Origin of the sequence: Stutzerimonas stutzeri, assembly GCF_002909485.1 — a bacterium.
Lineage (GTDB): Bacteria > Pseudomonadota > Gammaproteobacteria > Pseudomonadales > Pseudomonadaceae > Stutzerimonas > Stutzerimonas stutzeri_AH.
This window is the reverse complement of record NZ_PPXG01000002.1, coordinates 1-55244: the sequence shown is the minus strand read 5'-3', so window position 1 is coordinate 55244 and position 55244 is coordinate 1. Positions and strand designations below refer to the sequence as shown.

The 55244-nt window shown below is 58.6% G+C and carries 65 protein-coding genes, 4 tRNA genes, 1 rRNA gene and 1 pseudogene (1 of these 71 running past the window's edge); 9 read left to right on the top strand and 62 right to left on the bottom strand.

What is annotated here, in order from left to right; genetic code table 11:
• A protein-coding gene (thpR, locus tag CXK91_RS03830) for an RNA 2',3'-cyclic phosphodiesterase (RefSeq protein WP_103455045.1) crosses the window boundary here: on the top strand, positions 1 to 306 show its 3' portion. It extends 216 nt beyond the left edge of the window; only the last 306 of its 522 coding nucleotides appear in the window; its start codon lies off the left edge, out of view; its stop codon occupies positions 304 to 306.
• Between the two features lie 22 nt (positions 307 to 328).
• On the opposite strand, the pseudogene CXK91_RS03825 reads toward thpR, so the two are convergent.
• Positions 329 to 784: pseudogene (locus CXK91_RS03825) on the bottom strand (YeeE/YedE thiosulfate transporter family protein); the annotation flags it as partial.
• Between the two features lie 256 nt (positions 785 to 1040).
• On the opposite strand from CXK91_RS03825, the gene trxA reads away from it, so the two are divergent.
• A complete protein-coding gene (gene trxA / locus CXK91_RS03820; RefSeq protein ID WP_103455044.1) occupies positions 1041 to 1910 on the top strand; it encodes a thioredoxin in 870 nt (289 codons plus the stop codon).
• A 26-nt stretch (positions 1911 to 1936) separates the two neighbouring features.
• On the opposite strand, the gene CXK91_RS03815 is transcribed toward trxA, so the two are convergent.
• Positions 1937 to 2287 (bottom strand): hypothetical protein, encoded by a 351-nt coding sequence (locus CXK91_RS03815; RefSeq protein ID WP_103455043.1) that lies wholly within the window; start codon positions 2285 to 2287, stop codon positions 1937 to 1939.
• 95 nt (positions 2288 to 2382) lie between these two features.
• Between CXK91_RS03815 and CXK91_RS03810 the strand changes: the two genes are divergently transcribed.
• The 4 genes from CXK91_RS03810 to CXK91_RS03795 are packed head-to-tail and all read left to right on the top strand — an operon-like array spanning position 2383 to position 5547.
• Positions 2383 to 3033, top strand: a complete 651-nt coding sequence (locus CXK91_RS03810; RefSeq protein WP_103455042.1) for a DUF2796 domain-containing protein — start codon at positions 2383 to 2385, stop codon at positions 3031 to 3033.
• Positions 3034 to 3049: 16 nt separating this feature from the next.
• Positions 3050 to 3757 (top strand): ABC transporter ATP-binding protein, encoded by a 708-nt coding sequence (locus CXK91_RS03805; RefSeq protein ID WP_103455041.1) that lies wholly within the window; start codon positions 3050 to 3052, stop codon positions 3755 to 3757.
• A gap of 3 nt (positions 3758 to 3760) precedes the next feature.
• Entirely contained in the window at positions 3761 to 5026 is a 1266-nt protein-coding gene (locus tag CXK91_RS03800) for an ABC transporter permease (protein WP_103455040.1), read from the top strand.
• 8 nt (positions 5027 to 5034) lie between these two features.
• Entirely contained in the window at positions 5035 to 5547 is a 513-nt protein-coding gene (locus CXK91_RS03795) for a DUF3299 domain-containing protein (RefSeq protein ID WP_103455039.1), read from the top strand.
• A 127-nt stretch (positions 5548 to 5674) separates the two neighbouring features.
• On the opposite strand, the gene CXK91_RS03790 is transcribed toward CXK91_RS03795, so the two are convergent.
• Genes CXK91_RS03790 through CXK91_RS03765 form a run of 6 tightly spaced genes read right to left on the bottom strand, consistent with a single transcriptional unit; the run spans position 5675 to position 10572 of the window.
• Positions 5675 to 6766, bottom strand: coding sequence for a tetratricopeptide repeat protein (locus CXK91_RS03790; RefSeq protein WP_103455038.1), 1092 nt, complete (start codon positions 6764 to 6766; stop codon positions 5675 to 5677).
• A 1-nt stretch (position 6767) separates the two neighbouring features.
• Positions 6768 to 7481 carry an energy transducer TonB gene (locus tag CXK91_RS03785; RefSeq protein ID WP_103455037.1) on the bottom strand — a complete coding sequence of 238 codons (714 nt, stop codon included), beginning with the start codon at positions 7479 to 7481 and terminating at the stop codon, positions 6768 to 6770.
• Entirely contained in the window at positions 7481 to 7894 is a 414-nt protein-coding gene (locus CXK91_RS03780; protein WP_036991176.1) for an ExbD/TolR family protein, read from the bottom strand. The genes CXK91_RS03785 and CXK91_RS03780 overlap by 1 nt, the downstream gene beginning before the upstream one ends.
• 11 nt (positions 7895 to 7905) lie before the next feature.
• Positions 7906 to 8451: a MotA/TolQ/ExbB proton channel family protein gene (locus CXK91_RS03775; protein WP_003281788.1), complete on the bottom strand. Its 546-nt coding sequence runs from the start codon at positions 8449 to 8451 to the stop codon at positions 7906 to 7908.
• The gene (locus CXK91_RS03770) at positions 8444 to 9790 is read right to left on the bottom strand and encodes a MotA/TolQ/ExbB proton channel family protein (protein ID WP_103455036.1); all 1347 of its coding nucleotides are present in this window, start codon (positions 9788 to 9790) and stop codon (positions 8444 to 8446) included. Before CXK91_RS03770 ends, CXK91_RS03775 begins: the two co-directional genes overlap by 8 nt.
• Positions 9787 to 10572, bottom strand: a complete 786-nt coding sequence (locus tag CXK91_RS03765; RefSeq protein ID WP_103455035.1) for a DUF3450 domain-containing protein — start codon at positions 10570 to 10572, stop codon at positions 9787 to 9789. The genes CXK91_RS03770 and CXK91_RS03765 overlap by 4 nt, the downstream gene beginning before the upstream one ends.
• A 184-nt stretch (positions 10573 to 10756) precedes the next feature.
• Here CXK91_RS03765 and CXK91_RS03760 point away from each other — a divergent pair, with 184 nt between their 5' ends.
• On the top strand, positions 10757 to 11419 hold the full coding sequence (locus tag CXK91_RS03760) for an OmpW family outer membrane protein (protein ID WP_103455034.1): 663 nt from the start codon (positions 10757 to 10759) through the stop codon (positions 11417 to 11419).
• A gap of 75 nt (positions 11420 to 11494) precedes the next feature.
• Here CXK91_RS03760 and CXK91_RS03755 read toward each other — a convergent pair whose 3' ends face one another.
• The 4 genes from CXK91_RS03755 to CXK91_RS03740 form a co-directional block, all read right to left on the bottom strand.
• Complete coding sequence (locus CXK91_RS03755) at positions 11495 to 12424, bottom strand: NAD-dependent epimerase/dehydratase family protein (RefSeq protein ID WP_103455033.1); 930 nt, start codon at positions 12422 to 12424, stop codon at positions 11495 to 11497.
• Entirely contained in the window at positions 12417 to 13301 is an 885-nt protein-coding gene (locus CXK91_RS03750) for a sugar nucleotide-binding protein (protein ID WP_103455032.1), read from the bottom strand. The genes CXK91_RS03755 and CXK91_RS03750 overlap by 8 nt, the downstream gene beginning before the upstream one ends.
• 10 nt (positions 13302 to 13311) lie before the next feature.
• A complete protein-coding gene (locus tag CXK91_RS03745) occupies positions 13312 to 13812 on the bottom strand; it encodes a single-stranded DNA-binding protein (protein ID WP_103455031.1) in 501 nt (166 codons plus the stop codon).
• A 169-nt stretch (positions 13813 to 13981) separates the two neighbouring features.
• Positions 13982 to 15349, bottom strand: coding sequence for an MFS transporter (locus CXK91_RS03740; protein ID WP_103455030.1), 1368 nt, complete (start codon positions 15347 to 15349; stop codon positions 13982 to 13984).
• Between the two features lie 131 nt (positions 15350 to 15480).
• Between CXK91_RS03740 and uvrA the strand changes: the two genes are divergently transcribed.
• Both uvrA and CXK91_RS22865 read left to right on the top strand, forming a co-directional pair.
• Positions 15481 to 18324, top strand: coding sequence for an excinuclease ABC subunit UvrA (gene uvrA, locus CXK91_RS03735; RefSeq protein ID WP_103455029.1), 2844 nt, complete (start codon positions 15481 to 15483; stop codon positions 18322 to 18324).
• A 215-nt stretch (positions 18325 to 18539) separates the two neighbouring features.
• A complete protein-coding gene (locus CXK91_RS22865; protein WP_256055803.1) occupies positions 18540 to 18701 on the top strand; it encodes a M14 family zinc carboxypeptidase in 162 nt (53 codons plus the stop codon).
• 211 nt (positions 18702 to 18912) lie between these two features.
• Here the strand turns inward: CXK91_RS22865 and CXK91_RS03725 are convergent, their stop codons facing one another.
• From CXK91_RS03725 to rrf, 50 genes are all read right to left on the bottom strand, one after another.
• Positions 18913 to 20373, bottom strand: a complete 1461-nt coding sequence (locus CXK91_RS03725) for a catalase (protein WP_103455028.1) — start codon at positions 20371 to 20373, stop codon at positions 18913 to 18915.
• A gap of 184 nt (positions 20374 to 20557) precedes the next feature.
• On the bottom strand, positions 20558 to 20944 hold the full coding sequence (gene rplQ, locus CXK91_RS03720) for a 50S ribosomal protein L17 (protein WP_019339959.1): 387 nt from the start codon (positions 20942 to 20944) through the stop codon (positions 20558 to 20560).
• Between the two features lie 45 nt (positions 20945 to 20989).
• On the bottom strand, positions 20990 to 21991 hold the full coding sequence (locus CXK91_RS03715) for a DNA-directed RNA polymerase subunit alpha (protein ID WP_003281807.1): 1002 nt from the start codon (positions 21989 to 21991) through the stop codon (positions 20990 to 20992).
• 22 nt (positions 21992 to 22013) lie between these two features.
• Complete coding sequence (rpsD, locus tag CXK91_RS03710; protein WP_003281809.1) at positions 22014 to 22634, bottom strand: 30S ribosomal protein S4; 621 nt, start codon at positions 22632 to 22634, stop codon at positions 22014 to 22016.
• Positions 22635 to 22651: 17 nt separating this feature from the next.
• Positions 22652 to 23041, bottom strand: coding sequence for a 30S ribosomal protein S11 (rpsK, locus tag CXK91_RS03705; protein WP_003281811.1), 390 nt, complete (start codon positions 23039 to 23041; stop codon positions 22652 to 22654).
• 30 nt (positions 23042 to 23071) lie between these two features.
• Positions 23072 to 23428, bottom strand: coding sequence for a 30S ribosomal protein S13 (rpsM, locus tag CXK91_RS03700; RefSeq protein WP_058063743.1), 357 nt, complete (start codon positions 23426 to 23428; stop codon positions 23072 to 23074).
• A 129-nt stretch (positions 23429 to 23557) separates the two neighbouring features.
• Positions 23558 to 23674, bottom strand: a complete 117-nt coding sequence (gene rpmJ / locus CXK91_RS03695) for a 50S ribosomal protein L36 (RefSeq protein WP_003281814.1) — start codon at positions 23672 to 23674, stop codon at positions 23558 to 23560.
• Between the two features lie 29 nt (positions 23675 to 23703).
• Positions 23704 to 25032, bottom strand: a complete 1329-nt coding sequence (gene secY / locus CXK91_RS03690) for a preprotein translocase subunit SecY (RefSeq protein WP_003304058.1) — start codon at positions 25030 to 25032, stop codon at positions 23704 to 23706.
• Positions 25033 to 25467, bottom strand: coding sequence for a 50S ribosomal protein L15 (gene rplO, locus CXK91_RS03685; RefSeq protein ID WP_003281817.1), 435 nt, complete (start codon positions 25465 to 25467; stop codon positions 25033 to 25035).
• A 3-nt stretch (positions 25468 to 25470) separates the two neighbouring features.
• Positions 25471 to 25650 carry a 50S ribosomal protein L30 gene (gene rpmD, locus CXK91_RS03680; RefSeq protein WP_003281818.1) on the bottom strand — a complete coding sequence of 60 codons (180 nt, stop codon included), beginning with the start codon at positions 25648 to 25650 and terminating at the stop codon, positions 25471 to 25473.
• A 2-nt stretch (positions 25651 to 25652) separates the two neighbouring features.
• A complete protein-coding gene (gene rpsE / locus CXK91_RS03675; RefSeq protein WP_003281819.1) occupies positions 25653 to 26153 on the bottom strand; it encodes a 30S ribosomal protein S5 in 501 nt (166 codons plus the stop codon).
• Between the two features lie 3 nt (positions 26154 to 26156).
• Positions 26157 to 26507, bottom strand: coding sequence for a 50S ribosomal protein L18 (gene rplR / locus CXK91_RS03670; RefSeq protein WP_003281822.1), 351 nt, complete (start codon positions 26505 to 26507; stop codon positions 26157 to 26159).
• 10 nt (positions 26508 to 26517) lie between these two features.
• Positions 26518 to 27051: a 50S ribosomal protein L6 gene (gene rplF / locus CXK91_RS03665; protein WP_058063741.1), complete on the bottom strand. Its 534-nt coding sequence runs from the start codon at positions 27049 to 27051 to the stop codon at positions 26518 to 26520.
• A gap of 12 nt (positions 27052 to 27063) precedes the next feature.
• Positions 27064 to 27456, bottom strand: coding sequence for a 30S ribosomal protein S8 (rpsH, locus tag CXK91_RS03660; protein WP_003281824.1), 393 nt, complete (start codon positions 27454 to 27456; stop codon positions 27064 to 27066).
• Positions 27457 to 27638: 182 nt separating this feature from the next.
• Positions 27639 to 27944, bottom strand: a complete 306-nt coding sequence (rpsN, locus tag CXK91_RS03655; RefSeq protein ID WP_103455027.1) for a 30S ribosomal protein S14 — start codon at positions 27942 to 27944, stop codon at positions 27639 to 27641.
• A 13-nt stretch (positions 27945 to 27957) separates the two neighbouring features.
• Positions 27958 to 28497, bottom strand: coding sequence for a 50S ribosomal protein L5 (rplE, locus tag CXK91_RS03650; protein ID WP_003281827.1), 540 nt, complete (start codon positions 28495 to 28497; stop codon positions 27958 to 27960).
• Positions 28498 to 28516: 19 nt separating this feature from the next.
• On the bottom strand, positions 28517 to 28831 hold the full coding sequence (rplX, locus tag CXK91_RS03645) for a 50S ribosomal protein L24 (protein WP_003281829.1): 315 nt from the start codon (positions 28829 to 28831) through the stop codon (positions 28517 to 28519).
• An 11-nt stretch (positions 28832 to 28842) separates the two neighbouring features.
• On the bottom strand, positions 28843 to 29211 hold the full coding sequence (gene rplN / locus CXK91_RS03640; protein WP_003281831.1) for a 50S ribosomal protein L14: 369 nt from the start codon (positions 29209 to 29211) through the stop codon (positions 28843 to 28845).
• Between the two features lie 23 nt (positions 29212 to 29234).
• Entirely contained in the window at positions 29235 to 29501 is a 267-nt protein-coding gene (gene rpsQ, locus CXK91_RS03635) for a 30S ribosomal protein S17 (RefSeq protein ID WP_003281832.1), read from the bottom strand.
• Positions 29502 to 29503: 2 nt separating this feature from the next.
• Positions 29504 to 29695, bottom strand: coding sequence for a 50S ribosomal protein L29 (gene rpmC / locus CXK91_RS03630; protein WP_003281834.1), 192 nt, complete (start codon positions 29693 to 29695; stop codon positions 29504 to 29506).
• Positions 29695 to 30108, bottom strand: coding sequence for a 50S ribosomal protein L16 (gene rplP, locus CXK91_RS03625; RefSeq protein WP_003281836.1), 414 nt, complete (start codon positions 30106 to 30108; stop codon positions 29695 to 29697). Before rplP ends, rpmC begins: the two co-directional genes overlap by 1 nt.
• Before the next feature lie 12 nt (positions 30109 to 30120).
• Positions 30121 to 30807 (bottom strand): 30S ribosomal protein S3, encoded by a 687-nt coding sequence (gene rpsC / locus CXK91_RS03620; protein WP_103455026.1) that lies wholly within the window; start codon positions 30805 to 30807, stop codon positions 30121 to 30123.
• A 13-nt stretch (positions 30808 to 30820) separates the two neighbouring features.
• Positions 30821 to 31153 carry a 50S ribosomal protein L22 gene (rplV, locus tag CXK91_RS03615; RefSeq protein ID WP_003103908.1) on the bottom strand — a complete coding sequence of 111 codons (333 nt, stop codon included), beginning with the start codon at positions 31151 to 31153 and terminating at the stop codon, positions 30821 to 30823.
• A 13-nt stretch (positions 31154 to 31166) separates the two neighbouring features.
• Positions 31167 to 31442: a 30S ribosomal protein S19 gene (gene rpsS, locus CXK91_RS03610; RefSeq protein WP_003281840.1), complete on the bottom strand. Its 276-nt coding sequence runs from the start codon at positions 31440 to 31442 to the stop codon at positions 31167 to 31169.
• A gap of 16 nt (positions 31443 to 31458) precedes the next feature.
• Positions 31459 to 32280: a 50S ribosomal protein L2 gene (gene rplB, locus CXK91_RS03605; RefSeq protein WP_103455025.1), complete on the bottom strand. Its 822-nt coding sequence runs from the start codon at positions 32278 to 32280 to the stop codon at positions 31459 to 31461.
• 14 nt (positions 32281 to 32294) lie between these two features.
• The gene (gene rplW, locus CXK91_RS03600) at positions 32295 to 32594 is read right to left on the bottom strand and encodes a 50S ribosomal protein L23 (RefSeq protein ID WP_003281842.1); all 300 of its coding nucleotides are present in this window, start codon (positions 32592 to 32594) and stop codon (positions 32295 to 32297) included.
• Positions 32591 to 33193, bottom strand: a complete 603-nt coding sequence (rplD, locus tag CXK91_RS03595) for a 50S ribosomal protein L4 (protein WP_003281844.1) — start codon at positions 33191 to 33193, stop codon at positions 32591 to 32593. The genes rplW and rplD overlap by 4 nt, the downstream gene beginning before the upstream one ends.
• 12 nt (positions 33194 to 33205) lie before the next feature.
• Positions 33206 to 33841, bottom strand: coding sequence for a 50S ribosomal protein L3 (gene rplC / locus CXK91_RS03590; RefSeq protein ID WP_003304073.1), 636 nt, complete (start codon positions 33839 to 33841; stop codon positions 33206 to 33208).
• An 82-nt stretch (positions 33842 to 33923) separates the two neighbouring features.
• Positions 33924 to 34235 (bottom strand): 30S ribosomal protein S10, encoded by a 312-nt coding sequence (gene rpsJ, locus CXK91_RS03585; RefSeq protein ID WP_003186070.1) that lies wholly within the window; start codon positions 34233 to 34235, stop codon positions 33924 to 33926.
• A gap of 149 nt (positions 34236 to 34384) precedes the next feature.
• Positions 34385 to 35578 (bottom strand): elongation factor Tu, encoded by a 1194-nt coding sequence (gene tuf, locus CXK91_RS03580; RefSeq protein WP_015278291.1) that lies wholly within the window; start codon positions 35576 to 35578, stop codon positions 34385 to 34387.
• A 30-nt stretch (positions 35579 to 35608) separates the two neighbouring features.
• Positions 35609 to 37720: an elongation factor G gene (gene fusA, locus CXK91_RS03575; protein WP_103455024.1), complete on the bottom strand. Its 2112-nt coding sequence runs from the start codon at positions 37718 to 37720 to the stop codon at positions 35609 to 35611.
• Between the two features lie 30 nt (positions 37721 to 37750).
• Positions 37751 to 38221, bottom strand: coding sequence for a 30S ribosomal protein S7 (rpsG, locus tag CXK91_RS03570; RefSeq protein WP_003280834.1), 471 nt, complete (start codon positions 38219 to 38221; stop codon positions 37751 to 37753).
• Between the two features lie 98 nt (positions 38222 to 38319).
• On the bottom strand, positions 38320 to 38691 hold the full coding sequence (gene rpsL / locus CXK91_RS03565; RefSeq protein WP_003280832.1) for a 30S ribosomal protein S12: 372 nt from the start codon (positions 38689 to 38691) through the stop codon (positions 38320 to 38322).
• A gap of 139 nt (positions 38692 to 38830) precedes the next feature.
• Positions 38831 to 43030, bottom strand: a complete 4200-nt coding sequence (gene rpoC, locus CXK91_RS03560; protein WP_103455023.1) for a DNA-directed RNA polymerase subunit beta' — start codon at positions 43028 to 43030, stop codon at positions 38831 to 38833.
• Between the two features lie 65 nt (positions 43031 to 43095).
• Positions 43096 to 47166, bottom strand: coding sequence for a DNA-directed RNA polymerase subunit beta (gene rpoB, locus CXK91_RS03555; RefSeq protein ID WP_103455022.1), 4071 nt, complete (start codon positions 47164 to 47166; stop codon positions 43096 to 43098).
• Between the two features lie 220 nt (positions 47167 to 47386).
• Complete coding sequence (gene rplL / locus CXK91_RS03550; protein WP_003280825.1) at positions 47387 to 47755, bottom strand: 50S ribosomal protein L7/L12; 369 nt, start codon at positions 47753 to 47755, stop codon at positions 47387 to 47389.
• Between the two features lie 75 nt (positions 47756 to 47830).
• Entirely contained in the window at positions 47831 to 48331 is a 501-nt protein-coding gene (gene rplJ, locus CXK91_RS03545; protein ID WP_102824652.1) for a 50S ribosomal protein L10, read from the bottom strand.
• Between the two features lie 192 nt (positions 48332 to 48523).
• Complete coding sequence (gene rplA, locus CXK91_RS03540; protein WP_103455021.1) at positions 48524 to 49219, bottom strand: 50S ribosomal protein L1; 696 nt, start codon at positions 49217 to 49219, stop codon at positions 48524 to 48526.
• Entirely contained in the window at positions 49219 to 49650 is a 432-nt protein-coding gene (gene rplK / locus CXK91_RS03535) for a 50S ribosomal protein L11 (protein WP_003280820.1), read from the bottom strand. Before rplK ends, rplA begins: the two co-directional genes overlap by 1 nt.
• 110 nt (positions 49651 to 49760) lie before the next feature.
• Complete coding sequence (gene nusG / locus CXK91_RS03530) at positions 49761 to 50294, bottom strand: transcription termination/antitermination protein NusG (protein ID WP_103455020.1); 534 nt, start codon at positions 50292 to 50294, stop codon at positions 49761 to 49763.
• Positions 50295 to 50303: 9 nt separating this feature from the next.
• On the bottom strand, positions 50304 to 50672 hold the full coding sequence (gene secE, locus CXK91_RS03525; protein ID WP_103455019.1) for a preprotein translocase subunit SecE: 369 nt from the start codon (positions 50670 to 50672) through the stop codon (positions 50304 to 50306).
• Positions 50673 to 50714: 42 nt separating this feature from the next.
• Positions 50715 to 50790: transfer RNA gene (locus CXK91_RS03520), tRNA-Trp, on the bottom strand.
• A 51-nt stretch (positions 50791 to 50841) separates the two neighbouring features.
• Positions 50842 to 52035, bottom strand: a complete 1194-nt coding sequence (gene tuf / locus CXK91_RS03515) for an elongation factor Tu (RefSeq protein ID WP_015278291.1) — start codon at positions 52033 to 52035, stop codon at positions 50842 to 50844.
• A gap of 84 nt (positions 52036 to 52119) precedes the next feature.
• Positions 52120 to 52195: transfer RNA gene (locus CXK91_RS03510), tRNA-Thr, on the bottom strand.
• Between the two features lie 26 nt (positions 52196 to 52221).
• Positions 52222 to 52295 (bottom strand) — tRNA-Gly (locus CXK91_RS03505).
• 25 nt (positions 52296 to 52320) lie between these two features.
• Positions 52321 to 52405 (bottom strand) — tRNA-Tyr (locus CXK91_RS03500).
• Between the two features lie 141 nt (positions 52406 to 52546).
• The gene (locus tag CXK91_RS03495) at positions 52547 to 53218 is read right to left on the bottom strand and encodes an SPOR domain-containing protein (RefSeq protein ID WP_103455018.1); all 672 of its coding nucleotides are present in this window, start codon (positions 53216 to 53218) and stop codon (positions 52547 to 52549) included.
• A gap of 25 nt (positions 53219 to 53243) precedes the next feature.
• Positions 53244 to 53981, bottom strand: coding sequence for a type III pantothenate kinase (locus CXK91_RS03490; protein ID WP_103455017.1), 738 nt, complete (start codon positions 53979 to 53981; stop codon positions 53244 to 53246).
• Positions 53978 to 54928, bottom strand: a complete 951-nt coding sequence (gene birA / locus CXK91_RS03485) for a bifunctional biotin--[acetyl-CoA-carboxylase] ligase/biotin operon repressor BirA (protein ID WP_103455016.1) — start codon at positions 54926 to 54928, stop codon at positions 53978 to 53980. The genes CXK91_RS03490 and birA overlap by 4 nt, the downstream gene beginning before the upstream one ends.
• A gap of 122 nt (positions 54929 to 55050) precedes the next feature.
• Positions 55051 to 55166, bottom strand: a 5S ribosomal RNA gene (rrf, locus tag CXK91_RS03480).
• Positions 55167 to 55244 lie beyond the last annotated feature (78 nt).

The window sequence follows — 55244 nt, the reverse complement described above, 5'->3', positions numbered from 1 at the left end:
CTCACCCTCGACCGCTTAACCACGATCGGAAAAGGCTTCATCTGCCTGCAGCCCGGCACCACGCCTCCCGAACTACTGCAGCTTGTCGCAGCGCTGAGCGAGCGGTTGGCGGCGCTTGGCGTAATTCTCGACTGCCGCCCCTTCCTGCCGCACCTGACGTTGAGCCGCCAGGCCCGGAGCCGGCCGCAGAAGCCCGCTCCGGATTTCAGCTGGCACGTCGATCGCTTCGTGCTCTACCGCTCACGCAATACCGAGGATGGTGTGCACTACGACGAACTGGGAAGCTGGCCGCTGGCTGCGCCATAGCAACCCAAAGGCTGCAATGGCCAGGCAACAGGCAGATCTTCACGCCGATCCAGGCACCACCCACGGTAGCCAGCATGACCGCCCTGGACTGCAGCGAGAACATCGGAATGCCGGTGAAGAAACCCGCCAGGTTGCAACCCATTGCCAGCCACGCACCGAAGCTAGCGACGATGCCTCCGATCAGCCCCTGCAGCAGACACCGCTTGCTGGTCGGCCAGCGCAGGCTGACGTTGTTTGCCCATAACGCCGCGCACAGTGCGCCAAGCAACATACTGATGATCATCACGCCATCGATGCGATCCAGCGGAGTACCGGACAGGCCGATCAGTTTGAAGTAGCCCCATTCCTCGGGCGTGTAGCCGAACCAGAAGATGACGTGACCACCCCAGCGAGCGAACTCGCCGGTAACGGCCCAGAAGGTGCCGGTGATCGCGAAGTAGTAAGCGGACGCGACACCCAGCGCGACGAGCGCGGGCAAGGGCGATCAGAAGCGCACGAGATAGCGCTCCCGAAAGCCGGAGAGGAAGGTCATGTACAGCTCCTTTGACGCGCGACTGCAAACGCCGCACCGGTCCAGGAAAAGGGTATTGCTTCGACGAGACAGGCAAGCACCCCGCGTCGGGCGGCGAAACCATAGTCCAATACCCGCCGCATGCGCGCCCTTGCTTCCGAAGTCGAGCGTCCCCACATACCATGCACGCCTTTCCTGACATTCGTTGCCCACGAGAATCCCGATGAGCCAGACGCCCTACATCTTCGATGTCACCACCACCAGCTTCGAGCAGCTGGTGCTCGAGAACTCGTTTCACAAGCCGGTACTGGTCGACTTCTGGGCCGAATGGTGCGCGCCGTGCAAGGCACTGATGCCACTGCTGGCGAAGATTGCCGAGGAGTATCAAGGCGAGCTGCTGCTGGCCAAGGTCAACTGCGATGTCGAACAGGACGTAGTCGCCCGCTTTGGCATCCGCAGCCTGCCGACGGTAGTGCTATTCAAGGACGGCCAGCCGGTCGACGGCTTTGCCGGTGCACAGCCGGAGTCAGCCATTCGCGCCATGCTCGAGCCGCATGTCCAGGCTCCGGAGGCGCCACAAGGCAGCCTTCTGGAAAGCGCCCAGGCGCTCTTCGCCGAGGGCCGTTTCGCCGATGCCGAAGCGCAGTTGCAGCAACTGCTCAGCGAAGACAATGAAAACGGCGCCGGCCTGATTCTGTACGGTCGCTGCCTGGCCGAACGCGGTGAACTGGGCGAGGCGGAAACGGTACTCAATGCAGTGAAAGGCGACGAGCACAAGCAGGCGCTGGCCGGTGCACGCGCTCAACTGACCTTTCTGCGCCAGGCCAACGACTTGCCGGAAGTCGCCACGCTGAAGAGTCGCTTGGCACAGAACGGCGAGGACGACGAAGCGGCGTATCAGCTGGCTGTCCAGCAGCTTGCTCGCCAGCAATACGAGGCGGCACTCGACGGGCTGCTCAAGCTGTTCGTGCGCAACCGCGGCTACGCTGACGGGCAGCCGCACAAGACGCTGCTACAGGTCTTCGACCTGCTGGGCAACGACCACCCGCTGGTGACGTTGTACCGTCGCAAGCTGTATCAGGCGATCTACTGATCGTTCGCAGCGGCCAGGCGAGCCTCTCAGGACGGCTCGCCGATCCAGTGATAGCAGGCCGAGTCGGCACCGTGCTCGACCCTTACTTCTTCACAGTGACGCAGGCGTACCAACAACCGTTTGGCCAGCTGCGCACTGCCCGTGAGCGCTTCCAGTTCGGCGAGCAGCTCAGGGCCATCCAACTTGCCGGCGCTGCGCAGGCGCTCCCGGGCGCTGTGCCACAGCGCGTCGGCTGGCGGTGTGGCAGCCATCGGGGGGCTGCTCGCCGCCACCTCTACATCCCCAATACTGCGCGTCAGGTTCGACCAGTCCTGCGCGTCCAGCTCGATCTCCAGATCGACCGGCCACTGCCCTATGCGTCCGCGGATTCGAATCATGCTGCCCCTCCTGATATATGCGCCCATGCTCACATGACAGCAACGGACTGGCCAGCCGCGCAGCAAAGTTGTTATAACGTAACGACCACTTTTCAATGGAGCTGACCATGCGCCACCTATTGCTTGCCGTACCTGTGCTTCTGCTACCCCTGAGCTACAGCCACGCACACGAAGACCACCATCACCACGAGCATGAGGACGCGGCCAGCCTGGCCGCACACGAGCACGGCGCGGCCCGCCTGAACGCCGCGCTGGACGGCAAGCGGCTGGAACTGGAGCTGATCAGCCCGGCGATGAATCTGCTCGGTTTCGAACACGCCCCGGCCAGCGCAGCGGATGAGGCGAAAATCGCCAATGCCCGCTCAAAACTGGAACAACCGCAGGCACTGTTCGGCCTGCCGTCCGCAGCGGGATGCGCCGTGAGCGAACAGCACTTCGAAGGCGAGCTGCTCGGTTCAGCCCACGCAGGCTACAAGCGCGGGGACGACCACGACCATGAACCCAAGAACAGCGATAAGCACGATCACGATCACGATCACGATCACGATCACGAAGATGGTGGGCACAGCGATATCGAAGCACGCTATCAATTTGACTGCAGCAACCCCGAGGCGTTGGGCGCGCTGGACCTGAAAGGCCTGTTCGAAAGCTTCCCCGGCACGGAAAAGATTCAGGTACAACTGATCGGCCCCAACGGCCAGCAGGGCGTAGAGCTGACCCCAGCGCGCGCGCAGCTGCCATTCTGAGACACTCTGGACCTCGATGACTGCCCCTTTACTCGAAATCGACAGTCTTGGCTTCGCCTGGCCACGCCAGGCCGAGCTGCTGGACATCCCCACGTTTCGCCTTGAGCGCGGCGAAAGCCTGTTTCTCAAAGGCCCATCGGGCAGCGGCAAGACCACGCTGCTAGGGCTGATTGGCGGCGTACAGAAGGCCGGGCGCGGCAGCATCCGCCTGCTCGGCCAAGACCTCGGCCGCCTCTCAGCAGGCGCCCGTGACCGCTTCCGCGTCGACCACACCGGCTACATCTTTCAGCAGTTCAATCTGCTGCCCTTTCTTTCGGTGCGTGAGAATGTTGGCATGCCATGCCACTTTTCGCGCCTGCGCGCCGAGCGTGCGCGCAAGCGCCATGGCAGCACGGACGCAGCGGCAGCCAGCCTGCTGGAGCACCTGGGCTTGGCGCCGGAGCTGTTCGAGCGCCGCGCCGATGCGCTCTCGATTGGCCAGCAACAGCGTGTTGCCGCCGCCCGCGCATTGATCGGCCAACCGGAACTGGTCATCGCCGATGAACCGACCTCGGCGCTCGATGCGGACAGTCGGGAAGCCTTCCTGCAACTGCTTTTCTCCGAGTGCCGGGCGGCCGGGGCGAGCCTGCTGTTCGTCAGCCACGACCAAAGCCTGGCGCCGATGTTCGACCGCAGCCTATCGCTGGCCGAGCTCAACCATGCCGCCAGCAATCCGGAGCTTTAGTCGATGTATCTCCTGCGCCTGGCCCTGGCGAGCCTGAACAATCGCCGCTTCACCGCTCTGCTGACAGTATTCGCTATCGCTCTGTCGGTATGTCTGCTGCTCGCCGTCGAACGGGTGCGCAATGAAACCCGCGCGAGCTTCGCCAGCACCATCAGTGGCACCGATCTGGTGGTCGGCGCCCGTTCCGGCTCTGTAAACCTGCTGCTGTACTCAGTGTTCCGCATCGGCAATGCAACCAACAACATTCGCTGGGACAGCTACCAACGCTTTGCCGAGCACCCGCGGGTCGACTGGGCGATTCCGATTTCTCTAGGCGACTCCCATCGCGGTTATCGCGTGATGGGCACCAGCACCGGCTATTTCGAGCACTACCGTTACGGCCGCAAACAGCCGCTGCAGTTGGCCGAAGGCCGCGCCTTCGAGAGCGACCCGTTCGAAGTGGTGCTCGGCGCGGAAGTGGCAAGTTCGCTGGGCTACCAACTGGATGACAGCATCGTCCTCGCCCACGGCGTAGCCCGTGTCAGCCTGGTTCAGCACGATGACAAGCCCTTCCGTGTGGTTGGCGTGCTGCAGCGCACCGGCACACCAGTCGACCGCACCCTGCACATCAGCCTCGCAGGCATGGAGGCCTTGCATGTCGATTGGCAGAACGGCATGCCGGCCCGCGGCGCAGCACGCATTGATGCCGATCAGGCGCGCGAGCTCGACCTTCAGCCGCAGCAGATCACCGCGTTTCTGCTCGGACTCAACAGCAAGATCGCGACGTTCACCCTGCAACGGGAGATCAACCAGTACCGCGGCGAGCCGCTGCTGGCGATTCTGCCCGGTGTCGCCCTGCAGGAGCTGTGGAGTCTGATGGGCACGGCGGAGAAGGCGCTGTTCGTGGTTTCGCTTTTCGTCGTGGTTACCGGTCTGATAGGTATGCTGACGGCGATCCTGACCAGCCTAAATGAGCGCCGCCGGGAAATGGCGATCCTGCGCTCGGTGGGTGCCCGTCCCTGGCACATCGCTGCGCTGCTGATCATCGAGGCATTTGGGCTGGCATTGGCGGGCACCCTGCTGGGTCTGGCATTGCTTTATCTCGGTATTGCCGTGGCCCAGTCCCCGCTGCAGAGCCTTTACGGGCTGTATCTGCCGCTTGCCTGGCCAAGCACCTATGAGTGGAGCCTGCTCGGGGGTATCCTGCTGGCCGCACTGCTGATGGGCAGCGTGCCCGCCTGGCGGGCTTATCGCCAATCGCTCGCCGATGGCCTGTCGATTCGACTGTGAGGAACCCGATGTCGCGCCTGTTGATTGCTCTGCTTCTGGCCTGCACGCTCCCGGTGTATGCCGACAACGTCCGCGAGCTGCAGTGGGCCGAGCTGATCCCTGAAGGAGCGCCGCCACCGCCGCCGCCACTGGCCATCCATGACATGTCTCAGCTGGCCGATGCGCTCGCTGCCGAGGCCGGCCCGGCCGCCGCGCAGCAATCGCCGGCAGCGCCTGTCGTGGAGGCGCTGGATGGACAGATGGTCAAATTGCCGGGCTACATCGTGCCGCTGGATATGACTGACGAAGGCCGTGTCATCGAATTCCTGCTGGTGCCCTACTTCGGCGCCTGCATTCACGTGCCGCCGCCGCCGTCCAATCAGATCGTGCATGCAACCAGTGAGCTTGGCGTGCGAATGGACGCACTATACGAGCCATTCTGGATAGAGGGTCCGCTGAGCGTCGAACACGCCAGCAGCGAACTGGCTGAAGCGGGTTACCGCATGCAGGCTCAGAAGATCTATCCCTACGAGCTGCAGTGACGGATCAGCCGTAAACCCGCCAGAACCGAAAGCGAGCAGCCTCAGCAATGCGCTGCGAACCGGGCTGTCGCTGCCAGGCTTTCGTCATGACAACCGCATGAGCGCCTAACCCAGCCTTAGCCAAGCCTCAGTGGGCGCTGGCGATCTGCTTCTCGCGCTCGAAACTCAGTTCGCCTTCGGCCCATTCGCGCCATTCACGCACCCGACGGCGCTCCGCGCCAGCGCGCTCGGCCTGCTTCAGCGCCTCGAGCCCGGCCTGCCAACGGGCCTGTTCCAGCTCCAGTTGCGCCACGTTCATCCAGAACTTGGGGCTGCCCGTCTGAGTTGCCAGCTGCCGATAGATCTTTGCCGCTTCGGTGCGCTCGCGGGCCTGCCACCAGAGCATACCCATGCGCTCCTGACGGCTGGCATTGCTTTGCAGCAAGCGCGACGCAAGCATGCCCTCGAGGAGCTTGGCACCCTGCCAGGGTTGGCCCGCCGCACTGGCCAAGGCAACAAGGTTGTCCAGCTCCGCTTCGTTGAAACGCAAGCCTTTGGCGTGCGCCGCACGCAGTGTTGCCAGCGCCCGGTCTTCAGCACCAGCCAGCTGCTGCAATCCGGCCAGTTGACGCCAGGCCTTGACCTGATCGGGATGGCGCAGCAGCAGCTTCTTCTGCCAGCTTTCTGCAGTTTGATAACGCTTCAGCTCAGCGTTACCAGCAACCAGAAATTGCAGCCAGGTATCGCCTGCTTTCGGATTGGCCTGCACATAGCGCTCAGCCAGCGGCAGCGCTTTGGCATGCTGGCCGAGGCCCTGATATGCCTGGACCAGCATCTGCAGCACTTCCTCATTACTCTGGTTGGCCGCCCCCAGCAGGCTGACCACCTTGGCGTAGCGACCTTCGACGAGATTCAGTCGTGCCAGATTGAGCCGTTCGCCCGCTAGCAGCTCCTCATCCAGTTTGCCGCTGGCGACCGCCTTGTCCAGCCACTCCAACGCCTTGCGGTTATCCCCCTCGGCCCAGGCCAGGTAACCACGGCTACGCCAGAGCAATGCCTCTTCGCCGCTCCCGGCTTTCGCACTGACACCCTCCAGCGCCTTGCGCGCAGCGGCATAGTTGCCTTTGCTCTGCGCGGCCTGCGCTCGTTCGAGCGCCATGAATACCGCCGGATCGATTGCCTGCGCGGCATGAGCCGAGGCGGTGAGAAAAAGCGATAGCACAAGCAGCAAACGAAGCATCTCAGCGTTCTCCTTGCAGGCGGAAGTGCAGGGTTTTTACGGCTTCACGGGATACCGCCGCACCACCCTCAGTGCGTGGCGCAAAACGCCAGCGGGCCGCAGCACGTCGGGCCTCACGATCAAACACATTGCGCGGCGAGGCCTCCAGCACGCGTATATTCTCCACCCGCCCCTGGGGGTTGATGGTGAAAGCCAATTTGATATGCCCCTCTATGCCCTGCTGACGCGCACGGTAGGGATACTCGGGGCGTACATCATTGAGCGGCATCACTTCCTGCTCCGGACCACCCGGGTTGCCCGCCGCTTCGACTGCGGCGCTTGCCGGGGCCGGCGCGGCAGCGGGAGCGCTCTGCGCTGCCGTAAGCCCAGACAAACTTGGCGCCGGGGCGGTCGCTACCGATATGCCGGCGTTGATGTTCGGCAGGTCCAGATCGAGCTTCGGCAAGTTGGCATCCGGCGTTGCCATGTTCGGCGTCGGCGGCGTTGGCGGTTGCGGTGTCTTCTGCTGTGGCGGCTGCGGTGCCTGCTGTCGAGAACGCGTGGCGCTGTCCTCGTTGCGCCCATCCATGCGAACGAAATTGGCAATCGCCAGCGGATCTTCCTGAATCTTGCTGCGCGGCGGATTGACCATGCTCAGCATTAGCGCGAACAGCAGTAGCGCCACCACGCACGCGGCGACGAATGCCAGACTGAAACGGACCAACCGCGGTTGCATCAGCGCGACCCCGTGCTGGCAGCCAGCGCAACGTCCTGCACCCCGGCCTGTCGCGCCTGATCCATGACCTGAACCACCAGGCCGGTGCGGGCATCCTGATCAGCCTGCACGACCACCGCGCCTTCCGGTTGATCCACTCGCAGCCGCTCGACATGGGCGCGCACGCTGCGCACGTCCACAGCCTGCTTGTCGATCCAGACCTGACCGTCAGCAGTGACAGCAATAAGGATGTTGCCCTTGTCCTGCGCACTGGCGGTGTCCGCCTGCGGACGATGGACCTCGACACCGGACTCTTTGATGAAGGAGCTGGTGACGATGAAAAAGATCAGCATGATGAAGACCACGTCGAGCATCGGTGTAAGGTCGATGCCGGTATCTTCTTCCTGCTGGTAATGATGACGACGCATACGCATCCCGCTAATCCTCAGTCGTGACGCAGCTGGTCAGCCAGCCGGTCGAGAGACTGGCGCGCGATTCGCTCAAGGCGCGCCAGACTGAACAATCCTGTTATGGCCAGCACCATGCCGGCCATGGTCGGCAGAGTCGCCTGCCAGACGCCCGCGGCCATGCCGCGTGGGTTGCCGGAGCCGCTGAGCGCCAGCACGTCGAATACCGCAATCATGCCGCTGACGGTGCCAAGCAGGCCGAGCAGCGGATACATCGCCACCAAGGTCTTGCTCAGTCGTAGTGGTCCTGACAACTGCTGCTGCGCTTGTGCTAACCAGGCCGAGCGCACCGCACGCTGCCAGCTACCAGGCTCATCGGCCATCTGGGCCCAAGCCTGCCGACGCGATTCAACCCAGTGCGGGAAGACCCGCCGCATGAACCACAGGCGCTCGAAAACCAGCGTCCAATACAGCACGCACAGGCCGGCCAGCGCCCACATCACCACGCCGCCCGCAGCCATGAAGTCGAGCAGCGCATGACCGCTATCGACCAGACCCAGCCAGTGGGCGCGCAAATCAGTCACGGCGTGGCGCCCCCGACAGGTGCAGCGCGATCAGCCCTGCGCTCTGCTGTTCCAGCAGCTGAATAAGGCCCTTGCTGCGGCTGGCAAGCAGGCTGTGCAGGAACAGCAGTGGGATCGCCACTACCAGGCCTAGTACGGTCGTCACCAGCGCCTGGGAGATACCGTCAGCCATCAGTCGAGAGTCACCACCACCACTCTGGGTGATCGCCTGGAAGGTAATGATCATGCCGGTAACAGTGCCCAGCAGGCCGAGCAGTGGCGCTACGGCGGCGAGCAATTTGAGCAGCGGCTGGCCGCGCTCCAGTGGCGGTGTTTCCTGCAGAATCGCTTCGTCCAGCTTGAGTTCCAGAGTCTCAAGATCCGACAACTGAGGCTTGGGCCCCAGCACGCCAATGATGCGTCCGAGCGGATTGTCGTCGCGTGGATGATTGAGCTCACGCATCTGGCTACCGACCTTACGACCGATGCCGCCGAGATAAACCATACGCCAGATCGCCAGCAACAGACCGATGGCACCGAGCACCAGGATCACCCCACCGACCAGACCGCCCTGCTTGACACGCTCCCACAGAGTAGGCTGGCGCTGCAGCTGTGCCAGCAAGGTGCCCCGGCTTGGATCCACTGGCAGGGTGGCCAGGGTATCGGTGCTTTTCAGATAGTCTCCTATCAAGCCTCTGCCGGAAGGCTGGCGCGCCGGCACCAGCAATTCACCAGCGTCGGCGTCGTAACGCAAGAAGGCGTCACTGGTGAACGCTGAAAAGCTACCAACACGCAGCACCGGCTGTTCGCTGCGCGCTCCATCAGTGCCCACTACAGGCAGCTGCACGCGTTCTACACGACCACTAGCGGCCAGATCTTCGAGCAGTGTCATCCAGAACGAATCGAGATCCTCAGCCGAAGGCAGCGTTCTACTTTCAGCGAGGCTGCGCAGCTGCTTCAAACGCTCGGGGTACTGGGCATTGAGTAAGCTGTCCTGCCATTGGCCGGCCATGTCTCCAGCGCTCTGGCGCACCACACCAAAGAGCTCGCCAAGATGACCAACGCGCTGCGCCAAGAGTTTCTCCTGCTCGGCGAGCTCGCCTTCCTGACGGTCGAAATCGGCTTTCAGGCGCTCTGCCTCGGCTTTTTGCTCGGCCAGTGCCGCGCGCGCGCGGGAAAGGAGTTGCTGCTGTTCGCCGCGATCGCGAACGAAGGCTTGCTCCCGGGCCTGCATGGCACTGACTTCCGCCGCGCGATCGCTGCGAATGCGCTCAAGCAGCTGGTCGGGGCTGAGCGGATCTGCCGAGTGAGCCGCGAAAGGCAACAGCGCGACGAAGAAGAGGGAAAACAAACGGCTCATTGCGCGGCCTCCTCGGCCAGGGTCTTCACGGGCAATTGCAGATAGGCCGGAGCCTGTTGCTGACGGGCGATGGCAATGGCCTGCGTCAATGGGCGCCGGGCGCTGCCGTCGAGCACTTCCCACGCACGCGTCCGCGGATTCCACCAGCCACTCTCATGAGCGTCGAGGGTCTGGTAATAGAGCATCACTCGGCCCAGACGAAGGAACTCGACGCTGCGAGAATCGGCGTCGCCCGGCAGCTCGCCGCGCCAGGCTTCGAGCGTGCGGCCGTAATCACTTTCGATCTGGTAAGCCTCCAAGATGCGCCGGTACTTTTCCGCCAGACTGACATCAGCACGCGGGAGCAGATCCTGCAAGCCAGCTAGGCGATCAGCGCGTTCATCGGGCAGGAAGGGCAGATCGGCGACGATGAACTCGCCCAGCACCTCAACCATACGACTCATCTGTGGCGTTACTGCTTCCTGAGTACGCTCGATGCTATCCAGTTGGCGCTGGAAGCCCACCAGTTCCTTGCTCTGCGCCGCGGTGAGTTCCTGCAACTGTTTGTTGTAGGCCTTCAGCGCCTCGGTCTGCTGCAAGGCACTACGGTACTCGTTGAGCATTTCGCGGGTGGCGTCGTCGAGTTGATCGATCCGTGCTTGCGAAGCTGTTGCTTCTGCGGAAAGGCGCTCGCTTTCTCCCAGCGCAGCATCCAGCGGCGCAGCGGACAGCGATCCGGCGTAAAGCTGCAGGCAGCACGGCAGCACGGCAACCGCCAGCAGGCGGGGGATGAAGGAAGGCATTGAAGGATCCTTGGAGACGGGCGTTAACTCAAAAGAGAAACATTATCATCTGTGAGTTGACGCAAAGCAAGCTGGGCGTTACGTCGCAGTCGGGGTGACGTTTTTCATTGAGCTGGATCAAAAAGCCCCTGCGCTCAGCCCCTACCATGGCCACCAATCGCATTACACCAAACGGAGCATCATCATGCGCAAGACCCTGTTCACCGTTTCCGCGCTGGCCCTGGCGCTGGCCGCCCCCTTCGCCCAGGCTTTCGAGGCCGGGGACATCATCGTTCGCGCCGGTGCGATCACGGTTGATCCGCGTGAAGATAGCGGCAACGTCAAAATCGGAGGTGCTGGCGTACCCGGCACCGGAGCCACATTGAACAGCGATACGCAGCTGGGCTTGAACTTCGCATACATGGTCACCGATAAGGTAGGCATCGAACTGCTGGCAGCAACCCCGTTCAGCCACGATGTCGGTACCAAAGGGCTGGGCGGGCTAAAGCTCGGAGAACTCAAGCACCTGCCGCCGACGCTTAGCGTAATTTACTACCCCCTTGAGAAAACCTCTGCTTTCCAACCCTACCTTGGAGCAGGCGTTAACTACACCTGGTTCTTTGACGACAAGCTAACTAGCGAAGCCGAAGCAGCTGGCTTCCGCGGGCTGGACATGAAGGACTCCTGGGGCCTGGCAGCACAGGTAGGCATGGACTACATGCTCACCGACAACCTCATGCTCAACGCTCAGGTGCGCTATATCGATATCGACACCACCGGGACCACTTACGCCGGCTCTACCAAAGTAAAAGTCGACGTAGACGTAGACCCCTTTGTCTACATGGTCGGCCTCGGCTACAAGTTCTGACGAAACGGCTATCGCCTAATCGCAGACAGACAAAAGGCGCCCTCGGCGCCTTTTGTTTTTTTCGACTCTGGCTTGCTACAAGCCCAACAGCTTGATCAACCCATCACGCATGCTGGTCGGCGGCTCTGGCAGGCGATAGCGCTGTAGCAGGCGCGCATTGTTCGCTCGCGAATGACGAATATCCCCCGAACGAGGCGCCTGATAGTTCACTTCTGGGAGTCCACCCAGCACATCACCGATAGCCTCAAGCAGCTGATTTAGCGATGTAGCCTGGTTCAGCCCGACATTCACCGCGCCCTCCGGCGCCTCAGGCGACTCCAGCGCCTGCACCAGCACTTCGACCAGATCAGCCACGTAGAGAAAATCGCGCGTCTGCTCGCCATCACCGAATACAGCAATCGGCAAACTCTTCTGCGCCCGCTCGGTGAAGATGCTGATCACACCGGAGTAAGGCGAAGAGGGATCCTGCCGTGGCCCAAAGATATTGAAGAAGCGGAACACCACCGGCTCCAGACCATGCTGGCGGCGATAGAAGTCAAGATAATGCTCACTGGCTAACTTGTCCGCAGCGTAAGGCGTCAGCGGCGCCTTGGGCGTATCTTCATCGATGGCCTGGCCTTCCCCATTGTTGCCGTAGACAGCTGCGCTGGAAGCGAACAGCACCCGCTTCACACCTGCTTCACGCATTGCCTCGCACAGATTCAGCGTCCCGATCAAATTGCTCTGATGAGTGCCGAAAGGGTCATCTACTGAAGCTTGAACTGACGCAACCGCGGCTAGATGCACCACCGCCTGGCACCCCTGCACCGCACGCCGGACGCAAACAGCATCTGCCACATCACCGACGATCAGTTCGACACGATCGTCCTGCGGTAGGTTTTCGCGCTTGCCGGTAGAAAGATTGTCCAGCACACGAACGGCGTAACCGCGTGCGAGAAGCGCATCGACCAGATTGGAGCCGATGAAACCGGCGCCTCCAGTGATCAGAATTAGGGCATCAGCCATGACGGTAATAGCGCTCCAGCAGGCTCGGCAGACCCGTGCGCCAAGCGCGCGGCTTTATTCCGAAAGTGGTGAATATCTTCTTGCAAGCGAGCACGCCGTGCTGCGGCTCCGCAGCCGCGTCCAGGCAGTCGGCATGGGCAACAGCCGTGAGGTTGGCTGCAGCCACATTGCGATACTTGCTCGCTTCACCGAGCAATGCCTGAGCCACCAGCAGTGGCGTGGAGGCCTCGTGACCGCCGTAATGATAGGTACCCCACAGAGGCGCCAGGCAGTCCAGCTGCTTGAGCACTGCCAGAATGACTCGCGCAGCATCATCTACCGGCGTCGGATTGCCGCGCCGATCGTCCGCCAAAAGGATCGGCTCGCTCTGTTCCAGCCGCTGCAACACGCGCCCCAAGACGCCGTCTCGACTGTCATCGAGCAGCCAGCCAAAGCGCAGCAGCACGTGACGAGGGCATAGCGAGCGCACACTCTGCTCAATGCGCCAGAGCGCCCTGCCCCGTGCGTCCAGCGGTGCCACGTCATCCTTCTCGCTATAGGCCGTGGTCCGAGCACCGTCGAATACCCGGTAGCTCGACGGCTGCAACAACACGAAATCGTGATGCTGGCAAAGCTCGGCCAGGCGGTCTACCGCATGCTCCTGAGCCGTGAGCGCGGCCTCGTTGACCTGACCGCTCTGAAACCAGTCGTAATAGTAGGCAAGGTTGATCACGACATCCGGACGGTTGTCGTCGAGTAGCTGGGTAAGGCTGGCTGCATCCCAACCCTGAGCGGGTGGGCGCGGTGCGAGGAAGCCAATGTCTTCCTCGGCACCGAGGCGGATGAGCGCCTGGCCCAGGGCATTGCCGCCGCCCAACAGCATCAGGCGCATTCGCATTCAGAAAACTCTAGAAAGGGATGTCGTCGTCGAAGCTATCGTAATCCGGTGCCGGCTGCTGACGTGCCGCGGGCTGCTGCGGCTGAGCCTGCTGACGCGGCGCCTGCTGCGGTGCCTGCTGCTCACGCTGCGGACGAGCTTGACGCGGGGCATCATCGGAACTGCCGCCACGGCCGCCAAGCAACTGCATGGTACCGTTCATGTCAACGACGATTTCGGTGGTGTAACGTTTGACGCCGTCCTTCTCCCACTCGCGGGTCTGCAGACGGCCTTCAATGTAGCACTGCGAACCCTTGCGCAGGTATTCACCGGCAATCTCGGCAACCTTGCCGAACAGCACCACACGGTGCCACTCAGTACGCTCCTGAAGTTGACCGGTCTGCTTGTCCTTCCAACTATCGGTGGTCGCCAGCGTGATGTTGGTCACCGCATTGCCATTGGGCATGTAGCGGGTTTCCGGGTCGCCGCCGACATTGCCGATCAAGATGACTTTATTCACCCCTCTGGCCATGGGTAACTCCTCATTTTGGAACATTGAATATAAATGGGCTCACCGATGGCGATCCTGCCACCAGACAGCCCCATGACCGCGAATCTTACCTCAGCCACCGTTGACGGCCAACCGACGTACCCTCAAGTTGCGCCGCGATATGCACGGCCATGAAGCACGCAGACGACGCTCAGGCCACTAGACGATCAACTGCATCCCGATCCAGCTGTTGCATATCAACCTTTATGTAGGCAGCAGCCTCATCGACAACGATCAGCACGTCGCTGACACCAACCACCTGCAGCAGATCATTCTCAAGCCCAGCGTTGGCCAGCGCACCCACGGAGAGGGGCAGACGCAGACTGGTTACGTACGGAGGCTCGCGCATGCTGAAGGCAACCACGAACCACAGCCCGCACAACGCCGCGCAACCGATGAACACCAGGGCCAGCCCACCCTGCTGGTAGAGCACACCACCCAGAATGCCTCCCAGGCCCGCACCGAGGAACTGACTGGTGGAGTAGACCCCCATCGCAGTGCCCTTGCCGCCGGCCGGCGCTACCTTGCTTATCAATGAAGGCAGCGAAGCTTCCAGCAGGTTGAAGGCGACGAAGAAGCCGACCATCCCAACCACCAACATCCACAAGCCATTGCCAAACCACCAGAAGAACAGCTCGCAGAGCAATAGCGCCGTGACCGCGCCCAGCAGAACGCGTCGCATCTGGCGCTTCTTCTCACCGTAGATGATGAAAGGAATCATGCCGAAAAAGCCGATCAGCAGCGCAGTGAGGTAGACCCACCAATGCTCTTCCTTGGGCAGCGCCCCCTGTTCAACCAGCGCCAACGGTAACGCGACGAAGCTGGCCATGAGGATTGCGTGCAAAGCCAGGATGCTGAAATCCAGGCGCAGCAGATCAGGATGGCGCAACGTAAGGCCGAGCGCCTGCTTGGCAACACCGGACTCACGATGCCGCACATGGGCGTGGGCCTTCGGCAACAGCGCGACGATGACGCCGCCGAACATCGCCATCCCGGCGGTCACCCAGAAGAGTCCGGAAAGGCCGAACGCCCGAGTCAGCAGCGGCCCCACGATCATCGCCACAGCGAAGGAAAAACCGATGCTCACACCGATCAGCGCCATTGCCTTGGTCCGATGCTGCTCACGGGTCAGATCGGAGAGCAGTGCCATTACCGCGGCAGAAATGGCCCCCGCCCCCTGCAGGACTCGCCCGGCAATGACACCCCAGATGCTATCCGACATGGCAGCTACAGCGGCGCCGGCAGCGAAGATCAGCAGACCGAAATAGATGATCGGCAGGCGGCCGATGCGATCAGAAAGGATACCGAAGGGAATTTGCAGCAGCGCCTGGGTCAAACCATAGGCGCCTATCGCAAGACCGATCAGAGTCGGCGTAGCGCCTTCCAAATCCATACCGTAGGTGGCCAGCACGGGCAAAACCATGAACATGCCGAGCATGCGAAAAGCGAACACCAGAGCCAGCCCGGAAGCTGCGCGTGTTTCGCTGGCGCTCATGCGCTCGCTATAGGGGTCCTGCATGGAGGGTCTCGCTAGTATGAACCGGCGGCGATTCTAGCAGCCCTACCCTGTTCGGCACAGGCGCTCAGTTTTGCCGCGACTACCACCCCGGCCGTATACTTTCGGGTTTCCGCCCGCCACGCGAGGCTGTTTTGGACAAGATTCTTATTCGTGGGGCTCGTACCCACAACCTGAAGAACATCGACCTCACCCTGCCACGCGACAAGCTTATCGTTATCACCGGCCTTTCTGGCTCCGGCAAATCTTCGCTGGCATTCGACACTCTCTACGCAGAAGGCCAGCGCCGCTACGTCGAATCACTCTCGGCTTATGCCCGGCAGTTCCTCTCGATGATGGAAAAGCCCGACGTCGACACCATCGAAGGGCTATCGCCGGCGATTTCCATCGAGCAGAAATCGACTTCGCACAACCCGCGCTCCACAGTCGGAACAATCACCGAGATCTACGACTATCTGCGCCTTCTTTATGCGCGAGTCGGCACGCCACGCTGCCCGGACCATGACGCACCACTTGAGGCCCAGACAGTCAGCCAGATGGTCGATCAGGTGCTGGCGCTACCCGAAGGCCGCAAGCTGATGTTGCTGGCCCCGGTCATTCGCGAACGCAAGGGCGAGCATCTGGCTGTGTTCGACGAGCTGCGCGCTCAGGGATTCGTGCGCGCCCGGGTCAACGGGCGACTGTACGAGCTGGACGAGCTTCCCAAGCTGGACAAGCAAAAGAAGCACTCCATCGATGTAGTGGTCGACCGTTTCAAGGTCCGCGGCGACATGCAGCAACGCCTGGCCGAATCCTTCGAGACCGCACTCAAACTGGCCGATGGCATTGCCCTGGTTGCCTCCATGGAAGAGGACGACGATAGCGAGGAGATGATCTTCTCCGCGCGCTTCGCCTGCCCGATCTGCGGCCACTCAATCAGCGAGCTGGAGCCCAAGCTCTTCTCCTTCAACAACCCTGCCGGCGCCTGCCCGACTTGCGACGGCCTCGGCGTGAAGCAGTTCTTCGACGCCAAGCGCTTGGTCAATGGCGAGCTGACCCTCGCCGAAGGAGCCATACGCGGCTGGGATCGACGCAACGTCTACTACTTCCAGATGCTCGGCTCACTGGCCTCGCATTATGGTTTCAGCCTGGACGAACCGTTCGACTCACTGCCCGCGGACCAACAGAAGTTCATTCTGCGCGGCAGCGGTCGCGACAACGTCGAATTCCGCTACCTCAACGACCGCGGCGACATCGTCAAGCGCTCGCACCCCTTCGAAGGCATCATCCCCAACCTCGAGCGGCGCTACCGCGAAACCGAATCCAACTCGGTGCGCGAAGAGCTCGCGAAGTACCTCAGCACCCAACCCTGCCCGGATTGTCGCGGCACCCGCCTGCGCCGCGAGGCACGTCACGTATGGGTGGGCGACAAGACCCTGCCTGCGGTGACGGCGCTGCCAATCGGCGATGCCACCGACTACTTCGCTGGCCTTTCGCTCAGTGGTCGACGCGGTGAGATCGCCGGCAAGATTCTCAAGGAAATCAGCGAGCGCCTGCAGTTTCTGGTCAATGTAGGGCTCGATTACCTGACTCTCGACCGCAGCGCCGATACCCTCTCCGGAGGTGAAGCGCAGCGCATTCGTCTGGCCAGCCAGATCGGTGCCGGCCTGGTCGGGGTGATGTACATCCTTGATGAACCATCAATCGGCTTGCACCAGCGCGACAATGAACGGCTACTGGGCACCCTTCGCCATCTGCGCGACATCGGTAATACGGTGATCGTGGTGGAGCATGACGAGGATGCGATTCGCCTTGCCGACTACGTAGTGGACATCGGCCCCGGTGCCGGCGTGCACGGCGGCCGCATTGTCGCCGAGGGCACACCGGACGAGGTGATGGCGCACCCGGATTCGCTGACCGGCAAGTACCTCTCCGGCCGAGTAAGGATCAACTATCCGCGTGAGCGTACCCGCCGTGATCCGAAGAAGCTGCTCAAACTCAAGGGCGCGCGCGGCAATAACCTGCGCAATGTCGACCTGGAAATCCCGGTTGGCCTGCTCACCTGCATCACCGGCGTTTCGGGTTCGGGTAAGTCGACGCTGATCAACAACACACTGTTCCCGATCACCGCCACGGCGCTCAACGGGGCGACCACCCTGGAAGTAGCCCCGCACGACAGCTTCGATGGCCTGCAGCATCTGGACAAGGTGGTCGACATCGATCAGAGCCCGATCGGCCGAACGCCGCGCTCCAACCCGGCGACCTACACCGGTCTGTTCACGCCGATTCGCGAACTCTTCGCCGGCGTACCGGAAGCACGCTCGCGCGGATATGGTCCGGGCCGCTTCTCCTTCAACGTCAAAGGCGGGCGCTGCGAAGCCTGCCAAGGCGATGGCGTGATCAAGGTAGAGATGCACTTCCTGCCGGATATCTACGTGCCCTGCGACGTGTGCAAGGGCAAACGCTACAACCGCGAGACCCTTGAGGTGAAGTACAAGGGCAAGAGCATCACTGAAGTGCTCGACATGACCATCGAAGAAGCCCGCGAGTTCTTCGACCCGGTGCCGGCCGTCGCGCGCAAACTGCAGACGCTGATGGATGTGGGGCTGTCCTACATCAAGCTGGGACAGAGCGCGACAACGCTGTCGGGCGGTGAGGCGCAACGCGTCAAGCTGTCCCGTGAGCTATCAAAGCGCGACACCGGCAAGACACTGTATATCCTCGACGAACCAACCACCGGCCTGCATTTTGCCGATATCCAGCAACTGCTCGATGTTCTGCATCGCCTGCGCGACCACGGCAATACGGTAGTCGTCATCGAGCACAATCTGGATGTGATCAAGACCGCCGACTGGTTGGTAGACCTCGGCCCGGAGGGTGGCTCCAAGGGTGGCCAGATCATCGCCTGCGGTACGCCGGAAGAGGTGGCAGACATGGCCCAGTCGCATACCGGTCACTTCCTCAAACCGCTACTCGAACGCGACCGCTCGGCGGGTTGATCGTCGCTTCGGCACAAGCGCAAACGCAGCGCGGTCCATATGGATCCCGCCGGGCAGTTGGGAGGGATACTCCCAGCCTGATAAGGAGAAATCCTCATGCGTATTGCGCTTGCTGCCTGCCTGCTTGGCGCCGGCCTGCTACCCGCCTCGCCGTCGCCGCCCAGCCCAACGGCCCTTGGATCACCGATGAGCAGAACGTCTCGCTGGAGGCGTTCATGAGCAACAAACAGCTGTACGATCAACTGAACGCGCTGTCACGGCGCTTCCCGGACGCCCTGCGGCTGGAACACGCCGGCAGCAGCAAAGAAGGCCGGCCAATCTGGTTGGCCAGGCTGGGGGATTCAGGCAAACCAGCCGTGATGATCATCACCCAATAGCACGGCAACGAACCTCACGGCACCGAAGCGGCAGTCAACCTGATACAACGTCTCGCCTCGGGCGGCGCCTTGTCTCGCAAGGTGCTGAACAATGCCGCCCGGACAGGAAAGCGATAAACCGCTGAGCAATCCGCACGAATAACGCCATCGAAACGAGAACGCCCGCAGCACTCGCTGCGGGCGTTTCGTTTCTACCAGTCTACCGCCTCACCTAAGCCGGCACTTCCGACAGCGCAATACCCAACGCTGCCGCAATTCCCGCACCGTAAGCCGGGTCAGCCTGGAGGCAGTGGCTGATGTGACGAATCTTGATGTGACGATCCACGCCCTGCATCGAACGCGCAGTATTTTCGAACAGTCGCTGCTGCTCATCTGCCTTCATCAAGCGGAACAGGTTGCCCGGCTGAGTGAAGTAGTCGGCATCATCAGCACGATAGTCATATCGGTCCGCCGCGCCTTCGAGCGCCAACGGAGGCTCGCTGAAATCCGGCTGCTCCTGCCACTCTCCGTAGGTATTCGGCTCGTAATGCAACCGCCCTCCCTGATTGCCATCCACCCGCATGGCGCCATCACGATGGTAGCTGTGCACCGGGCAACGCGGCGCATTCACCGGGATCTGGTGGTGGTTGACACCAAGACGGTAGCGCTGCGCATCGCCGTAGGAGAACAAGCGTCCCTGGAGCATACGATCTGGCGAAAAGCTGATACCTGGAACCACATTGGCAGGCGTGAACGCTGCCTGCTCCACATCCTGAAAGTAGTTGTCCGGATTGCGATTGAGCTCGTAGTAGCCGACCTCGATCAACGGGTAATCCGCATGCGGCCAGACCTTGGTCAAATCGAACGGATGGTATGAAACCTTGCCAGCGTCGGTCTCAGGCATGACCTGAACGTACATGGTCCAGCGTGGATATTCGCCGCGCTCGATGGCGTCGAACATATCGCGTTGCGAACTTTCACGATCACCGGCAACGATAGCTGCCGCCTCGGCATCGGTAAGATTCTTGATGCCCTGCTGGGTACGGAAGTGGAACTTAACCCAATAACGCTCGTTGCTCGGACTGATGAAGCTGTAGGTGTGGGAACCGAAACCATGCATGTGGCGATATGAAGCCGGAATCCCCCGATCTCCCATTACATAGGTGATCTGGTGAAGGGCCTCGGGCAGCCCGGTCCAAAAATCCCAGTTGTTGTTTGCACTCCGCATATTGGTCCGCGGATCCCGTTTGACCGCGTGATTAAGATCGGGGAATTTCAGCGGGTCGCGGAAGAAAAATACTGGTGTATTGTTGCCCACCATGTCCCAGTTGCCCTGCTCGGTATAGAACTTAAGGGCATAACCGCGAATGTCACGCTCCGCATCGGCGGCACCACGCTCCCCGGCCACAGTAGAGAACCGTGCAAACAAAGGAGTACGTTTGCCGACCTCGGAAAAGAGCCTGGCTTTGGTGAAGCGGGTGATGTCGTGAGTGACAACGAATTCACCGAATGCCCCGGTCCCCTTCGCATGCATCCGACGCTCCGGAATGACCTCACGATCAAAATGTGCAAGCTTTTCTAGAAACCAGACGTCCTGCAGAAGCATCGGGCCGCGTCGCCCAGCAGTCATGGAGTTCTGGTTCTCGGAAACCGGAGCACCGGCAACGGTTGTGAGTTTCGGCTTATCGGACATGCTTGGAACTCCTTGGCATTCAATTGATTCCAGGGCCTCGGCGAGCACCAGCTGGTTGAGTGCCATCATAGGAAGCCAGCACAACGCCGACCAATGATGAAGGTCAACACTTCCGATAGAGCGAATCTCTCAGGCACAAAAAAGCCGAGTCATGAGACTCGGCTTCTTCTTACCGCTGCCGATTTTACTCGGCGGCTTCAACCTCACCAGTGACCGGACGGTCAACCAGCTCGACGTAAGCCATAGGAGCGTTGTCTCCAGCGCGGAAACCGCACTTGAGAATGCGCAGGTAGCCGCCCTGACGGGTGGCGTAACGCGGGCCCAGATCGTTGAACAGCTTGCCAACGATAGCTTTCGAACGGGTACGGTCGAAAGCCAGACGGCGGTTGGCGACGCTATCTTCCTTGGCCAGGGTGATCAGAGGCTCAGCAACACGACGCAGTTCCTTGGCCTTGGGCAGCGTAGTCTTGATCAGTTCGTGCTCGAACAGCGACACCGCCATGTTCTGGAACATGGCCTTGCGGTGGGCGCTGGTGCGGCTTAGATGACGGCCACTTTTACGATGACGCATGATTGAAATTCCTTACCAAACGTTCAGTTCGGTTACTGGGGGCGATCAGGCAGTGGCCTTATCGTCCTTCTTGAGACTTGCCGGCGGCCAATTATCCAGGCGCATACCGAGGGACAAACCACGCGAAGCCAGAACGTCCTTGATCTCAGTCAGGGACTTCTTGCCCAGATTCGGCGTTTTCAACAGCTCTACTTCGGTGCGTTGAATCAGATCACCGATGTAGTAGATGTTTTCCGCCTTCAGGCAGTTGGCCGAACGTACGGTCAGTTCCAGGTCATCAACCGGACGCAACAAGATCGGGTCGATCTCGTCTTCCTGCTCTACAACTACCGGCTCGCTGTCGCCCTTGAGGTCGACGAACGCGGCAAGCTGCTGCTGCAGGATGGTCGCTGCACGACGGATAGCCTCTTCAGGATCCAAGGTGCCGTTGGTTTCCAGGTCAATGACCAGCTTGTCCAGGTTGGTACGCTGCTCGACGCGAGCATTCTCGACCACATAAGCCACGCGACGAACCGGACTGAACGTAGCGTCGAGCTGCAGACGGCCGATGCTACGGCTCTCATCTTCATCACTCTGACGCGAGTCAGCAGGCTCGTAACCACGGCCGCGAGCGACCTTGAGCTTCATGTTGATCGAGCCGTTGGCCGCCAGGTTGGCAATCAGGTGATCGCCATTGACGATTTCGACATCGTGATCCAGCTGGATATCGGCAGCGGTAACAGCGCCCGCGCCCTTCTTCACCAGGCTCAAGGTCACTTCATCACGGCCGTGCAGCTTGATGGCGATACCTTTGAGGTTGAGCAGGATTTCGATTACATCTTCCTGCACGCCCTCGATGGCGCTGTACTCGTGGAGCACACCGTCGATCTCAGCCTCGACCACAGCGCAGCCGGGCATGGAGGACAACAGAATACGACGCAGCGCGTTGCCCAGGGTGTGGCCAAAACCACGCTCGAGGGGCTCGAGAGTGATCTTGGCACGGGTCGGACTGACCACCTGCACATCAATATGGCGGGGGGTCAGGAACTCATTTACCGAACTCTGCATGGATACACCTATTTTCTAGCCCTTACTTGGAGTAGAGCTCGACAATCAGGTTTTCGTTGATGTCGGCAGACAGATCGCTGCGAGCCGGAACATTCTTGAAAACACCAGATTTCTTGTCGGTATCTACTTCGACCCATTCAACGCGGCCGCGCTGAGCGCACAGCTCGAGGGCCTGGGCGATACGCAGCTGGTTACGGCACTTTTCGCGAACTGCTACCACGTCACCGGCCTTGACCTGATAAGACGGTACGTTCACGGTCTGACCGTTGACGCTGATCGATTTGTGCGAGACCAACTGACGCGATTCGGCACGAGTGGAACCGAAGCCCATGCGATACACAACGTTGTCCAGACGGCACTCGAGCAGCTGCAGAAGGTTCTCACCGGTAGCGCCCTTACGGCTGGCGGCTTCCTTGTAGTAACCGCTGAACTGACGCTCCAGCACACCGTAGATACGACGTACTTTCTGCTTTTCACGCAGCTGAGTACCGTAGTCGGAGAGACGACCACGACGCTGACCGTGAACACCCGGCGGGGTTTCGATATTGCACTTCGATTCGAGCGCGCGCGCACCACTCTTCAGGAAGAGATCGGTGCCTTCACGACGAGACAGTTTGCACTTGGGACCAATATAACGAGCCATTCTTCACTGTCTCCTGATTACACGCGGCGCTTCTTCGGCGGACGGCACCCGTTATGCGGGATAGGCGTCACGTCGGTGATGCTGGCGATTTTATAACCACATGCGTTCAAAGCACGCACGGCGGATTCCCGACCTGGACCTGGGCCCTTGACGTTAACGTCGAGGTTCTTCAGGCCGTACTCCAGCGCAGCCTGGCCAGCGCGCTCTGCAGCGATCTGGGCAGCGAAAGGAGTGCTCTTACGCGAGCCGCGGAAACCGGAACCACCCGAAGTAGCCCAGGACAATGCATTGCCCTGACGATCAGTGATGGTCACGATGGTGTTATTGAAAGACGCGTGGATGTGGGCGATGCCATCAACCACTGTCTTTTTGACTTTTTTACGAGGACGAGCAGCAGGTTTTGCCATGACTAAATTCCTGTCGATTCGCTAACGCGATTACTTGCGGATCGGCTTGCGCGGGCCCTTGCGGGTACGTGCGTTGGTCTTGGTGCGCTGACCGCGAACCGGAAGACCACGACGATGACGTAGGCCGCGATAGCAACCCAGGTCCATCAAGCGCTTGATTTTCATGTTGATTTCGCGACGCAGGTCGCCCTCAACAATGAACTTGCCGACTTCGCCACGCAGCAGTTCGACCTGCTCGTCGGAAAGATCCTTGATCTTTGCTGCCGGATTCACACCGGTAGCAGCACAGATTTCCTGTGCACGGGTGCGACCAACACCGTAGATGTAGGTCAGCGAGATAACAGTGTGCTTGTTATCCGGAATGTTGACGCCTGCAATACGGGCCATTCAGTGAAACTCCAATTGACAGCTACCTACGCCCCGGAAGCCAAGAAAAGGGCGCGAGATATTAACGCTGTAATAACAAATATTCAACCCGGCAGCGCACTAGCTGCCGGGTTATACGCTTTTACACAATCAGCCTTGGCGCTGCTTGTGACGCGGCTCTGCGCTGCAGATCACGCGCACGACACCGTCGCGACGGATGATCTTGCAGTTACGGCACAGCTTTTTAACCGATGCACGAACTTTCATCACCAACTCCTAAAACCTTACGAACCACCTCAGCGAAGCATTCCGCTGCCGTAGCCCTTCAGGTTGGCTTTCTTCATCAGGGAATCGTACTGGTGTGACATCAGGTGCGATTGCACTTGGGACATGAAGTCCATGACAACCACAACCACGATCAGCAACGAGGTCCCACCAAGGTAGAACGGCACATTGGCCGCCACCACAAGAAACTGCGGCAGCAAGCATACAGCCGTCATATACAGGGCGCCGAACATGGTCAAGCGAGTCAGTACGCCGTCAATGTAGCGTGCCGACTGCTCACCAGGACGAATCCCGGGAATAAACGCACCGGACTTCTTCAGATTCTCCGCCACATCCTTCGGATTGAACATCAATGCCGTATAGAAGAAGCAGAAGAAGATGATCCCAGCACTGAACAGCAGGATATTCAACGGTTGCCCGGGCGCGATTGCCTGCGAGATATCAGCCAACCAACCCATGCTTTCGGACTGCCCAAACCACTGCCCCAAGGATGCCGGGAACAATAGAATGCTGCTGGCGAAAATGGCAGGAATAACCCCCGCCATGTTCACTTTCAACGGGAGGTGGCTAGTCTGCGCGGCAAAGACCTTACGACCCTGCTGACGCTTAGCGTAGTGCACGGCGATACGACGCTGGCCACGCTCGATAAAGACCACGAACCCGATGATAGCAACGGCAAGCAGACCAACAGCGAGCAGCGCAATGATGTTGATGTCACCCTGACGAGCAGACTCGAAAGACTGACCGAGGGCTCCCGGCAAGCCAGCGACGATACCAGCGAAGATCAGCATCGAGATACCGTTGCCAACTCCCCGCTCGGTGATCTGCTCACCCAGCCACATCATGAACATCGCACCAGACACAAAGGTGGTTATTGCCACGAAGTAGAAGCCGAAATCGTTGCTGAACGCGACACCTTGCCCCGCCAAGCCGACCGACATGCCTATCGCCTGAACGATTGCCAACACAAGCGTACCGTAACGCGTGTACTGGCTGATCTTCCGGCGACCGGCTTCACCTTCTTTCTTCAACTGCTCCAGCTGAGGACTGACAGCGGTCATGAGCTGCATGATGATCGACGCCGAAATGTACGGCATGATCCCCAAAGCAAAAATGCTCATTCGCTCCAGCGCACCACCGGAAAACATGTTGAACAAGCTAAGGATGGTGCCCTCGTTCTGACGAAACAGCTCGGCCAGCCGGTCGGGATTTATCCCGGGCACCGGGATGTGTGCGCCAATTCGGTAGACGATGATCGCCATGAACAGAAAGCGCAGACGAGCCCAGAGTTCGGACAGGCCACCATTACTCAGCGCGGAGAGAGCACCTTGCTTAGCCATTTATTCCTCGAACTTGCCGCCAGCTGCTTCGATAGCCGCACGCGCACCCTTGGTGGCTGCGATGCCCTTGAGAGTAACCGCACGACCAACCTCACCGGACAGCATGACTTTCACGCGCTGCACGTTTTGATTGATAACGTTGGCATCTTTCAGGCTTTGTACGGTGACGACATCACCCTCAACCTTGGCCAATTCGGAGGTACGCACTTCTGCGCGATCCATGGCTTTCAGCGAGACGAAGCCGAACTTCGGCAGACGGCGATGTAGCGGCTGCTGGCCACCCTCGAAGCCGGGAGCAATTTTGCCACCGGAACGAGAAGTCTGACCTTTGTGACCACGACCACCAGTTTTGCCCAGACCACTACCAATACCGCGACCGGGACGCAGCTTTTCGCGACGGGCACCCGGCGCAGAACGCAGATCGTTCAGTTGCATGGCTTAGCCCTCCACACGGAGCATGTAGTAAGCCTTGTTGATCATGCCGCGATTCTCAGGAGTGTCCTGAACTTCGACAGTGTGACCAATGCGGCGCAGGCCAAGACCCTTGACGCATAGCTTGTGATTAGGAATACGACCGCTGACGCTCTTGATCAGCGTAACCTTTACGGTGTTAGCCATGATCAGGAAATCTCCTCAACGCTCTTGCCACGCTTGGCAGCGATGGACTCAGGCGACTGCATAGCCTTCAAACCCTTGAACGTAGCGTGAACCACGTTGACCGGGTTGGTAGAGCCATAGCACTTAGCCAAGACGTTCTGCACGCCAGCCACTTCCAGAATGGCGCGCATGGCACCACCGGCGATGACACCAGTACCTTCGGAAGCAGGCTGCATGTAGATCTTCGAAGCGCCATGAGCTGCCTTGGTAGCGTACTGCAGCGTAGTGCCGTTCAGATCAACCTGGATCATGTTGCGGCGAGCCGCTTCCATAGCCTTCTGAATCGCTGCCGGCACTTCGCGGGACTTGCCGCGACCGAAACCAACACGACCCTTGCCATCACCCACTACAGTCAGCGCGGTGAAGGTGAAGATACGACCACCTTTTACAGTCTTTGCGACGCGGTTAACTTGAACCAGCTTCTCAATGTAGCCTTCGTCGCGCTTTTGCTCGTTATTTGCCATAACTTAGAACTCCAGCCCGCCTTCACGAGCAGCATCAGCCAGTGCCTTCACACGACCGTGGTACTTGAAGCCAGAACGGTCGAACGCCACCTGAGTGACACCTGCGGCTTTCGCACGCTCAGCGACCAGCTGACCGACTTTCTTGGCAGCGTCGACGTTGCCAGTAGCAGCGTCACGCAGTTCTTTGTCCAGAGTCGAGGCGCTGGCCAGGACCTTGCCGCCGTCGGCCGAAAGGACCTGGGCGTAGATGTGCTGGGAAGAGCGGTACACACAAAGGCGTACGGTTTCCAGCTCGCGCATCTTCAGGCGTGCCTTGCGAGCGCGACGCAGACGAGTTTCTTTCTTTACGCTCATTTGCTATGCCCTACTTCTTCTTAGCTTCTTTGCGACGGACTACTTCATCCGAGTACCGCACACCTTTGCCCTTGTAAGGCTCAGGACGACGGAAGTCACGAATTTCAGCAGCCACCTGACCGACCAGTTGCTTGTCGACACCCTTAATCAGGATATCGGTCTGGCTGGGGGTCTCAGCGGTAACGCCTTGCGGCAGTTCATAATCCACCGGATGCGAGAAACCGAGAGCCAGGGACAGCACTTGACCTTTAGCTTGTGCCTTGTAACCAACACCAACCAGCTGGAGCTTACGCTCGAAACCTTGACTAACGCCGATCACCATATTGTTGACCAGTGCACGGGTAGTACCGGCCATGGCGCGAGTCTGCTGATCGCCATTGCGAGCAGCAAAACGCAACTCACCAGCCTCGTGGACTACTTCCACGGACGAGTGCACATTCAGTTCCAGAGTGCCCTTGGCACCCTTTACCGAAAGCTGCTGGCCGGACATGTTGAATTCAACACCAGCGGGCAGCTTGACGGGGTTCTTAGCAACGCGAGACATGCTTATCCCCCCTTAGAACACTGTGCAGAGCACTTCGCCGCCAACGCCAGCAGCGCGAGCAGCCCGATCAGTCATCACACCCTTGTTGGTGGAAACGATCGAAACACCCAGGCCACCGCGAACTTTCGGCAACTGATCAACGGATTTGTACTGGCGAAGGCCAGGACGGCTTACGCGCTTGAGTTCCTCGATGACCGGACGGCCCTCGAAGTACTTCAGCTCGATAGACAGCTGCGGCTTGGCGTCGCTGCTGACGTTGTATCCTGCGATATAGCCTTCACCTTGAAGAACGTTGGCTACAGCCACCTTCAACGTGGAAGACGGCATGCTTACGACGGACTTTTCGGCCATCTGGGCATTACGGATACGAGTTAGCATGTCCGCTAACGGGTCCTGCATACTCATGGGCGCTTAGCTCCTAATACAAAAAAATAAGCCCGCGAGGGCTCGTGTCGCCTCTTTAAACGAACGAACACGCTATAGGCGTGGCTCGGGCGAGCCGGACATTCTAGAGACACTCCCGAAACGAATCAAGCCCCATAAGGGGCTTGATCGAAAACAAACAGGACCAGAAGGTCCTGTCTACTTTACCAGCTGGCTTTGACCAGACCCGGTACGTCACCGCGCATTGCAGCCTGACGCAACATGTTGCGCGAGAGGCCGAACTTGCGGTACACACCGTGCGGACGCCCAGTCAGACGGCAGCGGTTACGCAGGCGCGCAGCGCTTGCGTCACGAGGCTGCTTCTGCAGAGCGACCTGAGCTTCCCAGCGCGCCTCCGGAGTGGACTCCGGGCTAGCGATGATAGCCTTCAGTGCCGCTCGCCTCTGGGCGAACTTGGCAACCGTCTGCTGACGCTTCAGCTCACGGTTCTTCATGCTTTGCTTAGCCATGTGCCTACTCCAATCAGTTACGGAACGGGAAGTTGAAGGCACGCAGCAGAGCGCGACCCTCTTCATCCGTCCGAGCAGTGGTAGTCAGGGTGATGTCCAGACCACGCAGGGCATCGATCTTGTCGTAGTCGATCTCCGGGAAGATGATCTGCTCTTTCACACCCATGCTGTAGTTGCCACGCCCATCAAAGGACTTGGCATTCAGGCCGCGGAAGTCACGCACGCGCGGCAGGGAGATGGAAAGCAGGCGATCCAGGAACTCATACATACGATCGCTGCGCAGGGTCACCTTGACACCGATCGGCCAACCTTCGCGAACCTTGAAGCCCGCGATGGACTTGCGAGCGTGGGTCACGACGACCTTCTGGCCGGTGATCTTCTCAAGATCGGCAACTGCGTTGTCGATGATCTTCTTATCACCGATCGCTTCGCCGATACCCATGTTAAGGGTGATCTTGGTAATGCGCGGAACTTCCATCACGTTGCCGAGCTGAAGCTCTTCCTTCAGCTTGGGCGCGATTTCCTTCCGATAAACTTCTTTTAGTCGTGCCATGGTTATCTACCTAGCAGTCTCAAGCGTCAACCGGCTTCTGGGTCGACTTGAAGACACGAATTTTCTTGCCTTCTTCAACTTTGAAGCCAACGCGATCTGCCTTGTTGGTCTCACCGTTGAAAATGGCGACGTTAGAGACGTGCAAAGGCGCCTCCTTCTCGACGATACCGCCCTGAACGCCCGACATCGGGTTCGGCTTGGTATGGCGCTTGACCAGGTTGATACCGCCGACGACCAGGCGGTCGTCAACGAGAACCTTGAGCACCTTACCGCGCTTGCCCTTGTCTTTGCCGGCGATGACGATGATCTCGTCGTTGCGACGAATCTTTTGCATGCGGCTACTCCTTACAGCACTTCAGGGGCGAGCGAGACGATTTTCATGAACTTCTCGGTACGAAGTTCACGCGTCACCGGCCCAAAAATACGGGTGCCGATAGGCTCTTGCTTGTTGTTCAACAGAACAGCAGCGTTGCCATCGAAGCGAATAATGGAACCATCGGGGCGGCGCACGCCGTGACGGGTGCGGACCACTACAGCGGTCATCACCTGGCCTTTTTTGACCTTGCCACGAGGAATCGCTTCCTTGACGGTTACCTTGATAATGTCGCCGATGCCGGCGTAACGACGGTGAGAACCGCCGAGCACCTTGATACACATGACGCGACGAGCGCCACTGTTATCAGCCACATCGAGCATGGATTGAGTCTGAATCATATAATTTCTCCGACCCCTAGCCCTTAGACTTCGACGGCACGTTCAACGACGTCAACCAGCATCCAGGTCTTGGTCTTAGCCAGCGGACGAGTCTCGCGGATGGTGACCTTGTCGCCGATACGGCACTGGTTGGTTTCGTCGTGGGCGTGCAGTTTGGTCGAACGCTTCACGTATTTACCGTAGATCGGGTGCTTTACGCGACGCTCGATCAGAACGGTGATGGTTTTGTCCATCTTGTCGCTGACGACGCGGCCAGTCAGCGTGCGGACGGTTTTCTGAGCTTCAGCCATGATCACTTACCTGCCTGCTGGTTGAGCACAGTCTTGACACGAGCGATGTCGCGCTTGACTTGCGAGAGCAGGTGAGACTGCCCCAACTGACCAGTTGCTTTCTGCATACGCAGATTGAACTGGTCCCGCAGCAGTTCGAGCAGTTGCTCGTTCAGCTGCTCAACGGATTTTTCACGAAGTTCATTCGCTTTCATCACATCACCGTCCGCTTAACAAAGGAGGTGGCGAGCGGCAGCTTTGCAGCGGCCAGGGCGAAAGCCTCACGCGCCAGCTCTTCGGAAACACCCTCGATCTCGTAGAGCACCTTGCCCGGCTGAATCTGGGCTACCCAGTACTCGACGCTACCCTTACCTTTACCCATACGAACTTCCAGGGGCTTCTTGGTAACGGGCTTGTCGGGGAATACGCGGATCCAGATCTTACCGCCACGCTTGACGTGACGAGTGAGCGCACGACGTGCAGCCTCAATCTGGCGCGCAGTCAGACGACCACGGGAAACGGACTTCAGCGCGAACTCGCCGAAGCTGACCTTACTACCGCGCTGAGCCAGACCGCGGTTGTGGCCGGTCATCTGCTTGCGGAATTTTGTACGCTTGGGTTGCAACATCTGGCGTACCCCTTACTTAGCAGCTTTTTTACGAGGAGCGGGCGCTTGAGGCTTGAGCTCTTCATGGCGACCACCAATCACTTCGCCTTTGAAGATCCATACCTTGACGCCGATCACACCGTAGGTGGTGTGCGCTTCGTAAGTGTTGTAATCGATATCGGCACGCAGGGTGTGCAGAGGCACACGACCTTCGCGATACCACTCGGTACGGGCGATTTCAGCCCCACCCAGACGACCACTGACCTGGATTTTGATGCCTTTGGCACCAATACGCATGGCGTTCTGCACGGCGCGCTTCATGGCGCGACGGAACATAACGCGACGTTCCAGCTGCTGAGCTACGCTCTGTGCAACCAGCATGGCGTCGAGCTCCGGCTTGCGGATCTCTTCGATATTGATGTGCACAGGCACACCCATTTGCTTGGTCAGGTCCTGACGCAGCTTCTCAACATCCTCACCTTTCTTCCCGATAACGATGCCAGGACGAGCGGTGTGGATGGTGATGCGTGCGGTTTGAGCCGGGCGATGGATATCGATACGGCTTACGGACGCGCTTTTTAATTTGTCCTGGAGGTACTGACGCACGTTCAGATCTGCAAGCAGATAGTCTGCATACGTGCGGCCGTCTGCGTACCAGACGGAGGTGTGCTCCTTGACGATTCCCAGGCGAATGCCAGTGGGATGTACTTTCTGACCCATCTGATCGACTCCGTTACTTGTCCGCAACCTTGACAGTGATATGGCAAGACCGCTTGACGATGCGATCAGCGCGGCCTTTGGCACGCGGCATGATGCGCTTAAGCGAACGCCCTTCGTTGACGAAGACTGTGGAGACCTTGAGATCATCCACATCGGCGCCTTCGTTGTGCTCGGCGTTGGCAACGGCCGACTCCAGCACTTTCTTCATGATCTCGGCGGCTTTCTTGCTACTGAAAGCCAGGAGGTTGAGCGCTTCGCCCACCTTCTTCCCGCGGATCTGGTCGGCGACCAGGCGGGCTTTCTGGGCGGAGATGCGAGCGCCCGACAACTTAGCGGCTACTTCCATCTTTCCTTACCCCTTAGCGCTTGCCTTTCTTGTCCGCTACGTGCCCGCGATAAGTGCGGGTACCAGCGAACTCGCCGAGTTTATGGCCGACCATGTCTTCGTTCACGAGAACGGGAACATGCTGGCGACCGTTATGTACAGCGATGGTCAGACCGACCATTTGTGGCAGGATCATCGAACGACGCGACCAGGTTTTAACTGGCTTGCGATCATTCTTTTCCACCGCCACTTCGACCTTCTTCAATAGGTGAAGATCGATAAAAGGACCTTTTTTCAGAGAACGCGGCACTGTCGTATCCCTCTAGTTACTTGCGACGACGGACGATCATGTTATCGGTGCGCTTGTTAGTGCGGGTCTTCGCGCCCTTAGTCGGGAAGCCCCATGGCGACACCGGATGACGACCACCGGAGGTACGACCTTCACCACCACCGTGTGGGTGGTCGACCGGGTTCATCGCGACACCACGAACGGTAGGACGAATACCCTTCCAGCGCTTGGCACCGGCCTTACCCAGCGAACGCAGGCTATGCTCGGAATTCGAGACTTCGCCCAAGGTCGCACGGCACTCAGCCAACACTTTGCGCATCTCGCCGGAACGCAGACGCAACGTTACGTAGGAACCCTCACGAGCAACCAGCTGAGCCGAAGCACCAGCGGAGCGAGCGATCTGAGCACCCTTGCCCGGCTTGAGCTCTACACCGTGAACGGTAGAACCCAGCGGAATGTTACGCAGCGGCAGGCTGTTGCCAGCCTTGATCGGTGCATTGATGCCCGACAGCAGCTGATCGCCAGCACTTACACCTTTCGGCGCGATGATGTAGCGACGCTCACCGTCGGCATACTTCAACAACGCAATGTGCGCAGTACGGTTCGGATCGTATTCGATACGCTCGACGATGGCAGGAATGCCATCCTTGTTACGGCGAAAATCGACCAAACGATAGTGCTGCTTATGACCACCGCCGATGTGGCGAGTAGTGATACGACCGTTGTTGTTACGACCACCAGTCTTCGACTTCTTCTCGAGCAGCGGTGCGTAAGGAGCGCCTTTGTGCAGCTCCTGATTGACCACCTTGACCACAAAACGGCGGCCCGCGGAAGTCGGTTTGCATTTAACAATTGCCATGATGCACCCCTTCCTTACTCAGCACTGCCGGAGAAATCGAGATCCTGGCCTGGCTGAAGCGCGATGTACGCCTTCTTCCAGTCGTTGCGCTTGCCCAGGCCGCGAGCGGTACGCTTGGTCTTGCCCTGAACATTCAGGGTATTGACGGCAGCGACCTTCACGTCGAACAGGCTTTCAACAGCCTTCTTGATTTCCAGCTTGGTTGCGTCGGTCGCAACCTTGAAAACGAATTGCTTCTTGCTGTCAGCCAGCACGGTAGCCTTCTCGGAGACGTGCGGACCAAGCAGGACTTTGAATACGCGTTCCTGGTTCATCCCAGCAGCTCCTCGAATTTCTTCACAGCCGACACGGTGATCAGCACCTTGTCATAGGCGATCAGGCTGACCGGATCGGAACCCTGCACGTCACGTACATCGACATGCGGCAGATTGCGCGCAGCCAGGTACAGGTTCTGATCGACAGCATCGGAAACGATCAGCACGTCACTAAGACCCATACCATTGAGCTTGCTAGCAAGCACCTTGGTCTTCGGGGCATCGACGGCGAAATCCTCAACGACAACCAGACGCTCGGAGCGAACCAGCTCAGCAAGAATCGAGCGCATTGCAGCGCGGTACATCTTCTTGTTCAGCTTCTGCTCATGGTTCTGCGGACGAGCAGCAAAGGTAACGCCACCGCCACGCCAGATCGGACCACGAGTGGTACCGGCGCGAGCGCGACCGGTGCCCTTCTGACGCCACGGACGCTTGCCACCACCGGACACATCGGAACGGGTCTTCTGCTGCTTGCTACCCTGCCGACCGCCAGCCATGTAGGCGACGACTGCCTGGTGCACCAGCGTCTCGTTGTAATCGCCACCAAAGGTGCGATCGGAGACTTCGATGGCCTGTGCGCCATTTACATTCAATTGCATGTGAACTCCCCCTTAACCGCGAGCCTTGGCGGCCGGACGCACGAGCACGTCACCACCAGTGGCGCCGGGCACTGCGCCCTTCACCAACAGCAGATTCCGCTCAGCATCGACACGCACGATTTCCAGAGACTGCACGGTTACGCGCTCGGCGCCCATGTGCCCGGACATCTTCTTGCCCTTGAATACACGACCTGGAGTCTGGCACTGACCGATAGAGCCCGGGACGCGGTGGGATACGGAGTTACCGTGGGTATTGTCCTGACCACGGAAATTCCAGCGCTTGATGGTACCGGCAAAGCCTTTACCCTTGGACTGACCGGTGACATCCACCATCTGCCCTGCCTGGAAAATCTCAGCATTGATCTGGTCACCAACCTGGAACTCCTCGCCATCAAGGCGGAATTCCCAGACACCACGACCAGCAGCTACATTCGCCTTGGCGAAGTGACCGGCCTGAGCCTTGGTAACACGGGACGCGCGACGCTCACCGACAGTAACCTGCACTGCACGATAGCCATCGCTCTCTTCATTCTTGAATTGGGTGACGCGATTCGGCTCGATCTCAATGACCGTAACCGGAATAGAGACACCATCCTCGGTGAAAACGCGGGTCATGCCGCATTTACGACCGACTACACCAATAGTCATGTTGTAACCTCTTGAGTGTACGGGGCTTTCACCCGCTATGGCCGCCCATTTCAGAGCGTTACACGACTAAAACTCTCAGGTTTTAGCCGAGGCTGATCTGCACTTCCACACCAGCCGCAAGATCGAGCTTCATTAGCGCATCGACGGTTTTGTCGGTCGGCTGAACGATGTCCAGCACACGCTTATGGGTTCGAATTTCATACTGATCGCGCGCATCTTTATTGACGTGCGGAGAAACCAGCACAGTGAACCGCTCTTTGCGGGTTGGCAGCGGAATCGGACCACGCACCTGAGCACCAGTACGTTTCGCGGTTTCCACGATTTCCTGGGTTGATTGATCGATCAGGCGATGGTCAAAAGCCTTCAACCGAATACGGATTTGTTGGTTTTGCATTTTGACCTCAGACTCCAAGTAGCCACCCTACCAGGCGCAATACCCCCGGTAAAAGGAGGCGCAATTGTACGGATGCGCTTAGAGGGTGTCAATAAATGATCAACAATAGAAAAGGGCCCCGAAGGGGCCCTTTTCATCATCGACAAATATTACTCGACGATCTTGGCAACCACGCCAGCACCAACGGTACGGCCACCTTCGCGAATTGCGAAGCGCAGACCATCTTCCATGGCGATCGGCTTGATCAGGGTAACAACCATTTTCACGTTGTCGCCCGGCATGACCATCTCAACGCCTTCCGGCAGTTCGCACGAACCGGTAACGTCGGTGGTACGGAAGTAGAACTGAGGACGGTAGCCCTTGAAGAAAGGAGTGTGACGACCACCTTCCTCTTTGGACAGAACGTACACTTCAGCTTCGAACTTGGTGTGCGGCTTGATGGTGCCCGGCTTGGCCAGTACCTGGCCACGCTCTACGTCGTCACGCTTGGTGCCGCGCAGCAGTACGCCACAGTTCTCACCAGCACGACCTTCGTCGAGCAGCTTGCGGAACATCTCGACACCGGTACAGGTGGTCTTGGTGGTGTCACGCAGACCAACGATCTCGATTTCTTCCTGGATCTTGACGATACCGCGCTCTACACGACCGGTCACAACAGTACCGCGACCAGAGATGGAGAACACGTCCTCGATCGGCATCAGGAACGGCTTGTCGATGGCGCGAACCGGCTCAGGGATATAAGTATCCAGAGTCTCGACGAGCTTCTTGACGGCAGTGGTGCCCATCTCGTTGTCGTCCTGACCGTTCAGAGCCATCAGCGCGGAGCCGATGATGATCGGGGTGTCGTCGCCCGGGAAGTCGTAAGTGCTGAGCAAGTCGCGCACTTCCATCTCCACCAGCTCCAGCAGCTCGGCGTCATCAACCATGTCAGCCTTGTTCAGGAACACGACGATGTAGGGAACACCAACCTGACGGGACAGTAGGATGTGCTCGCGAGTCTGCGGCATGGGGCCGTCAGCAGCGGAGCAAACCAGGATCGCTCCGTCCATCTGGGCAGCACCGGTGATCATGTTCTTCACATAGTCAGCGTGACCCGGGCAATCAACGTGCGCGTAGTGACGAATATTGGAGTCGTACTCTACGTGCGCGGTGTTGATGGTAATACCGCGAGCCTTCTCTTCCGGTGCGCTATCGATCTTGTCGAAGTCGACACGAGCGGAACCGAAAACCTCGGAGCACACGCGAGTCAGAGCGGCAGTCAGAGTAGTCTTGCCATGGTCGACGTGACCAATGGTGCCGACGTTGACGTGCGGTTTGTTACGTTCGAACTTTTCCTTAGCCACGACAGTAAACCTCTTACTTAAAGGGCTGAATCAACCTTGTTTTTTAACCAGAGCTTCGACGATATTCGACGGAGCCTCGGAGTATTTGGAGAATTCCATGGAGTAGCTTGCGCGACCCTGGGACATGGACCGAACGTCGGTCGCATACCCGAACATCTCACCCAGCGGAACCTCGGCACGGATCACCTTACCGGTAACCGTGTCTTCCATACCCTGGATCAGACCACGACGACGATTCAGGTCACCCATCACGTCACCCATGTAGTCCTCAGGGGTTACCACCTCTACTTTCATGATCGGCTCAAGCACAACGCCACCGCCCTTCTGGGCCAGCTGCTTGGTCGCCATGGAAGCCGCTACCTTGAAAGCCATCTCGTTGGAGTCGACATCATGGTAGGAACCGTCAAATACGGTTGCTTTCAAGCCGATGAGGGGATAGCCGGCGACAACGCCGTTCTTCATCTGCTCTTCGATACCCTTCTGGATAGCCGGAATGTATTCCTTCGGAACCACACCACCCACTACCTCATTGACGAATACCAGACCTTCCTGACCCTCATCCGCCGGAGCGAAGCGAATCCAGCAATGTCCAAACTGACCGCGACCACCGGACTGACGAACGAACTTACCTTCGATTTCGCAGCTCTTGGTGATCTTCTCGCGGTATGAAACCTGCGGCTTGCCGATATTGGCCTCGACGTTGAACTCGCGACGCATACGGTCGACAAGGATGTCCAGGTGCAGCTCGCCCATGCCGGAGATGATGGTCTGACCAGTCTCTTCGTCGGTCTTGACGCGGAACGACGGGTCTTCTTGGGCCAACTTGCCCAGCGCAATACCCATCTTTTCCTGGTCAGCCTTGGTCTTCGGCTCAACTGCTACCGAAATAACTGGCTCCGGGAAGTCCATACGCTCAAGGATGATGGGCTTGTCAGCATCACACAGGGTTTCTCCCGTAGTGACGTCCTTCATACCGATCAAAGCTGCGATGTCGCCCGCCCGCACTTCCTTGATTTCTTCACGCTGGTTGGCGTGCATCTGCACCATACGACCAACGCGCTCTTTCTTACCTTTGACCGAGTTGATGACCGAGTCGCCAGAATTCAGCACACCCGAATAAACACGAACAAAGGTCAGAGTACCAACGAACGGGTCGGTGGCAATCTTGAACGCCAGCGCCGAGAACGGTTCGCTGTCGTCAGCGTGACGCTCGTCCTTGATCTCGTTCTCTTCGGTGCTATCAGGGTGAACACCCTGAATGGCAGGAATCTCAGTAGGAGCAGGCAGGAACTCGATCACCGCATCCAGAACCAGAGGCACGCCCTTGTTCTTGAAAGAGGATCCGCAGACCGCAGGAACGATTTCACCAGCCAGGGTGCGCGCGCGCAGGCCTGCCTTGATTTCCTCGACAGTCAGCTCGCCACCCTCGAGGTACTTGTTCATCAGCTCTTCGTTGGCTTCAGCAGCTGACTCGACCATGTTCGAGCGCCACTCATCCGCCAGATCCTGAAGCTCGGCCGGGATCTCCTCCTCACGGTAGGATGTACCCTTGTCATCGTCGTTCCAGTAGATGGCCTTCATCTTGATCAGATCGATCTGACCTTCGAAGTTCTCTTCTGCGCCAATGGCGAGCTGAATCGGCACCGGAGTATGACCCAGGCGATTCTTGATCTGGCCAACGACGCGCAGGAAGTCAGCCCCAGCACGGTCCATCTTGTTGACGTAGACAATACGCGGAACACCGTACTTGTTTGCCTGACGCCATACGGTTTCCGACTGCGGCTCAACGCCCGAAGTACCACAGAAAACCACAACCGCACCATCGAGTACGCGAAGCGAGCGCTCCACTTCAATGGTGAAATCGACGTGACCGGGCGTATCGATGACGTTGACACGATAGTTGTCATACTGACCGCGCGAACCCTTCCAGAAGGTCGTCACAGCAGCAGAGGTAATGGTGATACCACGCTCCTGCTCCTGAACCATCCAGTCAGTAGTCGCTGCACCGTCGTGCACTTCACCCATCTTATGGCTGAGGCCGGTGTAGAACAGAATCCGCTCCGTGGTGGTTGTCTTGCCCGCGTCGACGTGGGCACAGATACCAATGTTACGGTAGCGGTTGATAGGGGTAGTACGGGCCACAATGAGGTCCTCGTAAAAGTTGCGCTTGAATTAGAAGCGGTAGTGCGAGAAGGCCTTGTTGGCTTCAGCCATACGGTGCACATCTTCGCGCTTCTTGACTGCAGCGCCTTTACCTTCAAAAGCATCCATCAGCTCGCCAGCTAGGCGCAGCGCCATGGATTTCTCGCCACGCTTGCGCGCAGCGTCAACCAACCAACGCATGGCCAGAGCATTACGACGGGAAGGACGAACTTCGACCGGAACCTGGTAGGTAGCACCGCCTACACGGCGGGATTTAACTTCGACCAGCGGAGCGATGGCATCGAGTGCTTTTTCGAAGATTTCCAGGGGATCGCTGTTCTTGCGCTCCTTCACCTTGTCCAACGCACCATAAACGATACGCTCGGCAACGGCTTTCTTGCCGCTCTCCATCACGTGGTTCATGAACTTGGCCAGGATCAGACTTCCGTATTTCGGATCGTCTAGGATCTCGCGCTTGGCTGCTACACGACGTCTTGGCATTGATAAGCCCTCAAACGGTCTTCAGGTTAGCTCGGAACAGTAACGCGCAGGTTACGCCCGACCTTACTCTTATCGACTCAAATAAATAAAAATGCTGCTTACTTCGGACGCTTGGCGCCGTACTTGGAACGACCCTGCTTACGATCCTTAACGCCGGAGGTATCCAGCGAACCGCGCACGGTGTGGTAACGCACACCCGGAAGGTCTTTTACACGACCGCCACGGATCAGCACTACGCTGTGCTCTTGCAGGTTATGGCCTTCACCGCCGATATAGGAGGCGACTTCATAGCCATTGGTCAGACGAACACGACACACTTTACGCAGTGCTGAGTTCGGTTTCTTCGGCGTGGTGGTGTACACACGGGTGCACACGCCACGACGTTGCGGGCAGTTTTGCAGCGCAGGGACGTCGCTTTTTTCGACGACCCGCTTACGCGGCTGACGTACCAGCTGGTTGATAGTTGCCATCTACTAGCTCCACTGTTGTCTTTCGACACAAACGAAAAATGGCAGGGCACGAAGCCCCGCCAAATTAGGGGTACGAGAGTCTAAAGAGCTTCTCGCCCACCGTCAAGGCAAGCCCTGGCTTGCAGCCAGGGCCAAGCACTTAATTGCCGCTAGAGTTCAGCGCCTCGGTCAGAGCCGCTTCAACTTCATCGGCACTCACACGAACGGGCTTGTCGGCTTCACGCTTGCGCTTGCGCTCGCTGTGATATTGCAGACCGGTGCCGGCCGGGATCAGACGCCCTACGACCACGTTTTCCTTGAGGCCGCGCAGATAGTCGCGCTTGCCAGTAACGGCCGCCTCGGTCAGGACGCGCGTGGTCTCCTGGAAGGACGCCGCCGAAATGAACGACTCGGTCGACAGCGATGCCTTGGTAATGCCCAGCAGAACACGGACGTACTTCGAGACAAACTTGTCGTCCTCGCTCAAACGCTCGTTCTCTTCCAGCACCTGAGTCAACTCCATCTGGTCGCCCTTGATGAAGCTGGAATCACCCGACTCGCTGATTTCGACCTTGCGCAGCATCTGGCGCAGGATGGTCTCGATGTGCTTGTCGTTGATCTTCACACCCTGCAGACGGTACACGTCCTGAATCTCGTTGACGATGTACTTGGCCAGCGCGCTGACGCCCAGCAGTCGCAGGATGTCATGCGGGTTGCTCGGACCATCGGAGATGACCTCACCCTTGTTCACCTGTTCGCCCTCGAAGACGTTGAGGTGACGCCACTTCGGAATCAGCTCTTCATACGGATCGCTGCCGTCGGTGGGGGTAATGACCAGGCGACGCTTGCCCTTGGTTTCCTTACCGAAGGAAATCGTGCCGCTGATTTCCGCCAGAATGGAAGGCTCCTTTGGACGACGCGCTTCAAAGAGGTCGGCAACGCGCGGCAGACCACCGGTGATGTCGCGAGTCTTCGAGGTCTCCTGCGGGATACGCGCGATGACGTCACCCACATTGATCTCGGCGCCGTCAGCCACACCCACCAAGGCGTTAGCCGGCAGGAAATACTGGGCTGGTACGTCGGTACCCGGCAGCAGCAGCTCCTTGCCACTGGAGTCGACCATCTTGATCGCAGGACGAATATCCTTGCCAGAGGCCGGGCGGTCTTTCGGATCCATGACTTCGATGTTGGTCAGACCGGTGAGCTCATCGGTCTGACGCTTGATGGTGATGTTTTCTTCCATCCCAACGAAGGTTACAACACCCTTCATTTCGGTAACGATCGGGTGAGTGTGCGGGTCCCATTTGGCAACCACAGCACCGGCATCAACCTTGTCACCTTCTTTCACCGAAATTACAGCACCGTAAGGCAGCTTGTAACGCTCACGCTCACGACCGAAGTCGTCGGCAACTGCAAGCTCTCCGGAACGGGAGACCGCGACCAGCGCGCCATCAGCACGCTCTACATGCTTCAGGTTATGCAGGCGAATGGTACCGCCGTTCTTCACCATGACATTGTCGACGGCCGAAGTTCGGCTCGCCGCACCACCGATGTGGAACGTACGCATGGTCAGCTGGGTACCCGGCTCACCGATGGACTGAGCGGCGATAACGCCCACTGCCTCACCGATGTTGACCTGATGTCCCCGGGCCAGATCACGGCCATAGCACTTGGCGCAGATACCGTAGCGGGTTTCGCAAGAAATCGGCGAGCGCACGACCACTTCGTCGATGCTGTTCAGCTCGATGAAGTCGACCCACTGCTCGTCAACGAGAGTGCCCGCCGGCACCAGCACGTCGTCGGTGCCCGGCTTGAATACATCACGCGCGATCACACGACCGAGCACTCGCTCACCCAGCGGCTCAACTACATCGCCACCTTCAATGTGCGGAGTCATGAACAGACCCTGCTCGGTACCGCAATCAACCTCGGTAACGACCAGATCCTGCGCAACGTCGACCAGGCGGCGGGTCAGATAACCCGAGTTCGCGGTTTTGAGTGCGGTATCCGCCAGACCTTTACGCGCACCGTGCGTGGAGATGAAGTACTGGAGTACGTTCAGACCTTCACGGAAGTTTGCGGTAATCGGCGTCTCGATGATGGAGCCGTCCGGCTTGGCCATCAGACCACGCATACCGGCCAGCTGGCGAATCTGGGCAGCGGAACCCCGCGCGCCCGAGTCGGCCATCATGTACATCGAGTTGAACGAGTCCTGCTCCACTTCTTTGCCGTCACGGTCAATGACCTTCTCTTTCGAGAGGTTGGCCATCATCGCCTTGGACACTTCGTCGTTGGCCTTGGACCAGAGGTCAATCACCTTGTTGTACTTCTCGCCCTGGGTAACCAGGCCGGATGCGTACTGGCTTTCGATCTCCTTCACCTCTTCGGTAGCCGCGTCGATGATGCGCGCCTTCTCGTCCGGAATGACGAAGTCATTCACGCCGATCGAGACACCAGAGATGGTGGAGTAAGCGAAGCCGGTGTACATCAGCTGGTCGGCGAAGATGACGGTGTCCTTCAAGCCAACGGTGCGGTAGCACAGGTTGATGAGCTTGGAGATCGCCTTCTTCTTCATCGGCTGGTTGACCACATCGAACGCCAGGCCGGCCGGAACGATCTGGAACAGCAGTGCACGACCAACGGTGGTGTCGACGATACGAGTGTTCTTGGTAATGGTACCGTCGCGGTCTTTGATCACTTCGTTGATGCGCACTTTTACACGCGCATGCAGCGAGGCGTCACCACCACGGAAAACTCGATCCACTTCCTGCAAGTCCGCGAATACGCGCCCTTCGCCCTTAGCGTTAACCGCTTCGCGGGTCATGTAGTACAGACCCAGTACCACGTCCTGCGAAGGAACGATGATCGGCTCGCCGTTGGCAGGCGACAGGATGTTATTGGTCGACATCATCAGCGCGCGCGCTTCCAGCTGGGCTTCCAGCGTCAGCGGCACGTGCACGGCCATCTGGTCACCGTCGAAGTCGGCGTTGTACGCAGCGCAAACCAGCGGGTGCAGCTGGATCGCCTTGCCTTCGATCAGAACAGGCTCGAACGCCTGGATACCGAGACGGTGCAGGGTTGGCGCACGGTTGAGCAACACGGGGTGTTCGCGAATCACCTCAGCAAGAACGTCCCAAACCTCTGGCAGTTCGCGCTCGACCATTTTCTTGGCCGCCTTGATGGTGGTAGCCATACCACGCATTTCCAGCTTGCCGAAAATGAACGGCTTGAACAGCTCTAGCGCCATCTTCTTCGGCAGGCCGCACTGATGCAGTCGCAGGGTCGGGCCCACGGTGATCACGGAACGACCGGAATAGTCCACGCGCTTGCCGAGCAGGTTCTGACGGAAACGACCCTGCTTGCCCTTGATCATGTCGGCCAGGGACTTCAACGGACGCTTGTTGGAACCGGTGATGGCACGACCGCGACGGCCGTTGTCCAGCAGCGCGTCGACGGCTTCCTGCAGCATGCGCTTTTCGTTGCGCACAATAATATCCGGCGCAGACAGGTCGAGCAGACGCTTCAGGCGGTTGTTACGGTTGATCACGCGGCGATACAGATCGTTGAGATCCGAGGTCGCGAAGCGGCCGCCATCTAGCGGAACCAGCGGGCGCAGGTCCGGCGGCAGGACCGGCAGTACGGTCAGGATCATCCACTCTGGCAGGTTGCCCGAGCCAAAGAAGGCCTCCATCAGCTTCAGACGCTTGGAGAGCTTCTTGATCTTGGTCTCGGAGTTAGTCTGCGGGATTTCCTCGCGCAGCCGACCGATTTCGTGCTCCAGGTCGATCTGGATCAGCAGCTCGCGTACAGCCTCAGCGCCCATGCGGGCATCGAAGTCGTCGCCGAACTCTTCCAGCGCTTCGAAGTACTGCTCATCATTCAGCAGCTGACCCTTTTCCAGCGTCGTCATGCCCGGATCGATGACCACATAGCTCTCGAAATAGAGCACACGCTCGATGTCGCGCAGGGTCATGTCCAACAGCAGGCCGATGCGGGACGGCAGCGACTTCAAGAACCAGATGTGAGCAACCGGTGACGCCAGCTCGATGTGCGCCATGCGCTCGCGACGCACCTTGGCCAGCGCGACTTCAACACCGCACTTCTCACAGATAACACCGCGGTGCTTAAGGCGCTTGTACTTACCGCACAGGCACTCATAGTCCTTTACCGGGCCAAAGATCTTGGCGCAGAACAGGCCGTCACGCTCCGGCTTGAACGTACGATAGTTGATGGTTTCCGGCTTCTTTACTTCACCGAAGGACCAGGAACGGATCATCTCGGGCGAAGCCAGGGCAATCTTGATGGCATCGAACTCTTCGATTTGACCCTGGTTTTTCAGCAGATTCAGCAAGTCTTTCAAGGCCTTTCCTCCTCACGGACCTGCGACACCCGGCTAGTGCCGGGCGCCGCGTAGGCGGTGCGTGGTTATTCGGTTTCCAGATCGATATCGATACCGAGCGAGCGGATCTCTTTGATCAATACGTTGAAGGATTCCGGCATGCCGGCCTCCATACGGTGATCGCCGTCCACGATGTTCTTGTACATCTTGGTCCGCCCGTTCACGTCGTCCGACTTGACCGTGAGCATTTCCTGAAGGGTGTAGGCGGCGCCATAGGCCTCCAGGGCCCAGACCTCCATCTCCCCGAAGCGCTGACCACCGAACTGAGCCTTACCACCCAGCGGCTGCTGGGTAACCAGGCTGTAGGAACCGGTGGAACGCGCGTGCATCTTGTCGTCGACCAGGTGGTTCAACTTCAGCATATACATGTAGCCGACGGTGGTGGTGCGCTCGAACTTGTTACCCGTGCGTCCGTCGAACAGCTGCATTTGACCGCTTTCCGGCAGATCCGCCAGCTTCAGCATGGCCTTGATCTCGCGCTCCTTGGCTCCGTCGAATACCGGAGTGGCCATTGGAACACCCTTACGCAGGTTGTTCGCGAGGTCCAGCACCTCCTGATCGCTCAGGTCGTCCAGATTCTCCTGACGACCGCCGATCTCGTTGTATATCTCGTGCAGGAACTTGCGTAGCTCAGCGACCTTGCGCTGCTCTTCGAGCATCAGATTGATTTTCTCACCCAGCCCCTTGGCGGCAAGGCCCAGGTGGGTTTCGAGAATCTGACCGACGTTCATACGCGACGGTACGCCCAGCGGGTTGAGCACGATGTCGACCGGCGTGCCATTGGCGTCATGCGGCATGTCTTCTACCGGCATGATGACCGAGACGACACCCTTGTTACCGTGACGACCAGCCATCTTGTCACCCGGCTGAATGCGCCGCTTGATCGCCAGGTAGACCTTGACGATCTTCAGTACACCCGGCGCCAGGTCATCGCCCTGCTGCAGTTTGCGCTTCTTGTCTTCGAACTTGTCGTCGAGCAGCTGACGGCGGTCGGAAATGTAGGCCTGGGCCTTTTCCAACTGCTCGTTCAGGGCATCTTCTGCCATGCGCAGCTTGAACCACTGGCCGTGCTCCAATCCGTCGAGAATCTCGTCGGTGATGACAGCACCTTTCTTCAGGCCAGCACCGCCTTCGGCGGTCGCTCCGACCAGAGCCGAGCGCAGGCGCTCGAAGGTGGCTCCTTCGACGATGCGGAACTCCTCGTTGAGGTCCTTGCGGATCTCGTCGAGCTGCATCTTCTCGATGGCCAACGCACGAGTGTCACGCTCGACGCCGTCGCGGATGAATACCTGAACGTCGATAACGGTACCCTTGGTGCCGGTCGGCACACGCAGGGAGGTGTCCTTAACATCGGACGCCTTCTCACCGAAGATCGCGCGCAGCAGTTTCTCTTCCGGCGTCAGCTGGGTCTCACCTTTCGGCGTCACCTTGCCAACCAGAATATCGCCTGGGCCGACTTCGGCACCGACGTAGACAATGCCTGCCTCGTCCAGCTTGTTCAGCGCAGCCTCACCCACGTTCGGAATGTCCGCGGTGATTTCCTCTGGGCCGAGCTTGGTGTCACGCGACACACAGGTCAGCTCTTGGATATGGATAGTGGTGAATCGATCTTCCTGAACCACACGCTCCGAGAGGAGGATGGAGTCTTCGAAGTTGTAGCCGTTCCAAGGCATGAACGCGACGCGCATGTTCTGCCCGAGCGCCAGCTCACCCATATCGGTGGAAGGGCCATCGGCCATGATATCGCCACGTTCGACCACGTCACCCTTGCGAACCAGCGGACGCTGGTTGATGCAGGTGTTCTGGTTGGAGCGGGTGTATTTGGTCAGGTTGTAGATGTCGACACCAGCCTCGCCGGTTTCGACCTCAGCATCATGAACACGTACGACCACACGACTGGCGTCGACCGAATCGATGACACCGCCACGACGAGCAACCACGCAGACGCCGGAGTCGCGCGCCACGTTCCGCTCCATGCCGGTACCGACCAGCGGCTTGTCCGAACGCAGAGTCGGCACGGCCTGACGCTGCATGTTCGAACCCATCAGAGCGCGGTTGGCGTCGTCATGCTCGAGGAACGGGATCAGCGAGGCAGCGACGGAAACGACCTGCTTCGGCGACACGTCCATCAGCGTCACGTCTTCGGGCGCCTTGACGGTGAATTCGTTCAGGTGACGCACAGCCACCAGCTCGTCAACCAGCTTACGGCCATCCAGCTTGGCGCTGGCCTGGGCGATTACATGGTCAGCCTCTTCGATTGCCGAAAGGAACACGATCTCGTCGGTAACTTCGCCTTCCTTGACCACGCGATACGGGCTTTCCAGGAAGCCGTACTGATTGGTCCGGGCGTAGGCAGCCAGGGAGTTGATCAGACCGATGTTCGGGCCTTCCGGTGTTTCGATCGGGCACACACGGCCGTAGTGGGTCGGGTGTACGTCACGGACTTCGAAGCCGGCGCGCTCACGGGTCAGACCGCCCGGGCCAAGAGCCGAAACACGGCGCTTGTGGGTGATCTCAGAGAGCGGGTTGTTCTGATCCATAAACTGCGAAAGCTGACTGGAACCGAAGAACTCTTTCACCGCCGCCGCAACCGGCTTGGCGTTGATCAGATCCTGCGGCATCAGGCCTTCACTTTCGGCCATCGACAGACGTTCTTTGACCGCACGCTCGACGCGCACCAGGCCAACGCGGAACTGGTTCTCGGCCATCTCGCCGACACAACGGACACGACGGTTACCCAGGTGATCGATGTCGTCGACAATGCCTTTGCCGTTACGAATGTCGACCAGGGTCTTGAGGACCGCAACGATGTCTTCGCGGCTCAGCACGCCCGAACCTTCGATCTCGGTGCGACCGATACGACGGTTGAACTTCATCCGACCTACGGCGGACAGATCGTAACGTTCCGACGCAAAGAACAGATTGTTGAACAACGTCTCGGCAGCATCCTTGGTTGGCGGCTCACCAGGGCGCATCATGCGATAGATCTCAACCAGCGCTTCTAGCTGATTGGTGGTCGAGTCGATCTTCAGCGTGTCGGAGATGAACGGACCACAGTCGATATCGTTGGTGTACAACGTCTCGAAGCGAACAACCTGCGCTTTTACGATCTTCGCCAGCGCGTCGACGGTCAGCTCGGTGTTGCACTCGGCAATGATCTCCCCGGTAGCCGGATGCACGATAGCCTTGGCCACGGTACGACCCAGCACGTAGTCCATCGGCATCTCAAGCTCTTTGATGCCGGACTTGTCGAGCTGATTGATGTGACGCGCAGTGATGCGCCGACCTTGCTCGACGATGACTTTGCCGTTCTCATCCTTGATATCGAAGGTCGCGATTTCGCCACGCAGCCGCTGCGGCACCAGTTCCAACGAGAGGCTTTCGCCCTTCACGTGGAAGATATTGGTGTCGTAGAAAGCGTCTAGTATTTCTTCGGTGCTGTAGCTCAGCGCCCGCAGCAGCACCGAAGCCGGCAGCTTGCGGCGACGGTCAATACGCACGAACACGGCATCCTTCGGATCGAATTCGAAGTCCAGCCAGGAGCCGCGATAAGGAATGATGCGCGCCGAGTACAGCAGCTTGCCCGAGCTGTGGGTCTTGCCGCGGTCATGATCGAAGAACACGCCCGGCGAACGGTGCAGCTGGGAAACGATGACGCGCTCGGTGCCATTGATGATAAAGGTACCGTTCTCGGTCATCAGGGGGATTTCCCCCATGTAGACTTCCTGCTCCTTGATATCCTTGATGGCCTTGTTCGACGATTCTTTGTCGAAAATGATCAGGCGCACCTTAACGCGCAGAGGAACAGCGAAGGTCACCCCGCGCAGGACACATTCCTTGACATCAAACGCCGGGTCGCCCAGACGGTAGCCAACGTACTCCAGCGCTGCGTTGCCGGAATAGCTGATAATCGGAAAAACGGATTTGAAGGCTGCATGCAAGCCAATGTCGCGGAACTGATCTTTGGTCGCTCCCGCCTGCAGGAATTCGCGGTACGAATCCAGCTGGATGGCCAAAAGATACGGCACGTCCATAACGTGCGGTAACTTGCTAAAGTCCTTGCGGATTCGTTTTTTCTCAGTGTATGAGTAAGCCATCAGCGTTCCCCAGCTTGGTCACCTGCTTGTTTGGCTTCTCCCGACGGGAGCAGCCAGAAAATCTTGCGAATCCCTTGATTCGCACCGCCCTTCAGGACGGCCTTTCCATCATCGCTACCGGGCGAACACCAAGCAGCTATAACGGAAAAAGGCCGGTGGCAAGAGCCACCAGCCATCAGCCTTTCGCGAGTCGCTCGGGCTGTAGACGCAAAGTCGTCGCTTACTTGAGCTCGACTTTAGCGCCTGCTTCTTCCAGAGCCTTCTTGGCTGCTTCGGCTTCTTCTTTCGAAACGCCTTCCTTGACCACGCCTGGGGCACCGTCAACGACAGCCTTGGCTTCTTTCAGGCCCAGACCGGTCAGCTCGCGAACAGCCTTGATCACGTTGACCTTCTTGTCGCCGGTTTCAGTCAGGACGATGGTGAACTCGGTTTGCTCTTCAGCAGCAGCGGCAGCCGGGCCAGCGGCGGCGACCGTGGCAGCAGCAGCAGTCACACCGAACTTCTCTTCCATTGCCTTGATCAGTTCAACAACCTGCATCACGGACATTTCGGAAACGGCGTTGATGATATCTTCGTTGGTCAGAGCCATGACTCTAGTTCCTGTATTAAGGTGACGGCCTGCGGCCATCTAATTCAAAAAGTGATTTCGAGAGAAGCAGCACGCTTAAGCGGCGGCAGCTTCTTTCTGGTCGCGAACGGCTGCCAATGTACGAGCCAACTTGCTGGTAGCGCCCTGAATGACGCTCATCAGCTGAGAAATGGCTTCGTCGTAGGTCGGCAGAGTTGCCAGTACGTCGATCTGATTGGCTGCGAGGAACTGCCCCTCGAACGCAGCGGCCTTGATCTCGAACTTGTCCTGACCCTTGGAGAACTCCTTGAAGATACGAGCAGCAGCGCCCGGATGTTCGTTGGAGAACGCGATAAGGGTCGGGCCTTTGAACACGTCGTTGAGCACTTCAAACTGAGTGCCATCAACAGCGCGGCGCAGCAGAGTATTACGTACGACACGCACGTAAACACCTGCTGCGCGGGCCTCTTTACGGAGTCCGGTCATGGCCCCCACGGTCACGCCACGGGCATCAGCCACGACAGCGGACAGGGCGGCTTTGGCAGCCTCGTTGACTTCAGCGACGATGGCCTTCTTGTCTTCGAGTTTGATTGCCACGGGTTACACTCCTGGATGTTACCGTTTCATCCGGTCGAGACCGGACTGGATTTGGTGTCTGATTCGGTACGAATCGGGAGCACCTCTGCGTAGGCTTTTGGTTTAAGGCTTGCGCCGCCTACGGTCTTGGATAGCCCCCGCCAGGCAGGGACCCCAATTTTGCAGACACCCTGCGAACAGGGCGCCGTAGTCTTACGCTTCCAGGGAAGCCTGATCGATGACCAGTCCCGGACCCATGGTAGTGCTCAGGGTCACGCGCTTGACGTAAATACCTTTCGAAGTCGATGGCTTCAGACGCTTCAGATCCGAGAGCAACGCTTCAACGTTCTGCTTCAGCTGACCGGCCTCGAAACCGACCTTACCCACGGAGGTGTGGATGATGCCGTTCTTGTCAGTACGGAAACGCACCTGTCCGGCCTTGGCGTTCTTGACGGCGGTCGCGACGTCGGGAGTCACAGTGCCGACCTTCGGGTTTGGCATCAGACCGCGCGGGCCGAGAATCTGACCCAGCTGGCCAACCACACGCATTGCGTCTGGCGACGCGATAACTACGTCGTAGTTCAGATCGCCACCTTTCATTTCAGCGGCCAGCTCGTCCATACCAACGCGATCAGCGCCAGCAGCCAGCGCAGCTTCAGCGCCCGGCCCCTGAGTAAACACTGCTACGCGAACAGTTTTGCCAGTGCCGTTCGGCAGAACCGTGGCACCACGAACAACCTGATCAGACTTACGCGGGTCCACACCGAGATTGATAGCAATATCGAACGACTCGGCGAACTTCACCGCGGAGACTTCTGCCAGCAACTTTGCAGCGTCTTCGAATGCGTACTGCTTACCAGCTTCGATTTTCTCAGCGATAGCTTTCTGGCGCTTGGTCAACTTAGCCATTACACACCCTCCACATTCAGGCCCATGCTGCGAGCCGAACCAGCGATGGTTCGAACGGCAGCTTCCATTTCGGCAGCAGTCAGATCAGCCTGCTTGGTTTTGGCGATCTCTTCCAACTGCGCACGAGTAACGGTGCCGACCTTTTGGGTGTTGGGGCGAGCGGAACCGCTGGTGATACCAGCAGCTTTCTTCAGCAGCACTGCAGCCGGGGTACTCTTGGTTTCAAAAGTAAAGCTGCGATCACTGTAAACAGTGATGATTACTGGAGTCGGCAGACCGGGCTCCTGGCCCTGAGTCCTGGCGTTGAACGCCTTGCAGAATTCCATAATGTTAACGCCATGCTGACCCAGAGCAGGACCAACGGGCGGCGACGGGTTAGCCTGACCGGCCTTTACCTGAAGCTTGATGTAAGCTTGAATCTTCTTAGCCATATTCACTCCGTTACGGGTTATAGCGCCTCGCGGCTCCCCATTGCTTATTTATCCCGGTGACGACAAAACCCCGCAGCCTGAAGCTGCGGGGTGTGGGATGCTTCGTTCAGTTAAACCTTCTCGACCTGGCTGAACTCCAGCTCTACCGGAGTAGAGCGACCAAAGATCAGGACAGCGACCTGAATCCTGCTCTTCTCGTAATTAACTTCTTCGACAACACCGTTGAAGTCCGCAAACGGGCCATCAGCCACGCGCACCACCTCACCAGGCTCAAAGAGTGTTTTAGGCTTCGGCTTGTCCGTACCATCAGCAACGCGACGAAGGATTGCCTCAGCCTCTTTGTCGGTAATGGGCGCCGGCTTATCCGCCGTACCACCAATAAAGCCCATTACGCGCGGCGTATCCTTGACAAGGTGCCAAGTACCCTCGTTCATATCCATATGCACAAGAACGTAGCCAGGAAAGAATTTGCGCTCACTCTTGCGCTTCTGCCCGTTACGCATCTCGACGACCTCTTCGGTCGGAACAAGAATCTCGCCGAACTGATCTTCCATTCCGGCAAGCTTGACGCGCTCAACCAAAGAGCGCATGACGTGCTTCTCGTAACCCGAGTAAGCATGCACAACGTACCAACGCTTAGCCACGAGACACCCTTAGCCAACAACCATGGAAACCAACCAACCGAGCAGGGAATCGAGCCCCCACAACAGCAGCGCCATAACCAGAACCACAACAACGACAATCAAGGTGGTCTGGGTAGTTTCTTGACGGGTTGGCCAAACAACCTTGCGAATCTCACCACGCGCTTCTTTCAGCAACACAGCAAAAGAACGCCCTCTAGATGTCTGCAGCGCGACGAACGCAGCCACTACACCTATTGCAAGGACCGCAAGGACTCGATAGAGAATCGGCTCAGCGGAGTAGTATTGATTACCGACTACGGCAATCACCACCAAAGCAACCACAACGAGCCACTTCACCAGATCGAAGCGCGCATCATTGGCTTCAGCTTTGATATTCATCTGCTAGAACCTTGTAAAGACTGCCAAATTCGGTATTGAAAATGGCAGGCCAGGAGGGAATCGAACCCCCAACCTGCGGTTTTGGAGACCGCCGCTCTGCCAATTGAGCTACTGGCCTAGAAAGAGTCAGGCCGACTATTATGCCGACCTGCTTGAAACAGATCAATCGTTATTCGACGATCTTAGCAACTACGCCAGCACCAACGGTACGGCCACCTTCGCGAATTGCGAAGCGCAGACCATCTTCCATGGCGATCGGCTTGATCAGGGTAACAACCATTTTCACGTTGTCGCCCGGCATGACCATCTCAACGCCTTCCGGCAGTTCGCACGAACCGGTAACGTCGGTGGTACGGAAGTAGAACTGAGGACGGTAGCCCTTGAAGAAAGGAGTGTGACGACCACCTTCCTCTTTGGACAGAACGTACACTTCAGCTTCGAACTTGGTGTGCGGCTTGATGGTGCCCGGCTTGGCCAGTACCTGGCCACGCTCTACGTCGTCACGCTTGGTGCCGCGCAGCAGTACGCCACAGTTCTCACCAGCACGACCTTCGTCGAGCAGCTTGCGGAACATCTCGACACCGGTACAGGTGGTCTTGGTGGTGTCACGCAGACCAACGATCTCGATTTCTTCCTGGATCTTGACGATACCGCGCTCTACACGACCGGTCACAACAGTACCGCGACCAGAGATGGAGAACACGTCCTCGATCGGCATCAGGAACGGCTTGTCGATGGCGCGAACCGGCTCAGGGATATAAGTATCCAGAGTCTCGACGAGCTTCTTGACGGCAGTGGTGCCCATCTCGTTGTCGTCCTGACCGTTCAGAGCCATCAGCGCGGAGCCGATGATGATCGGGGTGTCGTCGCCCGGGAAGTCGTAAGTGCTGAGCAAGTCGCGCACTTCCATCTCCACCAGCTCCAGCAGCTCGGCGTCATCAACCATGTCAGCCTTGTTCAGGAACACGACGATGTAGGGAACACCAACCTGACGGGACAGTAGGATGTGCTCGCGAGTCTGCGGCATGGGGCCGTCAGCAGCGGAGCAAACCAGGATCGCTCCGTCCATCTGGGCAGCACCGGTGATCATGTTCTTCACATAGTCAGCGTGACCCGGGCAATCAACGTGCGCGTAGTGACGAATATTGGAGTCGTACTCTACGTGCGCGGTGTTGATGGTAATACCGCGAGCCTTCTCTTCCGGTGCGCTATCGATCTTGTCGAAGTCGACACGAGCGGAACCGAAAACCTCGGAGCACACGCGAGTCAGAGCGGCAGTCAGAGTAGTCTTGCCATGGTCGACGTGACCAATGGTGCCGACGTTGACGTGCGGTTTGTTACGTTCGAACTTTTCTTTAGCCATCGAGACCGTCTCCCATCGTTGAATTGAGCTAGTCACGCCACCATTAAAACAAAGGCAGATATTTACATATCTGCCTTTGTGGTTTGGAGCTCATGAGCGGATTCGAACCGCTGACCTCACCCTTACCAAGGGTGTGCTCTACCAACTGAGCTACATGAGCAAAGCTTATGTCGTAACCATCGAAGCTGGAGCGGGTAGCGGGAATCGAACCCGCATCATCAGCTTGGAAGGCTGAGGTTCTACCACTAAACTATACCCGCGAAAGCCGAAGCCTACGCTTAAATCTGGTGGAGGGGGAAGGATTCGAACCTTCGAAGTCTATGACGTCAGATTTACAGTCTGATCCCTTTGGCCGCTCGGGAACCCCTCCAAAGTGAGGCGGCATTTTCATCACTTGCCACCCTACTGTCAAGCATTTTCTCATATAAATCTTGAGGTTAGCTTTACTGACAGCCGATTCGCCTAGGAGTCTTTAAACCCTGCCGACGAAGCGGGCGCCATTCTATGCAAACTAATCCGAAGATGCAACGCTTGTGCAGGCCATCTGCCGGTGCTGCAGCATAGGCATATCGCTCTTCAGTCCTTGCAGCATCGTATCGTCGACCTGATGACGACTGCCTACCGCAATACGGACCCAGTACTTACGATGCATTCTGGGCAATTCGCGGACTAAGGCCGCGTAGTCCACTTCGCGTAGACGAGCCACCACGCCCTCCGCAGAGTCTTTACGAGAGAATATCCCCAGGGAAATGCCATTGGCCAAATCGCCAACGGTAATGATGTAGCTATCTACATTGCGACTTTGCAACTCACGCAACTGGCGCAACGACGCCTGCCGTGAAGCCAACGGCGGCAGATACACCCAGTAATCTACGCCCCCAATGACATCGACGTGCTGCATCTCCGACTGCACGTCCAAACTAAGAAGCCGCTGCTCAAGGGAGGCGGCGGCCTGCTCATCGTCGAAGCCACCCAGGAAGAGGCAGGAGTTATCGTCGGTACCAGGCCCCGATACCGCCCGCCGAGCAGGGGCTGAGGACTCGCTAAGCAGCGCTATATTTTGTTGAGGCCGATTATATGCATCAAGCGGAGTCACCTCCTTGACTCGCACGGGCGCCTGATACTGATGCTGTACCCAGAAGAAGACGTTCAACAGCATCAACAGGAGAAAGAACCAACGCATGCAAACTTCGACCTTTTATATGGCGCTAGGGGCAAGCGATAGCCAGCCCGCGAAAAACCAGATCTGGCACACGGGTTACTTGGTCGCAATTTTCGATCAACTCCGCGTCGCCTCCAGTGACGTAAATGGCGAAGTCGCTCCCCAGATAATCGCTTGCCTGCGATATCTGGTAGCCGACAAAGCTCCGCAACATCATCAAGCAACCCCGCTCAACAGCCTCGGCCGTTGAGCGCCCAGGGCCAGCACCATAACCCGATGCAGCCGCTTCGGCGCTGTAACTAATACGTCGCGTATGGGTATGCAATTGGTGCCGAAGCAAGGATATGCCGGGACAAATATAGCCCCCGAGATGAACCCCATTAGCATCCACCAGATCGGCCGTAACCGCAGTTCCCAGATCAAGCACAAGCAGCGCACCGCGGGCAATCTGAAAAGCGCCGATTATAGCCAGCCAACGATCCATCCCCAGCCGCTTATAATCCTCGTATCCATTTATTACCCCAGCAAGCTCTTTTGCTGGCACCGCACGCACAACCTCAATGGCTAGCACTTCAGATAGGCGCGAACACAGCGCCATCGTTTCCTCATCACTACGCACACTAACCAGCCTTGCACGCGAGATACGCAACACAGAAAGCCCTACTAGCTCACCAAGCAATTCGCCGATCGAGACAGAGGCTCCCTGCGCGACAATAACAGCCGAACCGACCTCCAATACACGCCACTTGATCAAGCTATTACCGCAGTCGAGCTCAAGAATCATGGATCTAGCCTCAAGCTTAGCTCTCCGCCACTAAACGAACGTTCACAGCCGTCGAGCCTCATCCTGATCCCTCCCTGCTGGTCAACCCCCAGCACGACGCCAGAGAACTCATACGATCCAGAACTAAGCGTGCAATTACGCCCCTGCCAGATATGGCTAGCTTCCCACTCGTCCCTCAACGCAGAAAATCCCGCCGCAGAGTGCCGGTCCAAATACACCCCTAGCGTCGCTGCTAGCGTCAGAACCAACTCGTTGCGATCAACCATCCCAATCTGCTCTTTGATGGAAGTCCAGAGCTGATCTATGCCTTCGGCACGAACCATATTGACGTTGATGCCAACGCCAATAATTACATGGCATACATCCGCCGGATCGCCGGTAAGCTCTAGCAAAATACCTGCGATCTTGCGCCCGTCGACATAGACATCATTCGGCCATTTCAGCCCGACCTCCGCGACGCCCAGGCGACGCAGTGTTTGCATTACCGCCAGCCCCGCCACCAGGCTCATGCCGGCTAACTGCTTAGCGCCACCGTGAACCTTGAAAGCAAAACTGCAATATAAATTTTGCCCGAATGGGCTAACCCATAAACGCCCGCGCCTCCCCCTTCCAGCAGTTTGCGCCTCAGCGAGAACAATGAAGGGCCGCTCGCCCGCGCGAGGCAATAGACGTAGTGCTTCAGCATTTGTGGAGTCAATCGTGTCGTAGAGATTCAGTGCCCAATTCAACTGCATCAATTGCGGATTGAGGTATTCGTATTCAAGTAGCGACAGGGGCTCTGCTAGACGGTAACCGCGCCCGGGCACCCTATAAAGCGACAGCGCCGTTTCGCCCTGAATGCGCTGCAAGTGCTTCCAGACAGCACTGCGAGTGACGCCGAGCGCCTCACCCAACTCCTGCCCGGAATGAAACCGCCCATCTTGAAGCAATCTCAACAGCCTGTTCATGCCACCCCCCAGTCAAGAGGCCTGAATAATAGCGATACGAACGGTAAGTGCCTACAGCAGCTTCCGAGCACACAAAAGCAAACCCCCGACCGGATTTCTCCGATCGGGGGTTTGGGATAAGAGCTTGACGATGACCTACTCTCACATGGGGAAACCCCACACTACCATCGGCGATGCGTCGTTTCACTACTGAGTTCGGGATGGGATCAGGTGGTTCCAACGCTCTATGGTCGTCAAGCAATTCGGTTGGGGAGTCGGTGTTGAGTCGCTTCCCCTAATTGGGTATGTGATGTCTGTTTCGGTGTTGCTTGCGAGT

Excerpts from the sequence above, each read along its gene's own strand:
- CXK91_RS03740 (WP_103455030.1), bottom strand. The coding sequence starts at position 15,349 with ATGCAGGACCCCTATAGCGAGCGCATGAGCGCCAGCGAAACACGCGCA.
- rplF (WP_058063741.1), bottom strand. The coding sequence starts at position 27,051 with ATGTCTCGCGTTGCTAAGAACCCCGTCAAGCTGCCCGCTGGTGTTGAA.
- CXK91_RS03750 (WP_103455032.1), bottom strand. The coding sequence starts at position 13,301 with ATGCGAATGCGCCTGATGCTGTTGGGCGGCGGCAATGCCCTGGGCCAG.
- rplW (WP_003281842.1), bottom strand. The coding sequence starts at position 32,594 with ATGAACCAGGAACGCGTATTCAAAGTCCTGCTTGGTCCGCACGTCTCC.
- rpmC (WP_003281834.1), bottom strand. The coding sequence starts at position 29,695 with ATGAAAGCGAATGAACTTCGTGAAAAATCCGTTGAGCAGCTGAACGAG.
- secE (WP_103455019.1), bottom strand. The coding sequence starts at position 50,672 with ATGAATATCAAAGCTGAAGCCAATGATGCGCGCTTCGATCTGGTGAAG.
- tuf (WP_015278291.1), bottom strand. The coding sequence starts at position 52,035 with ATGGCTAAAGAAAAGTTCGAACGTAACAAACCGCACGTCAACGTCGGC.
- CXK91_RS03815 (WP_103455043.1), bottom strand. The coding sequence starts at position 2,287 with ATGATTCGAATCCGCGGACGCATAGGGCAGTGGCCGGTCGATCTGGAG.
- rpmD (WP_003281818.1), bottom strand. The coding sequence starts at position 25,650 with ATGGCTAACACCGTAAAGGTTACGCTGATCAAGAGCGTCAGCGGTCGT.
- rpsG (WP_003280834.1), bottom strand. The coding sequence starts at position 38,221 with ATGCCAAGACGTCGTGTAGCAGCCAAGCGCGAGATCCTAGACGATCCG.
- CXK91_RS03765 (WP_103455035.1), bottom strand. The coding sequence starts at position 10,572 with ATGCCTTCCTTCATCCCCCGCCTGCTGGCGGTTGCCGTGCTGCCGTGC.
- rpsK (WP_003281811.1), bottom strand. The coding sequence starts at position 23,041 with ATGGCAAAACCTGCTGCTCGTCCTCGTAAAAAAGTCAAAAAGACAGTG.
- rplV (WP_003103908.1), bottom strand. The coding sequence starts at position 31,153 with ATGGAAGTAGCCGCTAAGTTGTCGGGCGCTCGCATCTCCGCCCAGAAA.
- CXK91_RS03800 (WP_103455040.1), top strand. The coding sequence starts at position 3,761 with ATGTATCTCCTGCGCCTGGCCCTGGCGAGCCTGAACAATCGCCGCTTC.
- CXK91_RS03785 (WP_103455037.1), bottom strand. The coding sequence starts at position 7,481 with ATGCAACCGCGGTTGGTCCGTTTCAGTCTGGCATTCGTCGCCGCGTGC.
- rplC (WP_003304073.1), bottom strand. The coding sequence starts at position 33,841 with ATGACTATTGGTGTAGTCGGTCGTAAATGCGGCATGACCCGCGTTTTC.
- secY (WP_003304058.1), bottom strand. The coding sequence starts at position 25,032 with ATGGCTAAGCAAGGTGCTCTCTCCGCGCTGAGTAATGGTGGCCTGTCC.
- rplO (WP_003281817.1), bottom strand. The coding sequence starts at position 25,467 with ATGCAACTGAACGATCTGCGTTCTGCGCCGGGTGCCCGTCGCGAAAAG.
- rplP (WP_003281836.1), bottom strand. The coding sequence starts at position 30,108 with ATGTTGCAACCCAAGCGTACAAAATTCCGCAAGCAGATGACCGGCCAC.
- CXK91_RS03810 (WP_103455042.1), top strand. The coding sequence starts at position 2,383 with ATGGAGCTGACCATGCGCCACCTATTGCTTGCCGTACCTGTGCTTCTG.
- CXK91_RS03490 (WP_103455017.1), bottom strand. The coding sequence starts at position 53,981 with ATGATTCTTGAGCTCGACTGCGGTAATAGCTTGATCAAGTGGCGTGTA.
- rpoB (WP_103455022.1), bottom strand. The coding sequence starts at position 47,166 with ATGGCTTACTCATACACTGAGAAAAAACGAATCCGCAAGGACTTTAGC.
- rplA (WP_103455021.1), bottom strand. The coding sequence starts at position 49,219 with ATGGCTAAGTTGACCAAGCGCCAGAAAGCTATCGCTGAGAAAATCGAA.
- rpsH (WP_003281824.1), bottom strand. The coding sequence starts at position 27,456 with ATGAGTATGCAGGACCCGTTAGCGGACATGCTAACTCGTATCCGTAAT.
- CXK91_RS03780 (WP_036991176.1), bottom strand. The coding sequence starts at position 7,894 with ATGCGTATGCGTCGTCATCATTACCAGCAGGAAGAAGATACCGGCATC.
- rplL (WP_003280825.1), bottom strand. The coding sequence starts at position 47,755 with ATGGCTCTGACCAACGAAGATATCATCAACGCCGTTTCCGAAATGTCC.
- CXK91_RS03805 (WP_103455041.1), top strand. The coding sequence starts at position 3,050 with ATGACTGCCCCTTTACTCGAAATCGACAGTCTTGGCTTCGCCTGGCCA.
- CXK91_RS03725 (WP_103455028.1), bottom strand. The coding sequence starts at position 20,373 with ATGTCCGATAAGCCGAAACTCACAACCGTTGCCGGTGCTCCGGTTTCC.
- CXK91_RS03760 (WP_103455034.1), top strand. The coding sequence starts at position 10,757 with ATGCGCAAGACCCTGTTCACCGTTTCCGCGCTGGCCCTGGCGCTGGCC.
- rpsE (WP_003281819.1), bottom strand. The coding sequence starts at position 26,153 with ATGGCAAATAACGAGCAAAAGCGCGACGAAGGCTACATTGAGAAGCTG.
- rpsL (WP_003280832.1), bottom strand. The coding sequence starts at position 38,691 with ATGGCAACTATCAACCAGCTGGTACGTCAGCCGCGTAAGCGGGTCGTC.
- rpsN (WP_103455027.1), bottom strand. The coding sequence starts at position 27,944 with ATGGCTAAGCAAAGCATGAAGAACCGTGAGCTGAAGCGTCAGCAGACG.
- rplQ (WP_019339959.1), bottom strand. The coding sequence starts at position 20,944 with ATGCGTCATCGTAAAAGTGGCCGTCATCTAAGCCGCACCAGCGCCCAC.
- rplB (WP_103455025.1), bottom strand. The coding sequence starts at position 32,280 with ATGGCAATTGTTAAATGCAAACCGACTTCCGCGGGCCGCCGTTTTGTG.
- rplK (WP_003280820.1), bottom strand. The coding sequence starts at position 49,650 with ATGGCTAAGAAGATTCAAGCTTACATCAAGCTTCAGGTAAAGGCCGGT.
- rpsC (WP_103455026.1), bottom strand. The coding sequence starts at position 30,807 with ATGGGTCAGAAAGTACATCCCACTGGCATTCGCCTGGGAATCGTCAAG.
- rplR (WP_003281822.1), bottom strand. The coding sequence starts at position 26,507 with ATGAGCGTAAAGAAAGAAACTCGTCTGCGTCGCGCTCGCAAGGCACGC.
- rplN (WP_003281831.1), bottom strand. The coding sequence starts at position 29,211 with ATGATTCAGACTCAATCCATGCTCGATGTGGCTGATAACAGTGGCGCT.
- rpsJ (WP_003186070.1), bottom strand. The coding sequence starts at position 34,235 with ATGCAAAACCAACAAATCCGTATTCGGTTGAAGGCTTTTGACCATCGC.
- CXK91_RS03745 (WP_103455031.1), bottom strand. The coding sequence starts at position 13,812 with ATGGCCAGAGGGGTGAATAAAGTCATCTTGATCGGCAATGTCGGCGGC.
- CXK91_RS03770 (WP_103455036.1), bottom strand. The coding sequence starts at position 9,790 with ATGAGCCGTTTGTTTTCCCTCTTCTTCGTCGCGCTGTTGCCTTTCGCG.
- rpsD (WP_003281809.1), bottom strand. The coding sequence starts at position 22,634 with ATGGCTCGTTATATTGGTCCCAAGTGCAAACTGTCTCGTCGTGAAGGC.
- CXK91_RS03795 (WP_103455039.1), top strand. The coding sequence starts at position 5,035 with ATGTCGCGCCTGTTGATTGCTCTGCTTCTGGCCTGCACGCTCCCGGTG.
- birA (WP_103455016.1), bottom strand. The coding sequence starts at position 54,928 with ATGAACAGGCTGTTGAGATTGCTTCAAGATGGGCGGTTTCATTCCGGG.
- rpmJ (WP_003281814.1), bottom strand. The coding sequence starts at position 23,674 with ATGAAAGTTCGTGCATCGGTTAAAAAGCTGTGCCGTAACTGCAAGATC.
- CXK91_RS03495 (WP_103455018.1), bottom strand. The coding sequence starts at position 53,218 with ATGCGTTGGTTCTTTCTCCTGTTGATGCTGTTGAACGTCTTCTTCTGG.
- trxA (WP_103455044.1), top strand. The coding sequence starts at position 1,041 with ATGAGCCAGACGCCCTACATCTTCGATGTCACCACCACCAGCTTCGAG.
- rplD (WP_003281844.1), bottom strand. The coding sequence starts at position 33,193 with ATGCAATTGAATGTAAATGGCGCACAGGCCATCGAAGTCTCCGATCGC.
- CXK91_RS03755 (WP_103455033.1), bottom strand. The coding sequence starts at position 12,424 with ATGGCTGATGCCCTAATTCTGATCACTGGAGGCGCCGGTTTCATCGGC.
- rplE (WP_003281827.1), bottom strand. The coding sequence starts at position 28,497 with ATGGCACGACTAAAAGAAGTTTATCGGAAGGAAATCGCGCCCAAGCTG.
- rplX (WP_003281829.1), bottom strand. The coding sequence starts at position 28,831 with ATGCAAAAGATTCGTCGCAACGACGAGATCATCGTCATCGCCGGCAAA.
- CXK91_RS03715 (WP_003281807.1), bottom strand. The coding sequence starts at position 21,991 with ATGCAGAGTTCGGTAAATGAGTTCCTGACCCCCCGCCATATTGATGTG.
- CXK91_RS22865 (WP_256055803.1), top strand. The coding sequence starts at position 18,540 with ATGAGCAACAAACAGCTGTACGATCAACTGAACGCGCTGTCACGGCGC.
- rpsM (WP_058063743.1), bottom strand. The coding sequence starts at position 23,428 with ATGGCCCGTATTGCAGGCGTCAACATTCCGGATAACAAGCACACTGTT.
- rpsQ (WP_003281832.1), bottom strand. The coding sequence starts at position 29,501 with ATGGCTGAAGCTCAGAAAACCGTCCGCACGCTGACTGGCCGCGTCGTC.
- CXK91_RS03790 (WP_103455038.1), bottom strand. The coding sequence starts at position 6,766 with ATGCTTCGTTTGCTGCTTGTGCTATCGCTTTTTCTCACCGCCTCGGCT.